Here is a 57,199-nt window from a genome sequence, read left to right as displayed (position 1 = left end):
TCACACTCTCACGTGACTGTCGGGAGCGTTCCGCCGTCGGCACGGAGCGCCGCTCCGTTCGTGGCCGACGCACGCGCGCCGGCGAGATACACCACCATGCCGGCGATCTCGGCCGGCTCGATGAAGCGCTGCAGCAGCGAGGTGGCATTGCCGGCGACGATGTGAGCCCGGAGATCGGCCGCCGGCATCCCCTGCGCCCGCGCGATCTCCTCGATCGCCCGCGCGACGCCGTCGGAATACGTCGGCCCGCCCAGGACGCTGTTCACCGTGACCCCGGTGCCCCGTGTCAGCTTGGACAGGCCGTTGCCGAGCGCCAGCATGCCGGCCTTGGTCATCCCGTAGTGCGTCATGTCCGCGGGGACGTTCACGCCGGACTCGCTCGCGACGAAGATGATCCTGCCGTGCCCCCGCGCGAGCATGCCGGGCAGCGCGGCGCGCGACAGCCGGACGCCGCTCATGACGTTCACCTCGAAGTACCGCTGCCACTCCTCGTCGCTGATCTCGGCGAACGGCGCGACGTCGAAGACCCCCACGTTGTTCACGAGGATGTCCAGCTCCCCCACCTCGCCGACGAGGCGGGCGACGTCGGCGGGATCCGCGAAATCGGCGGCGTACCCGGTGACGTCGGCGTCCGGTGCGTCCGCGGCCAATTCCTCGACGGCGCGACGGACGCCCGCGTCGGTTCGCCCGTTGATGACGACCGATGCGCCCTCGCGCAGCAGCTCCGCCGCGATCGCCCGGCCGATGCCGCGCGTCGACCCGCTGATGAATGCCCGCTTGCCGCGCAGCTCCAGATCCATGACCGCTCTCTCTCTGTCCCGTTCCCGAGGTGTGACCACGGGAACGCTACGGGGGATGACTTTCCTACGCAAGTCAATCAGCCCGGCAGTACAGTGAAGGGATGACGGATGCCCACCCGCTCCCGGCACTCGACGGAGAAGACCTCGAGACCTGGTCCGCGCTGGCGACCGTGCTGGAATGGCTCCCGGCGGCGCTCGACGCCCAGCTGCAGCGCGACTCGCAGCTGACGCATTTCGAGTACGGCATCCTCTACGCCCTCTCGCACGCGCCGGACCGGACGCTGCGCCTGAGCGTGCTGGCCGGATACGCCAACAGCACGCTCTCGCGCCTGTCCCGGGCGGCGACGCGGCTCGAGGATCGGGGCCTCATGCGGCGCGAGCCGGATGCGCGCGACGGCCGGTACACCCTCGCGATCCTCACCGGGCCCGGTCGGGACGCGGTCGAACGGGCCGCTCCCGGGCATGCGCAGCTCGTCCACGACCTCGTCCTCGACCGACTCACCGGATCGCAGCGGCGCCAGCTGCGCGAGATCAGCCGGCGGATCACGGCAGCCGTCCGTCCCGAGGGCGCGTGGACGCCGCCCGCGCCGCCGGCGGCGGCGACGGACAGCCTCGACCGATGACGCTTCGCCGCTTCCTGCTCGGCGCCGCCGCGGTGCTCGTGGCCGCGGGGATCTGGATGCTGCTGGCATCCGACCTCGCGCCGCCGTCGGCGACGACGCCTGCGGCCGCAGAACTTCCGGCCGACGCGACGCCTTTCACCGTCACTCATGTCTTCGACGGCGACACCCTCGAAGCACGCCGGGGCGACGCCGAACCGGTCCGCATCCGCCTGATCGGCATCGACACCCCTGAGGGGACGCCCGCGCCGGAGTGCGGGGCGGATGCCGCCCGCGACCGGCTGCGCGAGCTGCTGCCCGAGGGGTCGACCGTGTGGGCCGCAACCGATCGTGAGGAGACGGACCGATACGGACGGCTCCTGCGCTACGCCTGGAACGCCGACGAGGTTTTCGTGAACGGAACGCTCGTGCGGGAGGGCCACGCATCCGCGCTGCGCGTCGAACCGAACACGACGCACGCGGCCGCGTTCGCGGAATCCGAGTCGCTCGCACGTCGCGACGGGGCCGGGCAGTGGGGCGCGTGCGGGTGACGGCTACGCTGAATCGCATGGCGGCACGCGGCGGACCTCAGCGCAAGGGCGCCCGCGCGAAGCCCGCGACGAAGCGGAGCGCGGGCGGCGCGTCGAAGCCCCCGCCTCGCTCCCGGCCGCAGCAGGCCGGCCAGCCCGTCGAGCCGATGCCGGCGGGACCGTTCCGGCTCGGCACCGTCCCCGGCACCACCCCGGGCAAGTGGATCGACACCTGGAAGCAGCGAATGCCGCGGGTGCCGCTCGAGCTGGTGCCGCTGGAGGTCGCCGGGCAGCGCGACGCCCTCCGCCAGGACGACGTGGACGCCGCGATCGTCCGCCTGCCCCTCGATCGCGACGGACTCCACGTCATCCCGCTCTACGACGAGGTCCCCGTCGTCGTGTGCGCCGCCGACTCGCATCTGACCGCGGCGGACGAACTCGCGATCGCGGATCTGGCCGGCGAGGCGCTCCTCGTCCCGCGCGACGACGTCCTGCACCTGACGGTGGCGGGGACCGAGCCCTCCCGGTTCGACCCCGTGGACACGACCGGCGAGGCGATCGCCACGGTCGCGTCCGGGGTCGGAATCGTCATCGTGCCCATGTCGCTCGCGCGGCTGCACCACCGTCGTGACGTCGAGTACCGCCCGCTCGTCGACGCGCCGGTGTCGCCGGTGGCGCTCGCGTGGCCGGTGGACGCCGCCACCGACCTCATCGACGTCTTCGTGGGCATCGTCCGCGGCCGCACGGCGAACTCCTCCCGCGGCTGACACGGACGGGTCACCCCGCGTGGCACCGAACTAGACTCGGGGCATGGCTCCGCTCGTGTACCTCTGCGTGCGCCCCCAGGTCGATGCCGCCGACGGCGAGTACAGCTCGTTCCTCGCCGCGACGCAGCTCGATCGCGCCGGACTCGAGCGCTGGGATCTCGCTCGTGAGCCGCTGCCGGCCGATGCGTTCGACCGCTGGCGGGGGTTCGTCGTCGGCGGGAGCCCGTTCAACACCACCGAGCCGGACTCGGCGAAGACCGACCCGCAGCGGCAGATCGAAGCGGCCCTCGGCCGCGTCGCGCGCGCCGCGGCCGACGGGGAGACCGCCGCGATGTTCACCTGCTTCGGAATCGGGGTCGCGACCCGCGCGCTCGGCGGTGACGTGACGCGCGGCTACCCCGAGGACACCGGGCCGACGGGCATCCGTCTCACCGACGAGGGTCGGCGGGATCCGCTGTTCGGCGCGCTCGCGGGGACGTTCACCGCGCTCACGGCGCACAAGGAGGGGACCGCACGCCTCCCCGAGGGAGCGGTCCTGCTCGCGACGAACGAGGACTGCCCGGTGCAGGCATACCGGATCGGCGACCGGATGTATGCGACGCAGTTCCATCCCGAGCCGACCGGCGTCGCCTTCACCCAGCGCATGGCGATCTACCGGAACGACGGCTACTTCGAGGCGAACGACTACGATCGCGTCGCCGCCCGCGTGCTCGCCGCGGACCTCGAGGAGCCGGTCAAGCTGCTCCACCGCTTCGCCCAGACCTTCTGAGCCGCTCTCGCTCCACGGCGACGACGGAGCCACCCCCGGCGCCCAGACGGATCGGGTCAGCGGCGGGCGAGGTCCAGCTCACCGCGCCGGCCCGCGACCCAGAGGACGATCGGGACCAGCAGCACGATGGCGGCGGCGATCCACGCCGTGATCGCGATGGGCATCGATTCCGGCTGCCCCGTCGCCCGACCGACGCCGATCCACGTCAGCCCCCAGGCCATCGCCAGCGCCGGGGCCAGTCGACCCCGCGTTCCGATGGCGAGCGCCGACCCGATGATCGCGACGACCGTCAGCACGCCGATGCCCCAGGCATCCGATGCCTCGCCCCACGAGGCCGGCGCGACGTCGGCGGTCAGCCAGGCCGTCACGTTGGCGACGGTCGCGAGCGACACCCAGCCGAGGTGGAGCCCGACGGTCACATCGGTGAGAAGGCTCTCGATGAGGGTCCGCGGACGGTCGACCACGAGGATCCGGATCGCGACCGCCAGGGTGATCAGCAGCAGGACGATGGCGGCGACGGTGGCGAAGAGCGTCAGGAACTGCGCGGCCAGCAGCCAGCCGCCGTTGAGGACGGCGCTGAGGGCGATCACCCAGCCGACCCTCCGCTGACGCTCGCTGCCCCGCTGCGACGGCAGCGCCTGCCACACCGTGTACGCGATCATGAACAGGTAGATGACGCTCCAGATGGAGAACGCCGAGCTGGCCGGCGCGAGGACCGTGGCGTCCGCGGCCAGATTGCCGTCCTGCACGTCCTGCACCGGCGTGCCGCCGAGCAGGCCGCCGCCGACAGCCGCCGCGATCAGCATGAAGGTGGTCGCCGCGATGACGCCCGTCTGGCGGACGATGTCGGAGCGCGTTCCGGGGTGCGTCGTGGTGGCCGTCATGCCATCGACGGTATGCACGGCGTCCGGAGCCGGCAACGGGGTTGACCGTACCGGCGCACGCCTAGCGCGACGGTCCGACCACCACCGCCGACTCCGGAGCGAGAACGAGGCGGGATCCCGCGGACTCCGGATCGCGGGTCGCGAGCCACACGTCACCGCCCGGCACCTCCCACGGCTCCGGGGAGAGGTTCACCAGCACCCGGGCGCCCGCCCGGTGCAGCTCGTACCGCCGGCCGGTCCCGTCGGCGATGACGCGGGCGTCGTGTCCTCCCGTGCGCGGGTCGGTCAGCTCGGGGCGCTCCCGCCGCAGCCGGGCCAGCCGCCGGTACAGGTCGAGCAGACGTGCGTGGTGACCGTCGGCACGCTCGTCCCAGTCGAGCTTCGAGCGGGAGAACGTCTCGGGATCGTTCGGGTGCGGCACGATGCTCTCGTCCCAGCCCATCTTGACGAACTCCGCCACGCGCCCCTTCGCGGTCGCCTCGGCGAGCTCGGGCTCGGGGTGGGAGGTGAAGAACTGCCACGGCGTGGACGCTCCCCATTCCTCCCCCATGAACAGCATCGGAGTTCCGGGCGCGGTCAGCGTCAGGACGGCGGCGATCGCGAGCCGGTCCGGCGACAGCATCGCGCTGAGCCGATCCCCGGCCGCGCGGTTGCCGACCTGGTCGTGCGTCTGCGCGTAGGTGACGAGGTGCCACGAGTCCGCGTGCTCGGGGAAGGGACGACCATGGTCGCGCTCGCGGAACGACGAGTAGGTGCCGTCGTGGTAGAAGCCGCGCGACCACACCTTGGGGAGCGCCTGCGGGTCCGCGAAGTCCTCGTAGTACCCGACCGTCTCGCCGGTCAGCGCGACGTGGACGGCGTGATGCCAGTCGTCGGACCACTGGGCCGCGAGGCCGTAGCCGCCGGACTCGCGCGGCAGGAACATCACCGGATCGTTGAGATCGCTCTCGGCGATGAGCGACAGCGGCCTTCCCACATGGGCGCTCAGCGCGTCGGCGCCCTCGGCGATCTCCTGCAGGATGTGCACGGGGCTCGACCCCGACTCGTGGAGGGCGTGGACCGCGTCCAGTCGCAGCCCGTCGACGTGGAAGTCGCCGAGCCACATCAGCGCGTTGTCGAGCACCACATCGCGCACCGCGCGCTCGTCGAGGTTCAGGCTGTCGCCCCACGTGTTGCGCGATCCGGTGCGGAGGTACGGACCGAACTCGGGCAGGTAATTGCCGCTCGGACCGAGGTGGTTGTAGACGACGTCCTGGATGACGGCGAGACCCGCCGCGTGCGCGGCGTCGACGAAGCGCTGGTAGGCGGCGGGACCGCCGTAGGTCTCCTGGACGGCGGACCAGAGGACGCCGTCGTAGCCCCAGTTGTGCGTCCCGTTGAACGAGTTCACCGGCAGCAGCTCGACGTGCGTCACGCCGATGTCGACGAGGTGGTCGAGGCGGCCGATCGCCGCGTCGAGGGTGCCCTCGGGGGTGAAGGTGCCGATGTGCATCTCGTAGATGAGCCCGCCGGCGAGCTGCCGGCCGGTCCAGCCGGCATCCGTCCAGGCGAAGGAGGACGCGTCGAACCAGGCGGACGCGTCGTGGACCCCGCGGGGCTGGCGCCGCGACCGGGGGTCGGGGCGCAGGTCGTCGCCGTCGCCGAGCACGAAGCCGTACTCGTCACCGTCGGCGAGGTCCACGTCGGCGGACCACCAGCCGCCGTCGCCGGCCGTCATCGCCAGGTCGTCGCGACCCGGTCGCCGCAGCCGCACGCGGTCGGCGTTCGGGGCCCACACCTCGATGCTCATTCGGGATCTCCCGTCTCGGTCACCAGCAGCGCGACCGGGTAGTCGGCCAGCACCTCCGCCAGCAGCGCGTATCCGACGCTCACGCGTCCGGTCAGCTCGTCGCGCCACGCCCCCGGGGGCAGCGGGACGACCGTGTCGCCCCAGCCGCCCGCCGCGGCCAGTCCCGCCGGCAGCCGCGTCGCGACGGCGATCGCGCCGCCGCGATCGAACGCGACGGCGTGCTGCGCGGCCGATCCCGCTGCGGGCAGTGGCGCGTACTTCGTGAACAGGTCGGGCCGGTCGCGCCGCAGCCGCAGCGCCCGGGACACCACGAGCAGCTTCGCGGCGCCGGAGTCGTCGACCGCGGGCAGGTCCCCGCCGTCGAGCCGTGCCAGCAGCGCGCGACGCTCCGCAAAATCGACCTCGCGGCGATTGTCCGGATCGACGAGCGAGTGGTCCCAGAGCTCGGTGCCCTGGTAGACGTCCGGCACTCCGGGTCCGGCGAGCTGCAGGAGCTTGAGGGCGAGCGAGTTCGAGCGGCCGAGCGGCGTGATCTCGGCCACGAACGACTCGACGAGGGGGCGGGCGTCGCCGAACGCGGCATCCACCAGCGCGTGCATGCGCTTCTCGAACTCGACGTCCGGGTCGGACCACGTCGTGCTGTCCCCCGCTTCGCGGGACGCCTTCTCGGCGTAGGCGTGCAGCCGCTCGCGGCTGGCCGGCCACGCACCGACGATGGCCTGCCAGAGCAGGTTGTCGAAGGGACCGTCGCCCGTGGAGGCGACCGCCCGCAGGTCGTCCAGCGTCGCCGCCCATCGTTCCGGCAGCTCCGCGAGCACCGCGAGGCGCGCGCGCACGTCCTCGCTGCGCTTGGTGTCGTGCGTCGACAGCGAGGTCATGGCGTGCGGCCAGGACGCCTGCCGGCGAACGGATGCCGCGTGGAACCCGGGCACATCGAGCGAGAACTCGGTGGGATCGCCGCCCACCTCGGTCAGCGACCCGAGCCGGGTCCACCGGTAGAACGTGGTGTCCTCGACGCCCTTCGCCATCACCGGGCCGGTGGTCTGCATGAACCGACGGGTGAACTCGCTCTCGGGATGCGCGATCAGCGACCGGGCGATGGCGTCCGCGGCCTCGCCGAGCTCCGGACGACGCGCGCGCGTGGCGGCGACGGCGGCCGCGACGTGCTCGGCTCCGTCGGGCAGGTACGCCCGGTAGACGGGGAAGGCGGCCAGCATCTCGGCGAGGGCGTCGAGCCAGATGGCCTCGTCGGCGACGACGCCGCGATCCTCGGCGGGGACGACGGCGGCCAGCCGCAGCACTTCCGCATGCAGCCCGTCGGTCGCCCAGGCCAGCTTCGCCTCGTGCATGATCTCGTCGTAGTCGGGTTCGTCGCCGTCGCGCAGGCGGACGTCGAGCTCGGCCAGCGTGGCCTCGCCGGCAGGATCGACGAGGACGCGGTCGAGGGCCGCCATGGCGTCGTAGCCGGTCGTCCCGTCGGTGGCCCACCACGCCGGGAGATCCTCCCCGTGCTCGAGGATCTTCTCCACCAGGACGTACGCGCCGTCGGTGGCCTCCGCGAGACGCTCGAGGTAGCCGCCCGGATCGGCGAGGCCGTCGGGGTGGTCGACGCGCAGGCCGTCCGCGAGCCCCTCCCTCACCCAGCGCAGAATCTCGGCGTGCGTCGCATCGAAGACGTCCGGGTCCTCGACCCGGACCCCCGCGAGCGTCGTCACGGCGAAGAAGCGCCGGTAGTTGAGCCGCGCATCGCCGGAGCGCCAGAACAGCAGCTCGTAGTGCTGACGGTCGAGCACGGCGCGGACATCGGCCGGGTCGAGCCCGTCGAGCGACCCGTCGGCCAGCGGCCACTCGTTCTCGTAGTACCGGACGACGCCGGCATCCGCGTCGATCGTGATCTCGCCGGCGGCGATGACGTCGTCGAGCTCACCGCCGAGCACGGGAAGACGCAGCCGCCCGCCGAGCGCCCAGTTGATGTCGAACGACGCCGCATGAGGCGACGCCGCTCCGCGCCGGAGCACGTCGTGCCACCAGGGATTCTGCCGCGGGTCCGCGACACCCTGATGGTTCGGGACGATGTCGATCAGGATGCCGAGCCCGGCATCCCGCGCCGCCGCCGCGAACCTGTCGAGACCCGCCGCGCCGCCCCGTTCGGGGTCGACCTCGGTCGGGTCGACGACGTCGTACCCGTGATCCGAGCCGCTCGTCGCCCGGAGCAGCGGCGACAGGTACGCCCAGTCCGCGCCGAGCTCGCGCAGGTAGTCGACCAGACCCGCGGCGGCGTCGAGGTCGAACCCGGCACGGATCTGCAGGCGGTACGTGGACACCGGCCGGCGGACGGACGGCGATGGTGGCATGCGGGTCACGGCATCCCTCTTCTCGGACAATACGGACCGGGGCGTCGGGCGGGCGGTCAGTGCGGCAGCTCGGGCGTCGGGGCGTGCGACGGCACGACATCGATCGCGCCGGTCAGCGCCGCGGCGAGCGAGGCCGCGACGGAGTTGTCCGTCTCGGGCTGCTCCTCGTCCCCGTCGCGGAGGACCATGAGCGACTTCGGTCCGACGGGGATCGGCGCGCCCGGCTCGCGGAGCGGGCCGTCGGTGCTGACGCCGGACGTGTCGATGACGACCTCCCACGACGACGTGAACTGGGCCTTCGGGATCGTGAAGTCCACCGCCTCGTCACCGGCGTTGAAGAAGACGAAGAAGTGGCGGTCGTGGATCTCCTGGCCGCGACGGTCGCGCTCGCGGATGCCGTCTCCGTTGAGGAACACCCCGACGGCACGGCCGAAGCCCGAGTCCCAGTCCTCCGGCTGCATCTCCGACCCGTCGGGTCGCAGCCACGCGATGTCGGGCAGGGGCGCGCCCTCCTCGCGGCGCACCGGACGGCCGTTGAAGAATCGGCTGCGCCGGAAGGTCGGGTGGTCGCGTCGGAGCTTCGTGATGACCGACGTGTACTCGATGAGCGGCTGATCGATCGACTCCCAGTCGATCCAGGTGAGCTCGTTGTCCTGCGCGTAGCCGTTGTTGTTGCCGTTCTGCGTCCGGCCGAGCTCATCGCCGTGCGCGATCATCGGCACACCCTGGCTGAGCAGCAGCGTCGCCAGGAAGTTCCGCTGCTGGCGCGCCCTGACGGTCAGGATCTCGGGGTCGTCGGTGGGACCTTCGACGCCGTGGTTGAACGAGCGGTTGTGCGATTCGCCGTCGTTGTTGTCCTCGCCGTTGCCCTCGTTGTGCTTCTCGTTGTACGACACGAGGTCGCGCAGCGTGAAGCCGTCGTGGGCGGTGACGAAGTTGATGGACGCCACCGGCCGGCGGCCGGAGTGCTCGTAGAGGTCCGCCGACCCGGTCACGCGGGAGGCGAACTCGCCGAGGGTCGCGGGCTCCCCGCGCCAGAAGTCGCGGACGGTGTCGCGGTACTTGCCGTTCCACTCCGTCCACTGGGGCGGGAAGTTGCCCACCTGGTAGCCGCCGGGGCCGATGTCCCAGGGCTCGGCGATCAGCTTGACCTGCGAGACCACGGGGTCCTGCTGGACGAGCTCGAAGAACGTCGCGAGGCGGTCCACGTCGTAGAACTCGCGGGCGAGCGTCGATGCAAGGTCGAAGCGGAAGCCGTCGACGTGCATCTCGAGCACCCAGTAGCGCAGCGAATCCATGATCAGCTGCAGGGTGTGGGGATGCCCCACGTTGAGGCTGTTCCCGGTGCCGGTGTAGTCGGTGTAGTACCGCTTGTCGTCGTCCTGGAGGCGGTAGTACGCGACGTTGTCGATGCCTCGCATGGAGAGCGTCGGGCCCATGTGGTTGCCCTCGGCGGTGTGGTTGTACACCACGTCGAGGATGACCTCGATGCCCGCCTCGTGCAGCGCCCGCACCATCCCCTTGAACTCCTGCACCTGCTGCCCCACGCCGCCGGCTGCGGAGTAGGTGTTCTGCGGCGCGAAGAAGGCGATCGTGTTGTAGCCCCAGTAGTTGGAGAGCCCCTTCTCCTGCAGCGTGGAGTCGTTGACGAACTGGTGCACGGGCATCAGCTCGAGCGCGGTGACGCCGAGCTTGTTGAGGTGCTCGATGATCACCGGGTGGGCGATCGCGCTGTAGGTGCCGCGGATCTCCTCGGGGATGTCGGGATGCTGCATCGTGAGGCCCTTCACGTGGGCCTCGTAGATCACGCTCTCGGCGTACGGCGTCTTCGGCTGGCGGTCGCCCGCCCAGTCGAAGTACGGGTTGACGACGACGCCCTTCATCATCGCGGCGGCGGAGTCGTCGTCGTTGCGCGAGTCGGGATCGCCGAAGGTGTAGCTGAACACCGACTGCCCCCAGTCGACCTGGCCGTCCACGGCCTTCGCGTAGGGGTCCAGCAGGAGCTTGTTCGGGTTGAAGCGCAGCCCCTGCGTCGGATCGTTCGGTCCGTACACGCGGTAGCCGTAGCGCTGCCCCGGCTGCACCGTGGGCAGATACGCGTGCCACACGTATGCGTCGACGTCACGCAGCTCCACGCGCGTCTCGGTGCCGTCCGCGTCGAACAGACAGAGTTCGACGCGTTCTGCGCCCTCGCTGAACAGCGCGAAGTTCGTCCCGCTGCCGTCGAAGGTCGCCCCCAGTGGATATGCGGATCCTGGCCATACCTGCATGTGACCTCCAAAGTCGATTCACCATAACCCGCGGCAGATTCCGGCTCTGGGCCCTTGCCAGGCGGTCGCTCGCAGGGTATCCGCCGCCGGCGTCAGCGCAGCGAGAGCATGTCGTCGAGGTAGTCGGCCAGCGGCCGGACGGCGCCGGCGGCGCTCCACCTCACCTGCGGGACGCCCGACACGGAGGACAGGATGCCGGAGCCCTCGCCCCGGTCGACCGCAGCGGGGTCCAGCTCCGTCCAGCCGAGGTGGACCACCTCGCCCTCGGCGAAACCGCCGCGGTGCGCCGCCGCCGCCCGGTCCGAGCGCGCCCGCTGGGACTCCGCCGTGTAGCCGCGGATCGCGTCGTGCCGGGCCCGGAGGACCTCTCCCGTGGCGAAGACGCGGTCCTCGCCGATGAGCAGGACGCCGACGTGCCACGCCGCGGTCACCGGCAGGATGCGGGGCGCGCGCCCGATGCCCAGGATGCGACGCGATGACGCCCAGTCCCCCAGCCGCTCCTGCGGCGAGCCGGCCAGGCGCGCCCGGGCCGCGTCGAGGATCTCGGAGGTCGTGGCATCCGTCATCGTCCCATTGTCGGATGCCGCTGTCGGATCCGGGCGACCTGCGGCGATCAGACGAGGATCGCGGGTCCGCCCGGGCCGGGGCCCCCGCCGCGGATCTCGCGGTGCAGGCCCTCCATGCGCGTGTCGAGCTCGGCGGCCGTATCGGCGGCGTCCTTCAGGTCGGCGAGCAGGTCGACGGGGACGTCGCCCTCGTACTTGTAGTAGATCTTGTGCTCGAGGCTGGCCCAGAAGTCCATGGCGATGGTCCGCAGCTGGACTTCGACGGGCACGTCCACGCGCCCGGTCGAGAGGAAGACGGGCACCTCGACGATCGCATGGAGGCTCTTGTAGCCGTTGGGCTTCGGAGAGGCGATGTAGTCCTCGACCTCCCGCACCCGGACGTCGTCCTGCGCCGACAGCAGATCGAGCAGCCGGTACGCGTCACTGACGAAGCTGCAGGTGACGCGGATGCCGGCGATGTCGGTGATGCGCTCGCGGATGGAGTCGAAGTCGGGGTCGACGCCCTTGCGCTGCACCTTCTCGACGAGGCTGTCGGGCGATTTCACCCGGCTCGTCACGTGCTCGATGGGGTTGTAATCGTGCGTCTCGTGGAACTCCTCGCGGAGGATCGAGATCTTCGTCTCGATCTCCTGCAGGCCGAACCGGTACTCCATGAGGAACCGCTGGAACTCGTCGCGCATCGCCCGGAGGGACGCGGCCGACACCGTGATCTGCTGCTCGTCGAGCGGGGTGGGCATGCTCTCGAGGCTAGGGCGACCGGTGATGAGCGCCCTGTGAGATCGTGCGCCCCTCGAGCGGTGCCGCGCGTCAGAGGACGGATGCCGCCTGGCGCGCCGCACCGAGCGCGACGTACTCCGCGGGCTCGGGAACCTCGACCGGCACCCCCAGCACCTGCGGCGCGACCTCGCGCACGGCGGCGGACTGCGCACCTCCGCCGATGAGCAGCGCGCGCGTGATCGGCACGCCGAGCGCGCGGACGGCGTCGAGGCCGGCGGCGAGACCTGACAGCATCCCCTCGACGGCGGCGCGGGCGAGGTTCTCCCGCGTCGTGGACGCGAGGGTCATGCCGCTGAGGGTCGCGGTCGCGTCGGGCAGGTTCGGGGTCCGCTCGCCTTCGAAGTAGGGCTGCAGGTGCAGGCCGGTCGCCCCTGCCGGGGCGGCCAGGGCGAGCCGCGACAGCTCGGCGTGGTCCACTCCCAGCAGGCCCGCGATCGCGTCGAGCACGCGAGCCGCGTTGAGGGTCGCGACGAGCGGCAGGAAGTGGCCGTCGGCGGACGCGAAGCCGGCGACCGTTCCGGTCGCGTCGATCGTGCGCGTCTCGCTGACGGCGAAGACCGTGCCCGAGGTGCCGATCGAGACGACGACGTCGCCGACCCCGGCGCCCACACCGAGGGCGGCTCCGGCGTTGTCGCCGGCGCCCGGGGCGACACGACGGCCACCGGCGTCGGTCACGTGGTCGGCGGGACCGAGCACGCGCGGCAGCACGGCGTCGTGGCCGAGGGCGGCGACGAGCAGGTCGCGGTCGTAGTCGCCGGTCGCCGGGTTCCAGTAGCCGGTCCCCGATGCGTCGGACCGGTCGGTCGTCAGCTCGTCCAGGTCCGGGCGGTCGGGGCCGAATCCGCGCAGCCGCCACGTGAGCCAGTCGTGCGGCAGTGCCACGGCGGCAACCCGCGCGGCGTTGCCGGGCTCCGCGTCGCGAAGCCAGCGGAGCTTCGTGATCGTGAAGGACGCCACCGGGACGAGCCCGCTGCGCTGGGCGAGCACCTCCGCGCCGAACTCGGCGATGAGGTCGGATGCCGCCCCCGACGAGCGGGTGTCGTTCCACAGCAGCGCGTCGCGGATGACGCCGCCGGCCCCGTCGAGGACGACCATGCCGTGCTGCTGACCGCCGACGGACCAGGCCGCCACGTCGTCCATGCCGCCGGCATCCGCGATCGCCGCCTGCAGCGCGGTCCACCACGCCTCGGGGTCGACGGACGTGCCGGCGGGATGCACGGCGCGTCCGGTCCGGACCACGGCACCGGTCGCGGCATCCGCGATCACGACCTTGCACGACTGCGTCGACGAGTCGACACCCATCACGAGGACCATCGGGTCACCTTCCTGTTCCGCCACGAGACCGCATCCCGGTGAGGAGCCCGGCTCGGCAGCCGGGGACCTCGGGGGATGCGGTCTCGCGTCGGGGTCGCGGTCTCGGGGTCAGCGCGCGCCGAGCAGGTGCTCGGTCGCCAGCTGCTGCAACCGGACGAAGCCGCCGCCCTTGCCGCCGAAGTAGGCGGCGGCGTCGAAGTCCTCGTAGGCCGACCGGTCGGCCAGGAAGTCGTCGTAGCTCTCACCGTCGTTCAGGGTGGGCGTCGACAGCTCGTCCACCTTCGCGGCGGCGAGCGCCTCCTGTACCTCGGGGTCGGCGCGGAAGGCCGCGGCGCGCTCCTTCAGCAGCAGATAGGTGCGCATGTTCGCGGCGGCCGACTCCCACACGCCCGTCTCGTCCTCGGTGCGGCTCGGCTTGTAGTCGAAGTGGCGGGGACCCTCGTACGCGGGGACGCCGCCGGGTCCGCCGTTCTCGAGCAGGTCGACGAGCGCGAACGCGTTGTGGAGGTCACCGTGACCGAACACGAGGTCCTGGTCGTACTTGATGCCGCGCTGACCGTTGAGATCGATGTGGAACAGCTTGCCGTGGTACAGCGCCTGCGCGATGCCGGCGGCGAAGTTGAGGCCCGCCATCTGCTCGTGGCCGACCTCCGGGTTGAGGCCCACCAGCTCGGGACGTTCGAGCGAATCGATGAACGCGAGCGCGTGACCGAGCGTCGGCAGCAGGATGTCGCCGCGCGGCTCGTTCGGCTTGGGCTCGATCGCGAACTTGATGTCGTAGCCCTTGTCGGTGACGTAGTCGCCGAGCAGGTTGACGGCTTCGCGGTAGCGCTCGAGCGCCGCGCGGATGTCCTTCGCCGAGTCGTACTCGGCGCCCTCGCGGCCACCCCACATGACGAACGTCTTCGCACCGAGCTCCGCCCCGAGGTCGAGCTGACGGAACACCTTGCGGAGCGCGTAGCGACGCACGTCGCGGTCGTTGGCCGTGAAGCCGCCGTCCTTGAAGACGGGGGCGCTGAACAGGTTGGTGGTGACCATCGGCACGATGACGCCGGTGGCGTCGAGCGCGCCCTTGAGACGGTCGATCTGCGTCTGGCGCTCGGCGTCGGTCGAGCCGAAGGCGAAGAGATCGTCGTCGTGGAACGTCAGGCCGTAGGCGCCGAGCTCGGCGAGCTTCTCGACCGCGTGGACGACGTCGAGGGCGGGGCGGGTCGGGCCGCCGAACGGGTCGGCGCCGTTGTAACCGACGGTCCACAGACCGAAGCTGAACTTGTCGGCGGGGGTGGGGGTGGGCATGACGCTCCTTCGCGAGCCGGTAAATGTTGCTGGTAACAACGTATCTCACGACGCGCCGACTGCCAACCCCGAAAAGTATCGAGAATTGCTCGAAAGGGTGCCATGATCGGAGCGCTCAACTCCCGTTGCCGTGAGGACACCGATGCCCGACACACCCACCCGCGTCACCCTCGCGGCGATCGCCGCCGAGGCGGGCGTCTCGGTCGCCACGATGTCGAAGGTCCTCAACGGCCGCACCGACGTCGCGGCCGCCACCCGCGCACGACTCGAGGAGCACCTCGCCCGGCACGGTTACCGCCGTCGCAGCGCGACCGCGCACAGCGACACGATCGAACTCGTCTTCCACGAGCTGGAGGCGAGCTGGTCGATGGAGGTCATCGAGGGCGTCGAACAGGTGGCGCACGACGCGGGCATGTCCGTCGTCCTGACCGTCAGCGGAGACCGCCACTCCCCGTCCGCCGATTGGATGGACGGCGTGCTGCGGCGCCGCCCCGCCGGCGTCGTCCTCGTGTTCTCCGACCTGCCGGTCGCGCACCGCGAGAAGCTCCGATCGCGCGGGCTGCCGTTCGCGATCGTCGACCCGGCGGGCGACCCCGCCCCCGACGTCCCCTCCGTCGGCTCCGCCAACTGGTCCGGCGGACTCGCCGCGACGCGCCACCTCATCGAGCTCGGCCATCGCCGCATCGCCGCCATCACCGGACCCGAGGACATGATGTGCTCGCTCGCGCGGCTGGACGGCTACCGCGCCGCGATGGGAGCGGCGCAGCTGCCCGTCGAGCCGGACTGGGTGCGATTCGGGGACTTCCACCCGTCCGGCGGCGAAGCGCATGCCCGCGACCTGCTGGCCGGCGCCGATCGCCCGACGGCGATCTTCGCCGGCAGCGATCTGCAGGCGCTCGGCGTGATCGCGGCAGCGACCTCGGCCGGCCTCAGCGTTCCCGGCGACCTCTCCGTCGTCGGCTACGACGACATCGCGCTGTCCCGGTGGCTGAGCCCCCAGCTCACCACCGTGCACCAGCCGCTCCGCCGGATGGGCGCCGAGGCGGCGCGCATCGTCCTGCGCCTGGCCGACGGCGGTACCGTCGACGCGCTCCGCGTCGACCTCGCCACACAACTCGTCGTCCGTGGGAGCACCGCCGCGCCACGACACGCGTGAGACCGCTCCCGCGCCGGGCCACCTCCGGCATCCGCTCGAAACTTCCGTTACGGGTTTCGTAACGTTTCCATCTCATACCGCCTTCACACGCTCCGAGGCTGCATAAGTTTGCGACGCCGACAAATACTTCGCGCAAAGGAGCGCTTTGTGAACAGCCGTCCTCGCCGTCTCGCCGTCTCCGCCGTCCTCGCTGCGGCCGCCCTGATCGCTGCGCCGCTGATACCCGCCGCAGCCGCCGCGGAGGATCCGCCACCGCCGCTCGTCTCCGCGTCCTTCGACGACGGCACGCTCGGCGCCGCCCTCGTCCAGAGCGGCGGCGGCGCGGACACGCTCACGTTCGCCGACGGCGCCCTCGTCGTGGGCGCCCGGAGCGCCGACTACGTCGGCATCCAGACGGCACCCGGCGTCCTCGAGCCCGAGACGCAGTACACCGTCAGCGCGAAGGTGCGCCTGGCCCCGGGCACTCCCGCGACGCAGGCCCGATGGGTCGGCGTCCCCGGGTACACCTGGATCGGCAACGCGTCGGTGACGGCCGATGCCTGGACGACCATCGCCGGCACGTGGACGAGCCCGGCCGCCGCGGCCGAGGCGACGAAGCTCTACCTCGGCACGAACGACATCCCCGGCCTGACCGCATACACCTACCTCGTGGACGACGTGACCATCACCGCCCCCGCCGCCGGCGAGCCCGAACCCGACCCCGACGTCATCCCCGGCGGCGCGGCGAACCCGACGACCACGCCCGTCGCGACGGCGACCGGCAGTGGGAACGTCGCCGCCCTCACCTTCGACGACGGTCCGAACGGCGCCACCACGGCCGCCCTCCTCGACTATCTGCGGGACGAGGACATCACGGCCGTGTTCTGCGTCATCGGCCAGAACATCCAGGCGAACGGCGGTGCAGCGCTGGTGAAGCGCATGGTCGCGGAGGGACACACCCTCTGCAACCACACGACCGGGTACGCCGACATGGGGTCGTGGTCCGCGGAGCGGATCCGCACCGACCTCGTCGAGAACCTCCGCATCATCCGCGAGGCGCTGGGCGACCCGAACGCGAAGGTGCCTTTCTTCCGGGCCCCCAACGGCAGCTGGGGAGCCACACCCGGCGTCGCGGTGTCGCTCGGCATGCAGCCGCTCGCGGTCGTGAACACGATCTCGGACTGGGAGGAGACCGACCCCGCCGTCCTCACGGCGAACCTGCGCAACGCGATGAAGCCCGGCGAGGTCGTCCTCGTGCACGACGGCGGCGGCGACCGTGAGCCCTCCCTCCAGGCCGTCCGCACGGTGGTCGACGAGCGCCTGGCCGCGGGCTGGGACTTCACGCTCCCCACCGGTGCACCCGGAGCCGGTGCGCCGGACCCGGGTCCCGGCGATCCGGGCACTCCGGCGCCCGGCACGGTCCTCGTGAACGGCACGTTCGACGACGGCACCATCGGAGCCTGGACCGCTCGCGCGGGATCGGGAACCTCCGCGCCCGTCGTCGCCGCCGTCGAGGGCGGCGCGTACGGCACGCCGTACGCGGCGGAGGTCTCCAACCGCACGCATGAGGGCGACGGCATCCTGCTCGATGTCGCAGACACCCTCCTCCCGGGGCAGACCTACCGGCTCTCGGCCGCGGTGCGCTTCGCGCCCGGCGCCGACCGCGGTCAGGGCCTCACGGTGTCGATGCGCACCGTCGACGGCGGCTCGACCTCCTTCACGAACCTGCTCCAGGCCGAGAACGCCTCGGCGGGCGAGTGGACGACGATCGACGGCGACGTCACCATCCCCGGTTACGACACCGCCGCGGAGCTGTACATCGAGGCACGCTACAACTCGGGCAACACGTCGACGTTCCTCGTCGACCAGATCACCGTCTCGGTCCCCGAGGAGAGCGACGTCGACCTCAGCCTCGTCCCCCTCAAGGACACCGTCGACTTCCCCGCCGGAGTCGCGATCGACGAGCGCGAGACGTCGGGTGCCGCGGCCGACCTGCTCGAGCACCACTTCGACCAGATCACGCCCGAGAACCACATGAAGGTGGAGGCCTGGTACGACGACGAGGGACGGTTCGCGCGTCACTCGCAGGCGACCGCGCTGCTCGACTACGCGCAGGCGAACGACCTGCGCGTGTACGGGCACGTGCTGCTGTGGCACTCGCAGACGCCGGCGTGGTTCTTCCAGGACGACAGCGGGCGCGAGCTCACGGCATCCGCCGCCGACAAGCAGGTGCTGCGGGATCGGCTCGAGACGCACATCGACGACGTGGCGAGCTCCATCGCCGACGACTACGGACCGTTCGGCTCGCCGACCAACCCGCTCGTCGCGTGGGACGTCGTCAACGAGGTCATCTCCGACCAGGCGACCTCGGACGGGCTGCGCACGAGCCGCTGGTACGACGTGCTCGGCGAGGAGTACATCGATCTCGCGTTCCGGCTCGCCGACGAGGCGTTCAACGACCGGTACGCCGCCGCCGGCACCGACCGTCCGGTCAAGCTGTTCATCAACGACTACAACACGGAGCAGGACCGCAAGGGCGCCCAGTACCGGGCGCTCGTGGACCGGCTGCTGGATGACGATGTGCCGATCGACGGTGTGGGCCACCAGTTCCACGTCTCGGTCAACACGCCGATCTCGGCCCTCGAGGGCGCACTGGACCGGTTCGCCGGTCTCGGTCTCGCCCAGGAGGTCACCGAGCTCGATGTGACCGTCAACCCCGCGACCGAGCCCAACCTGATCCGACAGGGGTACTTCTACCGGGACGCGTTCCGGCTGTTCCGCAGCTACCACGCGACGGCTCCCGCCGCCGAGAAGCTCTTCGCCGTCACGATCTGGGGTCTGACCGACACCCGCTCGTGGCGATCGGAGCAGGCACCGCTGCTGTTCACGGGCGACCTGACGGCGAAGCCGGCGTACTACGGCGCCATCGACGACGCCGACGGCATCCCCGCCCTCGTCACGACGGCAGACGTGTTCCGCGGCGACGTCCCGATCGACGACGACTTCACGGAGTCGATCGCGTGGCGGAACCTGCCCGAGGAGACGCTGACCGGAGGGACCGGCGGGTTCCAGACGCGCTGGGACGACGATCACCTCACGGTGCTCGTCCGCAGCGAGGTCGAGCCGGAGCGCATCGAGTTCACCTACGGCGACGACGAGCTCGTCTACGGCGGGAACGGGACGCTCGCGGGTCGGACGGCGGAGGTCGACGGGGAGTTCCGCTCGATCATCCACCTGCCTCACGCGGCGCCGGAGATCGGCGCGACGGCGGCGTTCGATCTGCGGATCGTGTCCGACGGCGACGTGGTCGGCGCGTGGAACACCGACGGCGCCACCGGCCGCCTCACCTACCTCGAGCCGCTGTCGTTCCTCGAGATCCCGGAGGGCGCCGCGATCGACATCGATGGCGAGGTGGATGCGGCATGGGCCGGCGCCGCACGCGCCCGCACCGAGACGCGGGTCGAGGGAAGCGCCGACGGAGCGAAGGCGGACGTTCGCACCGTGTGGCGCGGCAACACCCTCTACGCCCTGTTCGAGGTGACCGACTCGGTGATCGACGGCTCCAACAGCGATCCGTGGAACCGCGACGGGGTGGAGATCTTCCTCGACCTCGGCAACGCGAAGAACGGCTCGTACGGACCGAACGACACGCAGATCCGCATCACCGCCGAGAACGACGTGTCCTTCGGCACCGGGGACGCCGCGCTGCAGCAGGCCCGCGTGCTGAGCAGCGCGACGACCCTCACCGCCGACGGCTACGTCGTCGAGGCGGCGATCGCCCTGATCGGGCAGTCGGGCGGCCAGAACGATGTGCCGCTGGGTGGCGAGGACACGTTCCACGGCATCGACTTCCAGGTCAATGACGGCCGGGCGGGGTCGCGGTTCGCCGTGCACACCTGGGCCGAGCCGACCGGGACCGGCTACCAGAACACCGGACGGTGGGGTGTCGCCCAGCTGGTGACGGATGCCGGCGAGCCCGGCGAGCCCGGTGAGCCCGGTGAGCCGGGTGAGCCCGGTGAGCCCGGTGAGCCGGGTGAGCCCGGTGAGCCCGGCGAGCCCGGTGGGCCGGGTGAGCCCGGTGGGCCTGGTGAGCCCGGTGCCGGTGACGCGTGGGCGCAGGTCGACGTCGGATCGGGCCGCGTCGCGCGCGGCGACGAGCTGGATGTCCGTGTGAGCGGACTCGAGCCGGGCCAGCGCATCGGAGCGACCCTGTTCAGCGACCCGATCGTCGCCCGGGGGATCCCCGCCGCGGATGCCGACGGCGAGATCGCCTTCGCCATCGCGATCCCGGCGGGCTTCGAGCTCGGCGCGCACACGCTCGTCGTGACGACGGCGGGCGAGGACGACATCCGGGTCCCCGTCGCGGTGGTGGCTGGAGCGGCGCTCGGAGCGACCGGTGGCGAGCTCCCCTGGGGCATCGCGTTCGCCGGGGCGCTCCTGGTGAGCCTGGGCGGCCTCCTGGCGGTGACGCGGAAGCGGCGCCTCGCCTGAGCGAACAGCGGACGGGCCCCGGGTTTCGACCCGGGGCCCGTTCCGTGTGCGGCCCCGGGTCTGGACCCGGGCCGGTTCCGTGCGACGCTCAGCGCGCCGAGCGCGCCGCCTCGTGCCGAAAGCGCCGCCCGCGCACCCGCACCGACCGGCGCACTCGACACCAACCGGCGCGCTCGCAGCGATGGCATCCGCCAGCGAGCGCACCCCGCCCGCACCGCCCGCAGCCCCTCACCCGGCGACGCACTGCCCCCGCCTCGGCCCGAGTGCGCCGCCTCGTGCCGACAGCGCCGCCTACGCACCCGCACCAACCGGCGCACTCGACACCAACCGGCGCGCTCGCAGCGACGGCATCCGCCAGCGCGCGCACCCCGCGCCCCCACCGCCCGCACCCCCTTCACCCGGCGACGCGCTGCCCCGCCTCGTGCCGAAAGCGCCGCCTTGTGCCGAAAGCGCCGCGTACGCACCCGCACCGACCGGCGCACTCGACACCAACCGGCGCGCTCGCAGCGATGCGGATGCCGCGTCGCCAGCCGCTCAGTCGACACCAACCGGCGCGCTCGCGGCGATACGGATGCCGGTCGGCCAGCCAGCCCCCACCGGCAGCCGCGCTGCGGCACACGGAGAGGGCCCGCCGCCCGGAATCGACCGGACGCGGGCCCTCTCAGGCGAGACGCTCAGCCGGCGCTGACCACCGACCGGTCGCCGACCGTCGCGATCGCCGACAGTGCGCGCGTGTGATCGACGACGCGCACCGGTCCGGAGACCTGGATCGAGACCGTCGATGCCAGGTCGCCGCTGGAGCGCCCGGCGCCGAGGACCAGCTCGCCCGCCTCGACGACGCGGTCGCCTCGGCGTCCGGTGTACGCGGACACGTCGGCCGGCACGGTGAAGCGCACCTCGGCGCTGTCGCCCGCCGCCAGCTCGAGGCGCGCATAGCCGACCAGCCGCTGGACGGGCCGCGGCGTCTGGGCGACCGGGTCGTGCAGGTACAGCTGCACGATCTCGACACCGTCACGGTCGCCGGTGTTCGTCACCGACAGCGACACGTCGACCGACCCGTCGGTCGTCATCTCCGCGGCATCCGTCGCCAGCTCGCCCCACTCGAAGGCGGTGTAGGACAGGCCGTGGCCGAACGGGAACGCGGACGACGGGTCGATGTTCGACACCCCCGTCTTGCGCGCCAGCGGGACGGCGAGGTACGTCGTCGGCTGCGAGCCGGCCGTCGCCGGGATGCTGACGGGCAGGCGACCGCTCGGGTTGACGCGCCCGCTCAGCACGCCGGCGATGGCCGTCGCGCCCTCCTCGCCGGCGAAGAACGCCTCGACGATGCCCGCGGCTTCGGTGACGGCGCGGCCGAGGGCGTAGGGCCGGCCGGCGAGCAGCGTGAGCACGGTAGGAACGCCCGTGTCGAGCAGTGCGTCGACGAGGTCCTGCTGGGCCCCCGGCAGCGCGAGCGACTCGGCGTCGCAGCCCTCGCCGCTCGTGCCGCGGCCGAACAGGCCGGCTCGGTCGCCGAGCGCGACGATCACGACGTCCGCATCCTGTGCCGCGCGGACCGCATCGGCGATGCCGTCGCGCTCCCCGCCGTCGACGGTGGTGCCGAGGACGTGCGTCACAACGGCATCCGGGAACTCGGCGCGCACGGCGTCGAGGAACGTCGGGATGCGGATGCCGATGTCGACACCCGGGTGCTGGCTGACGACGTGGGTGGGGAACGAGTAGCAGCCGAGCATCGCGTACGGGTCGTCGGCGTTGGGGCCGACGACCGCGATGCGCGCCGGAGCCCGCAGCGGCAGGGTGCCGTCGTTCCGCACGAGCACGATGGCCTCCTCGGCCAGCCGCGCGGCGAGGGCACGGTTCTCGTCGGGGTCGAGGTCGATCGTTCCGCGCAGGGACTCCGCATCCGAGAGATCGGCGCCGAGCAGAGCGGGCGGCACCGCGGACCAGTCCGGGTCGAGCAGACCGAGCTGCTCCTTCTGGGTGAGCACGCGACGCAGGGCGGTGTCGATGAGGGACACCGGGACGACGCCCTCCTCGACGGCACGCCGGAGCGGTTCGCCGAACGTCTTGACGGTCGGCAGTTCGACATCGATCCCGGCCTCGAGGGCCTGCGCTGCGGCATCCGCCCAATCCTCGGCGACGCCGTGCAGCAGCTTCAGGAAGGCGATCGAGAAGTAGTCCGCGACCACGGTGCCCTCGAAGCCCCAGGTGTCGCGCAGCAGCTCGGTCAGCAGGGACCGGTCGGCGGCGGACGGCACCCCGTCGATGTCGGAGTAGCTGTTCATGACGCTGCGCACGCCGCTCTCGCGGACGGCCATCTCGAACGGGGGCAGGATCACGTCGGCGAGCTCGCGGGGGCCGATCGACACCGGTGCGAGGTTCCGCCCGGCCTTCGAGGCGGAGTACCCGGCGAAGTGCTTCAGCGTCGCGACGACACCGGCCGACTCCACGCCGCGGACGTACGCCGTCGCGACGGTCCCGACGAGCAGCGGGTCTTCGCCGATGGTCTCCTCGACCCTTCCCCACCGGGCGTCGCGGACGACGTCCAGGACGGGCGCGAGCCCCTGATGGATGCCGACGCGCTTGAGGTCCTCGCCGATGCGGCGGCCCATCTGCTCGACGAGTGCCGGGTCGAACGTCGCGCCCCACGACAGCGGCACGGGGTAGGCGGTGGCGCCCCAGGCGGCGAAGCCCGCGAGGCACTCCTCATGTGCCAGGGCCGGGATGCCGTGGCGCGACGCCTCGCGGATGCGCTGCTGCGTGCGGGCGAGCGAGGCTGCGCCGACGGCCGCGTCGACCGGCTTGGTGCCGAACGGGCGGGTCAGCTGGCCGAGCCCGGAGGGGAGAAGTTCGTCCAGGTCGACGACGTTCTCCATGTCGTGCTGGTGCGGGGCGACGTCGCCGCCCGAGTCGTCTGCGCCCACCCACACCCCGTACAGCTGAGCGATCTTCTCCTCGAGGGTCATGTCCTCGAGGAGTTCGTCCACGCGCGTCATCCTTTTACCGCTCCTGTCAGGCCGCCGACGATGCGCTTCTCCGCGAGGAGGAAGAACACCAGGGCGGGGATCATGGCGAGCGAGGTGTATGCGAGCACCGCGCCCGTGTTCTGTGAGTACTGCGTCGAGAACTGGGTGACACCCAGCGGAAGCGGCCACAGTTCCTGCGGCAGCGTACCCGTCGAGATCACGAGCAACGGCAGCAGATAGCCGTTCCAGCTCGCGACGAAGGCGAGGATCCCGACGGTGATGAGCCCCGGCTTCGCGAGCGGCAGCAGGATGCGCCAGAAGAAGGCGATCCGGCTGGCCCCGTCGATCATCGCGGCTTCCTCCAGCTCGTCCGGGATGGCCCGGAGGAAGGGCACGAGGATGATGATCGTCGTCGGCAGCGCGAACGCGATGCCCGGGATGATGACGCCGAGGTAGGTCCCGTGCAGGCCGATCGTGCGCAGCAGGAGCGTGAGCGGCAGCGCCGCCACCGTGAGCGGGAACATCAGGCCCGCGGCGAACAGGGAGTAGAGACCCTGCCGACCGCGGAAGTTGTACCGGGCGATGACGAACGCCGCCATGATGCCGGCGATGACCACGCCCGCCGTGGTCGACAGGGCGAGCACGCTCGACGCGAAGACGTTGCCCCAGAAGCGGGGCGCACCGAGGACGGTGGCCCAGTTGTCGAAGATCCACGGGCTCGGGAACGACGCCGGGTTGGCGTTGATGTCGCCGGTCGAGCGGAATCCGCCGATGAACACGTAGAGCACGGGGCCCACCGCGACGGCGGCGACGACGAGGGCGACGAGGTAGACGAAGGGCTGACCCCAGTCGAACTTCGGGCGTCCGGCGGGGGCGGCCTCGATCGGGCCGCCGGTGACGATGGTGGTGGTCGCCATCTCAGCGCACCCCTCTCGTGACGGCGCCGGCGAGATCGCGGCGCAGGGCGAAGCGCTGGTAGACGAGGGCGATGACCAGCGAGATGACGAAGAGGATGACGGCGATGGCGCTGCCATAGCCGGGCTGCCCGGCGAACTGTCCCTGCTGGACCATGTACGTCGCCATCGTCTCGGTCGAGATCCGCCGGACGGCCGGAGCCACGGTCACCCACACCATGTCGAAGACCTGGAGCGACCCGATGATCGACAGGAAGGCCCAGATGCGCAGCGTCGGTCCGAGCAGCGGGAGCGTGATGTTCCGCTGGATCTGCCACCACGAGGCGCCGTCGATCTGGGCCGCCTCGGCGAGTTCGTCGGGGATGCCCTGCAGACCGGCGAGGAACAGGAGGATCGCGAACCCGATGTACTTCCAGGTGAGGATCAGGAAGATCGTGAACAGCGCGATCTCGGGATCGGCCAGCCAGTTCTTCGCGAGGTCGCCCAGGCCCACCGCCTCGAGCGAGGAGTTGGCGGCGCCCGTCGGCGACAGGATGAGCTTCCAGGACAGGCCCGCGATGACCTCGGCCAGCACGTACGGGACGAAGATCAGCAGGCGGAAGACACTCCGGCCGCGCATGCGGCGGTTGAGCATGAGGGCCACCGCGATCGCGATCGGTCCCTGCACGACGAGGGAGGCGATCAGGATGACGAACGTGTTGCGGATGGCCGTCTGGAACTCGGGGTTCGACAGGGCGCGGGTGTAGTTGTCGATCCCGATGAACCGCTCCGGGTCGGCCAGGTGGCTCCACTGGAAGGCGGGCGGGAGGTTGTACAGGCTGTACACCGCCGCGAGCACGACGGGGAGGATGACGAAGCCCAGGAAGAGGAGGAGGGCGGGCGAGACGAACAGCGCGATCTCGAGCCGCATGCGGGTGCGACGGCCCTTGGCGCGCCGGGCGGGGGCAGGGCCCGGGCCCGCGGTGACCGCGGGCCCGGGCGAAGGTGCAGTGAGTGTCATGTCAGGTCAGAGCGTCGCCGCGGCGTCTTCCATCCGCTTGACGATGTCCTCGGGGGTGCCGTTGCCTGCGAACAGGTTGACGATGCCCTCGTTCATGGCGCTGCCGACGGTGGTGCCGAAGGAGGTGTCGAGCCACTGGACGACGAAGGATGCCTGCGACAGGCCCTCCGCGACCGTCTGGAGGTTCGGGTCCCCGATCGATGCGCGGGCCGCCTCGACGGTCGGGATGCCGGCGCCGCTGGCGGCGAACCGCTCCTGGACGTCCTCGCTCATGATGTACTCCAGCAGGTCCGCGCACTGCGGCGGGGCGTCCGCCGCGCAGCCGAAGCCATCGCCGCCGCCGAGAGCTGCGGTCGGGTCACCCGCGCCGCCCTCGATCGCCGGGACCGGGAACCAGCTGAGGAACTCGGGGACCGTCTCGTCGGCGGTCAGGCCGCCGATCACACCGGGGTTCCAGTGGCCCATGAGCTCCATCGCCGCGTCGCCGTTGGCGATCAGGCCCGCCGAGCTGCCGGCGCCCTGCTGGGCGACGGTGCCGAGGAAGCCGTCCTGGAAGGGCTCGACGCCGAGGAAGTCCTGCAGCTGCTCGCCGGCCTCGACCCAGCACGGGTCGCTGAAGTCGAACTCCGAGACCGCCGTCTCGAAGGTCTCGGGCGAGCACGACTTGAGGGCGAACTGGTACCACCAGTGGGCGGCGGGCCAGTTGTCGCCGGCGCCGACCGCGATCGGCGTGATGTCGGCCGCCTTCAGGTCGGCGACGACGTCGACGAGCTCGTCGAAGGTCGTCGGGACCTCGACTCCGGCCTGCTCGAACAGGTCGGTGTTGTACCAGAAGCCCTCGATGCCGAACGTGAACGGAACGCCGTAGGTTCCGCCGTCGACCTGCCAGCTCGTCGCGGTCGAACCGACCGCCTCGATCGTCTCGGGGATGGCGTCGGAGAGGTCCATCAGGTAGCCGTTGGCCACCTGATCGCGCATCTCGCCACCGCCCCAGACCTGGAAGAGGTCCGGCGGGTCGCCGGCGGCGAGCGCGTTCGGGATCAGCGTGCGCTGCAGCTCTTCGTTCTGGTAGCCGGTCTGCTCGACGGTCACGCCGGGGTTGGCGTCCTCGAACTCCTGGGCCACCTCTTCCCACACCGCGGGGAGCGGCCCGGACGTGGCGTTGTGCCACCACGTCAGCGTGACGTTCTCCCCGTCACCGCCGTCGCCGCCGTTGCCTCCGTTGTCCGCCGTGCACCCGGCCAGGACGCCGACGGCCAGGGCGGCGATGCCGACCGTGGCGATCCTCGCCATACCTCGCTTGTTCATCTATGAACCCTTCGAAAGTTTCGACCTCAGCGTCGAAAGTGATCAGGACGTCCTCAGACTAGGGTCGGCGCGTTTTGAGGTCAAGAGCAACAAATCCCGTTTCGGTAACGGCGGCTCGCTAAGGTGAACAGGTGAGCGAGCAGGGTCGAACGATCGAGTCCGTGCGGCGCGCGAACCTGGGCGGCATCCTCGGGATCGTGCACCGCGAGGGGCCGCAGTCCCGCGCGGCGCTGACCGAGTCGACCGGTCTCAACCGGTCCACCATCGCAGACCTCGTGAGCACGCTCGTCGGGTTCGGCCTCGTCGAGGAGCGTGCACCCGATCCCTCGCACCGCGTCGGACGTCCCTCCCCCATGGTCGCCGTCCACCCCCGGGTGGTCGCGATCGCGGTGAACCCCGAGGTCGACGGCGTCGAGATCGCGGCGGTGGGCCTGGACCACGGCGTCCGCGTCGTCGAGCGGCATCCGCAGGACGATCTGATCACCCCCGAGGGCGTCGCCGGCCTGGTCGCGGAGCAGATCTCGCACTGGCGGGGCGGCGAGCTCGCCGAGGCCCGCATCCTCGGCATCGGCTTCGCCGTCCCGGGACTCGTCCGCAGCGACGACGGTCTGGTCCGCGACGCTCCCCACCTCCACTGGGTCGATTCCCCGTTGCGCGACCTCGTCGCCGAGGCGACCGGCCTGCCCGTGGTCGTCGGCAACGACGCGACGCTCGGCACGGTGGCCGAGCACCTCTTCGGCGCCGCACGCGGCATCGACCACGTCGTCTACCTCAACGGCGGCGCGAGCGGCATCGGCGGCGGGATCATCGTGAACGGGATGCCGGTGGCCGGCGCCGGCGGCTATGCCGGCGAGTTCGGTCAGAACCGTCCCGGCATCGCGACGCTCGCCGACCGTCGTGCCCGCGACGGGGTCTTCGAGGACGAGGTGAGCCGAGCCCGGCTGCTGTCGGTGCTCGGGATGACCCGCGGCGACGACCGCGAGCTGGCGGCCGCGCTGGCCGAGGCGGCGGGGCAGCCGTCCGTCGCCGGCGAGATCGATCGGCAGCGCCGCATCCTCGCGACCGCACTCGCGAATGCCGTCAACGTCCTCAACCCCTCCGCCATCGTCCTCGGCGGCTTCCTCTCGGTGCTCGCCGGCGTCGACCCCGACGGTCTCGTCGCCGAAGTCCAGGCGCAGGCCATGCCGCCCTGCGGCGAGGAGCTCCGGATCCTCCCGGCCGGGCTTGCGGAGCACCGTCTGCTCATCGGCGCGGGTGAGGCCGTGTTCGCCGAGATCCTCGCCCACCCGACCGCGGTCGTCTGACCCGCCGCCATCGTCGGCAGGGGCGGATCAGCGCCCGGCGGAGCCGGTCAGCGCGGGCCGGGGCGCACCGACAGGTCGGAGATCACCGCGTCGCGCGGCAGGTCCAGGGCCGTCAGGATGGCCGTGACGACGGATGCCGGGTCGATCCACGCCGCCGGGTCGTACGCGCGGCCCTCCTGGGCGTGGACCTCCGCCTGCATCGGCGTCGCGGTGCGGCCGGGATAGACGGTCGTGACCCGGACGCCCGCAGCGGCCTCCTCGCCGCGGAGGGCGTCGGCGAGCGCTTTCAGCCCGTGCTTCGAGGCGGCGTAGGCGGCCCATTCGGGATGCGCGGTGAGGCCCGCGCCCGAGTTCACGAACAGCACCTGGCCCCGTGCGGCGCGCAGCCGCGGCAGCAGCAGCCGGGTCAGCTCCGCCGGGGCCACGAGGTTGACGGCGAGCTGGCTCGTCCAGGCGTCGACGGCGAGGTCGGCGACGTGACCGAGCTGCACGACCCCGGCCGCGTGGACGACGGCGTCGACGCCCTCGGGCAGGTGGGCGGCCTCGATCGCCGCGGTCAGCGTCTCGGGACGGGCGAGGTCGGCGACGACGGTCGCCGCACCGGGGTGGCGCGAGGCGATCTCGGCCGCACGGTCCTCGTCGCGCGCGACGAGGACGAGGTGGTCGCCGCGGGCGGCGAGCCGGTCGGCGAGAAGGCGTCCGATGCCCGATCCGGCACCGGTGAGGACGAGAGTCTGCGGCATCCCCTCATCCTCGCATCCGCGTCGCCGTCAGGACTCGAGCAGGGCGCGCTGCGCCATCCCCGCGAGGATGCCGCCGGCACGGTCCCCGGTCGGCGCGGCGGAGTGCGGCGTCGAGTTCAGCAGGCCGAACGCGGCGAGCAGCCTGGTCTGGCGCTCGGCGTCGTCCAGATCGGGACGCAGCAGCGCGAAGCGGCCGTCCCACTCCTGCACGTAGGCGCGCTGCAGGCTGCGCACCCGCTGGTTGACGTCGGCGGGCAGCCGGGTGAGTTCGTGGTCCTGCACGCGGATGACGTCGGCGTCGGTGGTCGCGAAGTCGAGGTGGAAGGCGATGAGCGCCTCGATCGCCGCGCGGGGCTCCGCGACGGTCCCGGCGATGGCGCGTCCGCCGTCGAGGAGGCGCTCGCTGGCGTCGACCAGCACGGCGCACAGCAGCGCCTCCTTGCTGGCGAAGTGCCGGTACAGCGCGGGCCCGCTCATCCCGACGGCGTCGCCCAGGTCGGCGGTCGACACGGCGGCGAAGCCGCGTTCGGCGAACAGCCGTGCCGCGGATGCCATCAGCTCGGCGCGGCGGTTCGCCTTCTGGGTCGCCCGCCACGTGGTCATGGCCGACTCGCTGCGACGGCTGCGAGCGTCCGTCGCGCCTGGCGCAGCACCGGCTCGTCGACCATCCGTCCCCGGAACCGGAAGACGCCCGGCTCCGATCCGGCGGCCGCCAGCACCGCCTCGGCGAGCTCGACGTCGTCGGCGCTCGGCGCGTAGGCCCGGCGGATGACGCCGACCTGGGACGGATGGATGCAGGCCGTCGCGGTGAAGCCGGATGCCGCGGCGTCGGTCGCCTCGTCGGTGAGGCCGTCGACATCGGCGATGTCGAGGTGGACCGCGTCGATGGCGTCCTTGCCCGCTGCCGCAGCCGCGATCAGCACGCGGGCGCGCGCATACCGGGCGACGTCGCGGTAGCCGCCGTCGGCGGTGCGGCTCGATCGGCCGCCGATCCCCGCGACGAGGTCCTCGGCACCCCACATGAGCGCGTCGACCGACGGATGCCGCGCCAGCGCGCCCGCCCGCTCGACCCCGAGCGGCGTCTCGCACAGCGCGACGACACGGTGGCCGGCGAGCGCCGCGAGCGCCTCCGGGTCCTCGGCCTTCGCGATCATGACGGTGCGGAACGGGGTGTCGCGGAGGGCGGCGAGGTCGAGCGCGAGCTCCGGCGACGTGACCGGGTTCACCCGGACGATCGTCCGCGCGGGGTCCAACCGCGCCGTGACGAGGGAGCGACGTGCGCCCGCCTTGTCGGCGGAGGCGACGGCATCCTCCAGGTCGAGGATGACGGTGTCGGCTGCCGCCGCGGCCTTGTCGTACCGGTCGGGACGGTCGGCGGGGCAGAACAGCAGCGCGGGGCCGGCGATCACGGCCCCGCCTCCGCGGCCGGCGGCTCGGGCGACATCCGCATGAGGGTCGATCGGCGTGCGGTGGCGACCACCGTGCCGTGCTGATTGCGCATCGTGTGCGCGAAGTCGACGATGCCCTGCCTCGGACGCGACTGCGACACCCGCTTCGCGGCGATCAGCGTCTCGGCGTAGAGGGTGTCGCCGTGACGCACCGGCGCCGGGAAGGCGACGTCGCGGAAGCCGAGGTTCGCGATGATCGTCCCCTGCGTGAGCTGGCCGACCGACAGCCCGACGAGGGTCGAGAGGGTGAACATGCTGTTCACGAGCCGGTCGCCGAATTCCGTCTCCTCCGCCCACGCCGCGTCCAGGTGCAGCGACTGGGAGTTCATCGTCAGCGTCGTGAACAGGACGTTGTCCGCCTCGGTGACGGTGCGGCCGGGGCTGTGGACGTAGACGGCACCCTCCTCGAGCTCGTCGAAGTAGAGGCCCCGCTGCACGATGCGCCTCCCCGCGCCCGCGGCGGGAGGGGCGTCGGCGGTCGGATCGGTCATGCGGAGCCCTCCTCGGATGCCGGGACGATGACGGCCAGCGTCTGCCCTCGCGTCACGCTATCGCCCTGCCGGACGCGGAGCGAGACGGTGCCGGCGACCTCGGCGCGCACGACGTGCTCCATCTTCATCGCCTCGACGACGACGACGGGATCGCCGACGGCGACGAGGGCGCCGTCGGCGGCGGGGGCGAGGATCACGACGCCGGGCATCGGCGAGACCAGCTCGGGGGCGACCTGCGCGGTCGCGCCGGTGCCGTGGTCGACGCGGGCACGGCGGATCTCGTGCGTCGCACCGGCCCGTGCCAGCAGGACGCGGTCGCCGTCGACGGCCGCCACGACCGGCACGGTCTGGTCGCCGACCCGGATCGCGGTGCGCCCCTCTCCCGCCGGGAGGACCGCCGCGGCGTGCGATCCCGTATCGGTGACCACGCGGAGCTCTCCGCGGCGGCCGGTCAGCTCCACGCGGCGGACGACGCCGCGCGACTCGAGGTCGTAGCGCCGCGGGGCGGCCGGCCCCATCCGCCAGCCGTCCCGCCGGCGCCACGGGTCGTCGCCCCGGTCGAGGTCGGCGTCGAGCAGGAGCGCCGCGAGGACCGCGGCACCGTCGTCGTCGTCCTCGCCGGCCGCCGTGAGGGCGTCGAGCTCACGCGCGATGAGACCCGTGTCGAGGTCGCCCCGCACGACGGCGGGCACCTCGAGCAGCGCCCGCAGGAAGGCGACGTTCGTCTCGAATCCGAGCACCGCGGTGTCCCCGAGCGCGGCGACCAGACGGCGCCGAGCGGCATCACGGTCGGGTCCCGTCGCGATGATCTTCGCCAGCATCGGGTCGTAGTCGACCGACACGTCGAGCCCGTCGGCGAGTGCGGTGTCGACGCGGATGCCGGGACCCTCCGGGTGCTGCACCCGGAGAACCGTGCCGCCGGTGGGCAGGAAGCCGGCGCGAGGGTCCTCGGCGTACACCCGCGCCTCGATGCTGTGACCGACGAGTCGCACGTCCTCCTGCGCGAGCGACAGCGGCTCGCCGGCGGCGATCCGCAGCTGCTCGGCGACGAGGTCGACCCCGGTGACCTCCTCGGTGACGGGATGCTCCACCTGCAGCCGCGTGTTCATCTCCATGAAGAAGAACTCGTCGGGGCGGTCGCCGGCGACGATGAACTCGACCGTGCCGGCGCCCCGGTAGTCGACGCTGCGCGCCGTCTCGCACGCCGCCTCGCCGATGCGGGCGCGCGTCGCGGCGTCCAGCAGCGGCGAGGGCGCCTCTTCGATCACCTTCTGGTGACGGCGCTGCAGCGAGCACTCGCGTTCCCCCAGATGGATGACGTTCCCCGCGGAATCGGCGAGCACCTGCACCTCGATGTGCCGCGGGTTCTGCAGGTAGCGCTCGAGGAACAGCGTGTCGTCGCCGAAGCTCGCCGCCGCCTCGCGGCGGGCGGCAGCCAGGGCGGCGGGGAGGTCCCGGGCGTCCGTCACGACGTGCATCCCCTTGCCGCCGCCGCCGGCGGACGGCTTGATCAGCAGCGGGTAGCCGACCTTGGCCGCCGCGGTGATCAGGTCGTCGTCGGTCATCCCGGCGCGGGCCACGCCGGGGACCGTCGGCACCCCGCGCGCGCTCACGGCGAGCTTCGCGGTGATCTTGTCGCCCATGGCGGCGATGGCGTCGGCGGAGGGTCCGATGAAGACGAGACCGGCGGCCTCGCAGGCGCGGGCGAAGGCGGTGTTCTCGGCGAGGAAGCCGTACCCCGGGTGGATCGCCTCGGCCCCGGTCGCCCGGGCCGCGGCGATGACGGCGTCGATGTCGAGGTAGCTCTGCGCGGCGGGCGCCGGCCCGAGGCGCACGGCGGCGTCGGCGAGCGCGACATGGCGGGCGCCGGCATCCGCGTCGCTGTACACGGCGACCGAGCGGATGCCGAGCGCTCGCAGGGTCCTGATGATGCGGCATGCGATCTCGCCCCGGTTGGCGATGAGGACGGTGGTGAACACGGTCGGGGACGTCATCGGGTCACATCCGGAAGACGCCGTAGCCCGGCGCATCGGGGGTGCCGCGGAGGCAGACGTCGAGCGCCAGGCCGAGGACGTCGCGCGTCTCGGCGGGGTCGAGGATGCCGTCGTCCCAGAGCCGCGCGGTCGAGTAGTACGGACTGCCCTGCTGCTCGTACTGCTCGCGGATCGGCGCCTGGAACGTGGCCTCGTCCGCTGCCGACCACTCGCCGCCGGCCGCCGCGATCTGGTCGCGGCGCACGGTCGAGAGGACGGATGCCGCCTGCGGTCCGCCCATCACCGACACGCGGGCGCCGGGCCACAGCCAGAGGAACCTCGGCGAGTAGGCGCGCCCGCACATCGAGTAGGTGCCGGCGCCGAACGAGCCGCCAACGACGACGGTGAGCTTCGGCACGGAGGCGCACGCGACGGCATTGACCATCTTCGCGCCGTGCTTGGCGATGCCGCCGGACTCGTACTCGCGCCCCACCATGAAGCCGGTGATGTTCTGCAGGAACAGCAGCGGGATGCCGCGCTGGTCGCACAGCTCGATGAAGTGGGCGCCCTTCAGGGCGGATTCGCCGAAGAGGACGCCGTTGTTCGCGATGATGCCGACGCGGTGCCCGTGCAGCCGGGCGAATCCGGTCACGAGGGTGTCGCCGAACTCGCGCTTGAACTCGTGCCAGGTGTCGGCATCGATGAGGCGGTCGACGATCTCGCGCGCGTCGTACGGGGTGGTCAGCTCGACGGGCACGACGTCGATGAGTTCGGCGGTCGGCCGGGCCGTCGGCCGCGTGGGCCGGCGCTCCTCCCCCAGCGGCGGGGCGGGAGGCAGGGTCGCGACGATGTCGCGCACGATCTGCAGGGCGTGCGCGTCGTTCTCGGCGAGGTGGTCGGTGACGCCCGAGACACGGGTGTGCAGCTCGCCGCCGCCGAGTTCCTCCGCCGAGACGACCTCGCCGGTCGCCGCCTTCACGAGCGGCGGGCCGCCGAGGAAGATCGTCCCCTGCCCGCGGACGATCACGGTCTCGTCGCTCATCGCCGGGACGTACGCGCCGCCGGCCGTGCTCGAGCCGAGGACGGCCGCGATCTGCGGGATGCCGTCGCGGGACATGCGCGCCTGGTTGTAGAAGATGCGTCCGAAGTGGTCGCGGTCGGGGAACACCTCGTCCTGCAGCGGCAGGAACGCCCCGCCGGAGTCGACCAGGTAGACGCATGGCAGCCGGTTCTCGGCGGCGATCTCCTGGGCACGGAGGTGCTTCTTGACGGTGATCGGGTAGTAGGTGCCGCCCTTGACCGTCGCGTCGTTCGCGACGACCATGACGTGTCTCCCCTCGATGAGGCCGATGCCGGCGACGACACCGCCGGCGGGGCAGGCGCCGTCGTACATGTCGTGTCCGGCGAGCGCACCGACCTCGAGGAAGGGGCTGCCGGTGTCGAGCAGCGCGTCGATGCGGTCTCTCGGGAGGAGCTTCCCGCGGGCGACGTGGCGTTCGCGGGCGGCATCGGGACCGCCCCGCGCGGCGTCTGCGCGGGCCTCATGCAGCCGGGCGACGAGGTCGGCGTAGCGCGGTGGGGGTGCGAGTGCGGTCATCGGCGACGGCACCTCCGGTCGGGCTCGAGATTCCGGTTACCGGACAGTAACTGGGAGCACGATAACACCGCCCCCGCCATGAGGGAAGAGCGCCGTGCGCGGTCGGCGACGGATGCCGCGGGGTAAGGCGACACTGGCTGGAACAGCGCCGCAGGGCGGCCTAGGGTCGTCCCGTGTCCCGCACCGACAAGGTCTACTCCGCTCTGCTGCGACGCAACGCGGACGCCGAGTCGGAGCTGCCCGACGATGTCCGGGCGGACGTTCCGCGCAACGGGCTGCGGCTGGTCGGGGCGCAGGCGCTGCAGTCCACCGGCGACCAGACCGTGAACGCCTCGACCGTCCTCCCGTGGCTGCTGACCGCCCTCGGAGCGCCCGCGGCGCTCATCGGCCTGCTGGTGCCGATCCGCGAGTCGCTGTCGATGCTGCCGCAGGCGTTCCTCACACCGCTGATCGTCCGGGTCCGCCGCCGCGCCCGCGTGTTCGCCGCCGGCGCCGGGGTCCAGGCGCTCGCCGTCGCCGCCATGGCGCTGACGGCCGCCCTGGGCGAGGGCCTCCCCGCGGGACTCGTGATCCTCGTCGCGCTCGCCGTCTTCGCACTGGGCCGCTGCCTCTGCTCGATCGCCTCGAAGGACGTGCAGGGCCGGACCGTCCCGAAGGGCGAGCGCGGCCAGATCAACGGCCTGGCCACGACGGCTGCGGGCGTCGTGGCGATCACCCTCGGCCTCGCCATCCGGGTGTGGGGCGGCGACGACCTGTCGGCGACGAAGCTCGCCTGGCTGCTCGCCGCCGGCGCCGTGCTCTGGGTCGCATCGGCCTTCGTGTCGCTCGGCGTGCGCGAACCCTCGTCCGAGGCGCGGAGCGAGGGCTCCGACCGACCGGGCTGGTGGGCGCAGACGCGCGACCTGCTGCAGCACGACCGGGATCTCCGGCGTTTCGTCACGGTGCGCAGCCTGCTCCTCGTCTCCGCTCTCGCGCCGCCCTTCGTCGTGAGCCTCGCCGTCGCGGCGGGATCGAACGGCCTCGCCGGGCTGGGCGGCTTCGTCCTCGCTTCAGGGCTCGCCGCCCTCGTCGGCGGGCGGGTGTTCGGACGCTGGGCGGACCGGTCCAGCCGGAACGTCATGTCCTACGGAGCGGCAGCGGCGTCGGCGGTCATCGTCGCGCTCGTGGCCATCGTCGCGCTGCCCGGATTCTCGGGCGACGGCTGGGCCGGGAACCTCGTCTTCATCGCCGGGTACTTCCTGCTCACCCTCATCCACACCGGGGTGCGCGTCGGCCGGAAGACCTACGTGGTGGACATGGCGGAGGGTGACACCCGCACCACCTACGTGGCGGTCTCGAACACCGCGATGGGGATCATCCTGCTGATCGTCGGCGGCATCAGCGCTCTGATCGCACTGGCCGGCGCGTCATGGGCGCTGCTGTTCCTCGCCGCGATGGGCGTGGTCGGCGTCATGGCCTCGCGGGGGCTGCCCGAGGTGTCCCGGCGCTGACCCACGCGCCGGCGAGGCCGACGGGATCAGTCCTCGTCGTCCGCCTGGGTGCGGTGGACGGTGCCGCGGGGGTGATGGGCGGGCCCGTAGACCGAGTAGAGCCGCATCGGCTCGTCGCCGATGTTGGTGATGTTGTGCCAGGTGCCGGACGGGACGATGACCGCCCAGTCCGGGCCGACCTCCTCGTCGAAGGGCAGGTCGTCCTCGGCGGGACCCATCTGCACGCGACCGCGGCCCTGCTCCAGGCGCAGGAACTGGTCGGTCCCGGCGTGCACCTCGAGCCCCACGTCGCCGCCGACCGGGATCGACATCACCGTCAGCTGGAGGTGCTCCCCGGTCCACAGGGCGGTTCGGAAGGTGTCGTTGCCGAGCGTCGCCTTCTCGATGTCGACGGTGTACGGGCGGGCGCCGGTGTCGGGAGAGTCAGTCACGCTTCGACTGTAGGCCGGGTTGCGGACGGCTTCCAGAGAGGGAAGCCTGCACTCACCTGACGGCGGGGCACAATGGCATCATGCCTTTCCTCTCCGACCCGGTCCTCCAGGCGATGGCGACGCGGCGCTCCCTCGCGAAGGTCGCGCCGGGGGCGCCGACCGATGAGGAGCTGCGCGAGCTGCTGGCGGCGGTCACCCCGGTCGCCGATCACAAGGCGCTGCGCCCGTGGCGGCTGCTGACGCTCCGCGGCGACGACCGGGCGCGGCTGGGCGCCGCGCTCGACGCTGCGGCGGGAGTCGAACGGGGCCCCGGCGAGATCAACACGAAGCCGTTCCGGGCGGACCTGCTCATCGCGATCATCGCGAGCCCCCGAGAGCACCCGAGCGCCCCGGTCTGGGAGCAGCACGCGACGGCCGCGGGCGCCGGCCACCTGCTCGAGCTGGCGCTCTGGCGCGCCGGCTGGGGCGTCATGTGGCGGACCGGCCTGATGGTGAACTCGCCCGAGGTGCGGTCGCTGCACGGCCTCGCCGACTCCGAGCTCCTCATGGGGTGGCTGTATGTCGGCAGCATCGACGCGCAGCTGCGGCAGCGACTCGACGAGTCGCCTCGGCCCGCACTCGACCCGGGACCGTTCCTCGGCCGACTCCCCGCGGAGCCGGCCGGCGGAGAGGATCAGGCTCGGCGGTAGGTCGACACCATCGGGCAGTCGAACGGGTCGCGTGCGGCCAGTCCCACCCGGTTCAGGTAGTCGATCACGATCGCGTAGGAGCGCAGCAGCGACGTCTCGGTGTACGGCACCTGAAGCGTGCGGCACTGCTCCATGACGATCTCGCGCGCCTTCGCGAGGTACGGGCGCGGCATGTTCGGGAACAGGTGGTGCTCGACCTGGTAGTTGAGTCCGCCCATCAGCCAGGTGGCCCACCATCCGCCGCGCACGTTGCGCGAGGTGCGGACCTGCTTGCTGAAGAAGTCGAGCTTCGCGTCGGGCGCGATGACCGGCATCCCCTTGTGGTTCGGCGCGAACGAGGCGCCCATGTAGACGCCGAACACGGCGAGCTGCACGCCGACGAAGGCGAACGCCATGCCGACGGGGAGGAAGACGAAGACGGGAGCCACGAACACCGCGAAGCGGAGCACGATGAGGCCCAGCTCGGTGAAGCGGTGATCGACCTTGCCGCGGCCGAGGAGGTGCCGGAACGCGTGCGCGTGCAGGTTGAGTCCCTCAAACGTCAGCAGCGGGAAGAACAGCCAGCCCTGCTTGCGCGTGATGAGGCGGACGATGCCGCGCGATTTCGCGGCGTCCTCGTCGAGGAACGAGATGGTGTCGACCTCGATGTCGGGGTCCTTGCCGACACGGTTGGGATTCGCGTGGTGGCGCGTGTGCTTGCCGGTCCACCACGAGTAGCTGAGGCCGACGACGCCGTTGGCGAGGACGCGGGCGAGGCGGTCGTTCGCGGGTCCGGACGTGAGGATCTGACGGTGCGCCGCCTCATGGGCGAGGAACGCGACCTGCGTCATGAGGATGCCCATCGCACCGGCGATGAGCAGCTGGAACCAGCTGTCGCCCAGGAGGATGAAGCCGGTCACCGCGCCGCCCATGGCGACCGCGATGAGCGTTCCGACGAAGGCATAGAACCAGGGGGTCCGGCGCAGCAGCCCCGTCTCGCGGACGACGCTCGCGACATCCGTGAACGCGCGGGCCACGGGCGGGAAGTCCTTGGCGCCGGAGTAGGTCTGACGGACCGGACCGAGCCGGGATTCGACGGCGGATGTGGCGATGAGGGCACCTGCTTCGGGATCGAGACCGCTGTGGCCGGTAAAGCCAACGGCGGATGCCGATCGCTATAGGGGTCACACTACGGGTGCATCTATCACGGGAGCGGCATGTACAGGTAACGCGGATGAGGTTGCCAGCCGATCCCCGCGGCGCCTCACTCCTCGCCCGAGCGCGCCGCGGCGTTCTCCGGGAACACCGCGACCGGCACGATCACGACGTCGTGGAGCTTCCAATCCAGGGCGCGGCACTCTTCCTGCGCGCTCGTGAGCTGCTCGAGCTTCGGCATCCGCCCCCGCTTGGGCAGGACGAACGCCTCCAGGTGGAGGAACTGACCCTGGTCGCGGGTGCGGGTGCGGACCTCGGCGACCCACGGCAGCGAGCGCAGGTAGTCGTGCACCTTGTCGCTGTCGGGGTGATGGTGCTGGTCGTCGAACGTCGTCGCGCGCGTGTCCATCAGGTCGGTGACGGCGCCGCGCGTGTTCTTCACGCCGTCCCAGAGGATGCTGCCCGAGATGAAGATCGCGGCCGCGGCATCCGCCCACCAGATCCCCAGCCCGATGCCGCCGACACCCACGATGGAGCCGACGGCCGTCATCCAGTCGGCCTTGTTCATGTCGGCATCCGCGTAGAGCACCTTGTTGTGGAGGTCGCGGGCCAACCGCATCTTCACGCGACCGAAGTAGATGGGGAGCGGGATGGTCAGCGCCATCACGGCCATCATGAGCCAGCCGACCCAGATCGTCCGGCCGAACAGCTCCACCGATCCGATCGGCGGTCGCTCGCCCCGCACGAGCGTGAGCGTCGAGTCGACCAGGAGGAACGCACCCATGACGAAGAGGGCAACGCCCGCGACGAGGTGGGCCACCCCGACGGAGCGGAAGTAGCCGTACGGGTAGGTCGGGGTGGCGGGACGGCGCATCATGCGGATGGCCAGCAGGAACGCGAACGGCGGCGCGAGCGACAGCATGTCCTCGATCCACGCCGCCCGCATCGCCTGCGAGTTGCCGGTGACGATGCCGACGAGGGGGATGGCGACCGCGAGGGACGCGATGGTCGCCCACTCGAAGCGGATCGCCCGCCGCAGCGACGCGTGCTCGGCCGGGGGGAGGGTGTCGGCCAGGAGGTCGGGACGTCGCGTCACGATCGCGCCCCGTTCGCGCGCAGGTACTCCTCGAGCGTCACGAGCAGCCGGTTCTCTCCCGCGCGCGCGAGCATGACGTGCTTCTCGGTGCCGGCCGGGGCGCGGGTCTCGGTGTAGACGTCGGTCAGGGCCGCCTTGTCCATGAACGGGGTGTCATCGGTGAAGCCGCCCACGGCGACGTCGAGGGCGCCCTCGTGCAGCGCGTCGGCGAGCACGGACTCGGATCCCTCGGTCCACTCGATCTCCGCGTCCTGCTCACGGGCGAAGCCCTCGATCAGCTCGACCTCGGTGCCTGTCGGCTCGGCCCCGGACAGATCCGTCCACGGCGGATTGGCGGTGATGCCGACGCGCAGCACTCCCCCCGAGATGCGGTCGGTGGTGCCGTCGACGTCGGCGGGGACCGTCGCGCATCCACCGAGGGCGAGGATCGTGAGAACGGATGCCGCGGCCGGCGCCGCCCGCAGGACTCGGAACATGGTGCTGCCTCCTGAGCGCCACCGTACTCAGTCCGCGGCGGCGGTGCCGACCCTTGACAGGGACGCACGGACGAACTCAGACGATGGGCTGCGAGGTGATGGCAGAGCTGAGGGTGATGCCGTTGACGTCGAGGTACAGCTGGCGCTCGGTGACCGACACGGTGAGGCTGTTGCGCCGCTCCAGCGCGGCGGCCGCGTGCTCGAGGAAGTCGCGCTCGAAGCTGTGGAGCGGGATCTCGGTGCCGCGGTGGATCGTCTTGCCGGACCACGTGGGCAGCAGCCGAGCCGGCTCGCGGTGGGTGTACACCGCCACGCGGCCGGCGAGCTTGCTGCCGGTGTGGAGGCGGGCCGCATCCGGAGCCCCGACCTCGATCCAGGCGGTCATGCGGCCGGTGAGGTCCTTCACCGCCACCGCCGGCTCGTCTGTCGCGGAGATCCCCTCGCTGAACGTGATCCCGTCCTCGTACTCCAGCGCGTAGGCGAGGACCCGGAGGAGGAGGTTCGCACTCGTCTCGGACGGGTGCCGGGCGACGCGCAGCGCGAGCTCCTCGTAGACGCCGCGATCGACGTCGGCGAGCTGCACCGTGAAGGTGTGCATCGTCGATCCGATCGCCATCCCTCGAGCTTAGGCCGCGCGGATGTGCCACGATGCACGCATGGACGACCTGCGGACCGCCGAGCTTCGCACCCTTCGCGAGCGGGCGTACGGGCGGGATGCCGACATCGACACGGACCCCGAGGCGCGCCGCCGGCTGGCAGAGCTCGAGGCCGCCCACGCGGCTGAGTCCGCCGCTCGGCCCGCGGTCCCCGAGCGGCCCGCTTCCCGTGCGGCATCCGCTCCGCCCGCGCTGCCGGTCTCCCCCGCCCGACGCGGGGCGACGTCAGGGCGACCCAGCGAGCCCGTCGGGACCGGGGCCGACGCCGTGGCGGACGCGGCGGCGATGACGCCGGCTCCCACCGACCGGGGCACCGCCCGGAGTCGCGCGGTGACGATGGCGCTCACCTGGGCGGGATCACTGGCCGCCGTCGCGGCGGTCGCGGTGTCGGTCACGGCGGCCTCCTCCGTGGGAGCCGCCTGGCCGGCGTCGCCCGGCTCCGATCCGGACATCTTCCGGGCGGCGACCTTGCGCGCAACGCCCGAGGTGCCCGCGCCGGACGCGTTCGCCTTCGGCGGCGAGGGCGCCTCGTTCGAGCATTTCCACGACCTCGCCGTCTTCGAGGCCGTCTTCGAACCGGGCGGCGGGATCACGCGCTGTCTGATCCTGGCCGACAGTGCGGTCGTGGAACGGGACCCCGATGATCACGAGGGCATCTTCTCGGGGTACGTCATGCAGGGCTGCGGCGCCGGGGCGTTCCCCGCCGTCCTCTCGGTCGTCGTGGACGCGCAGATGCCGGATGGGGTGCGCGAGGCCTACCCCGACGGGTCGTCGCTCCAGTTCGTGCTCGAGGGCGACTCCGTCGAGGTGTTCGTCGCCGAGCCGCCCTCCGACGGCGACGGCGACACCCTCAGCTGACGCCGGACCGGACCGGCGTCGACCGGAGGATGGACGCGAACGGTCAGGCGGGCTGGTAGGTGAGGCAGTCCGCCGCCTCGGCGCCGGGACCGACCCGGACGGCGGCAGCCGTGCACTCGAGCGACTCGTTGTGCACGCACTCGGCACGCTGACAGGCGCCGACATGGCTGACGACCTTGTCGAGGCCGCCCTTCGCGCCGAGGGGGATGAAGGTGGCGCACTCCGCATCGCCGACCGTGCCGCCGATGGTGACGGCCGCCGCGTGACAGTGCGAGTGATCGTTGTACGAGCATCCGTGGACCGAACACTCGGACACCTGGGGAAGATCGTCGAGGGTCATGCTCATGAGAGGCCTCCAAGGTCGCGTTGAGCCGAGGCTACGCCGCGCGCGGCCCGGCCACCAGCCCCGAACGACGATTTCTCCCAGGTCAGCGGCTCAATTTAAGTGAGGCTTGCCTGACCTCCCCCCTCGCCGCGCGGCCGGGCGTCATGACCTCAGCCCCACCCGCCCAGGTAGGCCTCGACATCCGGCTCGCCGCCGACGGCCTCGACGCCGGCGACGGTCTCCCGTCGGACCGGGAACAGGTCGTCACGGCCCCACCGCTGAGCACGCGCGCGGGCGCGGCGGGCGACGACCCGCAGCAGCGGCACCCCGCCCGGGTCGACGACCACCAGCTCGCCGAGGCCCCGCTCCCCCATCGCCGCGATCTCGGCGGCGAGCCCGGCGCCGCTCACCCGGAGCGGACGGAGCACCTCCAGGTGCAGCCGGACGCGGTCGTACCGGCCTTCCGCCGATTCGACGTCCGCGACCGACGCGGCTTCCGCGCCCGGCACGGCAGCCACCACCGAGTCCACGCTGACGAACGACTGGGCGTGCGATGCGCCCGCGGGCGGGGTCACCGCGACATCGACGAAAGCGGAACGGATGCCGCGCGGCCGCGACCCCGGCACCGGGATCAGATCGGCCAGCCGGAGCGCCTCGGCGTTCTTCGCCGTCGCGACGGCATCCGTGCGCCCGGCGGCATCCGGCCCGTCGTGCCAGCCCACCGCGGCCGGCACATGGGCGAAGACGGCGCCCCGGAGCCAGGCGCGGTAGGCCCACTCCCAGTCCTCGCCCCCGTACGAGGTGAACGATTCGTCGAATCCGCCGGCGGCGTCGAACATGACGCGCGAGCAGGCGAGGACCGCGCCGATGAGGTGGCGGTAGCTGCGGTCGTCCGCATCGAGCAGGTTCCGCGAGTCGCGGTACGCATCGGCGAGCCACGCGGGCTCGGGCAGCTCCCGGGCGGATGCCGCGTCGCGGATGTCCGCGCTCGGGGCCACGCCCGTCAGATCGGCGTGACGGCGGCGCCCGACCGTGACGACATCGGGCGCGAGGGCCGGCATCCGCACGAGCTCGCGGATGAAGGCGGGCTCGGGCACCGTGTCGGCGTCGAGGAACACGAGCACCTCGCCGGTGGCGCGGGCGGCGCCGGCGTTGCGGGCGGCGGCGAGGCGGAACCCTTCGTCCGCCTGCCGCACGAGCCGGACCCCGTGCGGGACGTCCGGCGGCGTCGTCGACCCGTCGTCGACGACGATGACGTCGAGATCGTGCGGCGCGTGGTCCTGCGCGGCGAGCGCCGCCAGGGTCCGCGCCAGCTGGTCGGGCTGCTCGTAGTGCGCCACGACCACCGAGACCGTCGGCGGGCGGTCCGGCACGACGCCGAAGAGCAGGTCCCAGCGGTTCCCGGGGAGCGGGATCCCGTGCGGTGCGGTCACAGCGACGCCCACCACACGAGGTAGTCGGCGGCGGCGTCGTCGAGCGTCGGCGCGAGCCGACGGCCGACGTCGAGGCGGGTGCGAGCGGGATCGAGCCAAGCGGCCACCAGTCGCTCGGCGAGCTCGCCCTCCCGGTAGCGCGCGAGGGTCCCGGGCCGGAGCTCGTCCATCTCGGCGGCGTACCGGGAGTCCACCACGAGCGGACGCCGGCCCTGCTCGACCCAGTCCAGCATCGAGCGCGACGCCGACACGTGCTCATGCGCCGCGAGCGGGATGCCGTCCGCGGCGAGCTCGCGGGCGAACGCGTCGTCGTCGAGGAAGCCCGTCACCTCGAGATCGACGCCGAGCCGCGCCGCCTGCTCGCGCAGCCGGGAGACGTCGTCCTCGTGTCCCCGCGACGGACCGCCGATCGCCCGCACCGCCACGCGTCCGAGCGATTCGCCGCGGCTTCGCAGTGCACGGGCCGCGTCCGCTGCGGCGCGGAGCGCGGCGGCGTGGCCCTTGCCGGGGTACACGTATCCGGCGAGCATCACCCGGAGATCGCGGGGCGAGGACGCCTCGTCGCTCGTCGGGGCGGCGGGGGCGGTGCCCCGCCGCGTGCCGAGCGGGATCGCGTATGTGGGCCGGGCGCGGGGCAGGAACTCGTCGACCAGCAGCTGCTCGTGGACGCTGTTGACCACCACATCGCCGGCGGCATCGGCGATCCGCGCGTACGCGGCGCACCGGCGCTGCAGCATCGTGCCGTCGGAGGTCTGCGGCACGTCGTGCAGCGTGACGCTCAGCCGGACGGTGCTCGCCCAGCGCTCGATGACATCGGCCGCCGCCTCGGGCGAGGACCCGAACAGGCGGTCGGTCACATGGAGGTGCACGCGCTCCGCCGTGGCGAGGACGACCTCGGCATCCGCCACGTCGGCCGCCGCCTCCGTCCGCACGCGGGCGTCCTGGCGGAGGGCGGCGGATGCCACGTCTGCGGCGTACTGGACGACGCCGTGGCGAGGAGATCCGACGAGGAGGAGGAGCGGAGGCGCAGACGTCACCCGCGTCATCGTTACTGCCGGCGCGGGCCACGGTCAACCCCCGGGCGCCGCACCGGATCCCGGCCTACCGTTCCCAGGGGCGGCGTGTGCCGCCGGAGCGAAAGGAGACCCGTGGGAGCACGCACGACCTCGCGTCCCGCGGGCACCGTCACCCGGCCTGCGCACATCAGGGTCCTCGCGGTCCCGGCGGCCCACCCCTACATCGAGCGGATCTCCGCGGCCGCGGGCGTCACCGTCCTTCCGGACGTCCCGGTGGCGGGGGCCGATGCCGGAGTGTGGTGGCCGCCCGCCGCGCTGGACCCGGCCTGGATCGCCTCTCACCGGGACGACGCCGACCTGTTGCACGTGCACTTCGGCACCGAGTCCTTCCCGGCGGGGCACCTGACGGCGTGCATCGAGGCCGCTCACACCGCCGGCTGGCCGGTCGTCTACACCCTCCACGACCTCGAGCACCCGCAGCTCGGCGACAACACCGCGTACGAGCGCCAGCTGGACGAGCTGGTGTCCGGGGCGGACGCGGTCGTCACCCTGACGCCGGGCGCCGCCGCCGAGATCTCGAAACGGTGGGGACGCGATGCCCTCGTCGTCCCGCACCCGTCGATCCTGGCGGACGCGGCATCCCTCGCGCCGCCGTCCGCCGACGGCACCCGGCGGATCGGCGTGCACCTCAAGGACCTGCGGCCGAACGTGGACGGCCCGGGCACCGTGCGCGCGCTCATCGGTGCCGTGCACGCGCTGCGCGAGACCGGGGTCGACGTGCACGGCGAGGTCCGGCTGCATCGCCGGGTCCGCGACGAGCGGGCGCGCGACGAGGTGCGGCGCCTGGCCCAGGGCACCGCGCACCTCACCCTGCGGGAGGACGACCGTCTCAGCGACGACGAGCTGACCGCCGCGCTGAGCGCGCTGGACGCCTGCGTCCTGCCGTACCGGCACGGCACCCATTCCGGCTGGCTCGAGCTGTGCTGGGATCTGGGTGTCCCCGTCGCCGCCCCGGCCCTCGGGTTCTACCGGCAGCAGCACGCCGACGGCTCGGTCGCCTCGTTCGCCCCCGCCGACGCGGCCTCGCTCGCCGCCGCTGTCCGCGAGCTGTGGCAGGCGGACGCGACGCGACCCGGATCGACCGAACGGGCCGCCCTCGTCACCCGCCGCCGCGGCGAGCGGGTGCGAACGGATGCCGCGGCCGCAGCACAGCACGCCGACCTGTACGCCGAGCTGGTCGCCGGGGGAGATCGATGACGGCCGCTCGACGGCTGCGGATCGTCGTCATCGCTCCCCTGCGCTTCCCGATCCGCCGACCGCACGCCGGCGGACTCGAGTCGGCCGTCTGGGGCGAGGTGGCCGCGCTGCGCCGGCGGGGGCACGACGTCACGTTCATCGCGCCGACCGGCTCGGACTTCCTGGACGAGGACGGTCCGTTCCGGCTCCCGCCGCTCGACTGGCCGGCGGGCGCCGTTCCCACCGACCGCACCTGGCCCGACAGCTATCACACCCGCAACGCGCCCGCCCTGGGCCGCGCGCTCGACGAGATCGCCGCGGATCCCAGCCGCTACGACGTGATCTCCAACCACTGCCTGCACCCGCTGCCGCTGCAACGCGCCGCCTCGCTCGGCGTGCCGATGGTGACGACGCTGCACACGCCGGTCGACCACGACTTCGTCACCGCTCATCGGGCCGCCGCAGGCGCAGGGTCGGCGTTCCTCTCCGTCAGCGATCACACCCGCCGGGAGTGGGCCGCCGCGGGGGTGCGCTCCCGCCTGCTGCCCAACGGCGTCGACCCGGCCACGTGGCAGGCGGGCCCCGGCGGCGGCGGGATCGTCTGGTTCGGGCGCATCGTCCCCGAGAAGGCGCCGCACATCGCCGTCGCAGTGGCACGGCGGCTCGGGATGCCCCTCACTCTCGCCGGCAGGATCGGCGACGCCGCCTACGCCGAGCAGGCTGTGCTCCCCGAGATCGGCGGGGACATCCGCTACGCGGGGGAGCTCTCCCCCGATGAGCTCGCCTCGCTCGTCGGACGCAGCTCGCTGGCGCTCGCCACGCCGGCCTGGGCGGAGCCGTTCGGCCTCGTCGCGCCCGAGGCGCTGCTGTGCGGCACCCCCGTCGTCGGATTCGCGGTGGGCGGTGTCCCCGAGGTCGCGGCGGGGACCGTCGGGATGGAGCTGGTGACGGCCGGGGATGTCGACGCGATGGCGACGAGCGCCCGCGGACTGCTGCGGCGAGGCGAAGAGCCGGGGTACCGCGCGGCGGTGCGCGAGAGCGCCGTGCGCCGCTTCTCGCTCGACGCTCGGATCGCCTCCCTCGAGGCCGTCCTCGGCGAGCTCGCGGCCGGTGCGGTGGACGAGACCGCGCTGACGGCATGAGCACACGCATCGGCTGGTACGTGCACCATCACGGCCGCGGTCATCTCACCCGCCTGCGGGCGATCGCACCCCGGATCGATGCCGAGATCGACTGCTTCAGCAGCCTCCCCGCCCCGCCGGATCTGCCGTCCTCCTGCCGGTGGACCGTGCTGCCCCGGGACGACGACGCCTCCCCCGGCGGGCCGCAACCGGCCGAGGCCGACCCGACCGTCCGCGGACTGCTGCACTGGGCCCCGCGGGGACACGCAGGCCATCGGGATCGACTCGCGGCGATCGCCGCCGCGAGTCGATCCCGCCCCGTCGACGCGTTCGTCGTCGACGTGTCGGTGGAGGTGACACTGCTGGTCCGGCTGCTGGGCGTTCCTCCGGTGGTCTTCACGCAGCCCGGCGTGCGCGACGACGAGCCCCATCGGCTCGGCTTCGCCGCCGCCCAGACCGTCGTGGCGCCGTGGCCGGGCGACATCCTCGCCCCGCCGCACCTGTCCGCGCTGGGCGATCGCGTCGTCTACACCGGCGGGATCAGCCGCTTCGAGGATCGGATGACCGACGGCGCGCCGGACCGGACCGATGACGTCGTCCTGCTGGCGGGAGCCGGGGGCACAGCCGTCACCCCCGGCGAGATCGCGGCGGCCGCGGCGTCGACCCGTCGGCCGTGGCGGGCGCTCGGTGCCGCGGCGGGATCGTGGCAGGAAGACCCGTGGGACGCCATCACGACCGCGGGCGTGGTGATCGCGTGGGCCGGCCAGAACTCGATCGCCGACCTCGCGGCGGCCGGAGCGCCGGCGATCGTCGTCCCGCAGGAACGGCCGTTCGACGAGCAGCAGGAGACGGGCCGTGCGCTCCGCCGCGCCGAGCTCGCCGTGGTGGTCCCGGAATGGCCGGACGCCGCATCCTGGCCGGCGCTCCTCGATCGGGCCGCGACCTCGCGTCCGTCGTGGGAGCACTGGCAGGTGGCCGGCGCGACGCGCCGAGCAGCGGAGGCGATCCTCCAGACCGCCCGGGGCGAACGGTGAGCCCGGACGCGCCGCCGGCGGTCATCAGCCTGTGCTCCACCGCCCGGCTGACCCACCTGCGGAATCAGCTCGGGGCACTGGCAGGCGGATCCGGCGTCATCCGCGTGGTCGTGTGGCTCGGCGACGACGAGCCGCCCGCCCTCGACGCGGAGGTGGTGGTGCGCGTCGCCCCGGGCCCGGACGGTCTGCGGCTGGCGGCCGCGCGCAACGCCGGCGCCCGCGCCGCCCGTGCCGCCGGCGCGCGCCTGCTGATCTTCCTGGACGCCGACTGCGTCCCGGGGCCGCGGCTGCTGGACCGCTACCGGGAGGCGTCGACACGGCATCCGTCGGCCGTCCTGTGCGGCCCGGTGACGTACCTGCCCCCCGGGATCGACGCCGTCGCACCGGCGTCGCTGGTTCCGCTGACGTCGCCGCACCCGGCCAGGCCCGCGCCCGCCGACGGCGAGGAGCGCGTCGGCACGATGACGGAGTACGCGCTGTTCTGGTCGCTGTCCTTCGCCGTGACGGGAGCGGTGTGGGACCGTGCCGGCGGGTTCGACGAGGCGTACGAGGGGTACGGCGGAGAGGACACCGACTTCGCCTTCCGCCTGCGGGCCGCCGGCGTCCCGCTCGTGTGGGTCGGCGGCGCGCACGCCTACCACCAGTACCACGAGACCTCCTCGCCGCCGTGGCAGCACCTGGACGACATCCTCCGCAACGGCGAGCTCTTCGCCCGCCGCTGGGGCGAGTGGCCGATGCTCGGCTGGCTGCGGGCCTTCGAAGAGGCCGGCGCCGTCGTCGCACGCGACGGCGGCTGGCGACGCGCGGCAAGCCCCGCCGCAGCCGACTGAGGGGAGCGCGACAGCCGGTCAGACCGGTCCGAGGAGGTCGTCCGCCGCGGCCAGGAGGTCGGCGGCCACCGGCTCGGGTGCGAACGCGTCGATGCGCTCCGCGGCGCACGCTGCCCGCCCGTCCGCGCCGACCGGGTCCGCGAGCACCCGCTCGAGGGCGACGGCGAGCTGCGCCGGTGCGGCCGGCGGCACGAGCAGACTGTCGACGCCGTCGGTGCAGAAGTCGTCGAATCCGCTGCCACGGGTGGCGACCAGCGGCGTGCCGAGCGCCTTCACCTCGAGGGCGACCTGACCGAAGCCCTCCCAGCGGGACGGGCACATCGCGACGGCGGCCGCTCGGATCGCCGCGTAGAGCTCGGGACCCGCGACGTGCCCGAGCCACGTCACCCGCTCGCGCGCCTCCTCGGGCAGCCTCGCCATGAGGCCGCTGCGGGTCGGCTCGAACCGCGCATCGCCGCCGGCGCCCGCCAGCACCAGCCGCGCGTCCGGGCGCTGCCGGAACAGGCGGGCATACGCATCCACGGCGTCGACGACGCCCTTCCGCCGCTCCGACCGCCCGAGGAACAGGACGACCGGCCCCTGCCCCGGCGGCCAGCCGGCCGGGAGGGCGGCATTCCGGGCGGCGGCGCGGACTCCCCTGACGTCGATGCAGTTCCGGACGACGCGGGTGGGCGGCAGATCGCCGTAGAGCGCCTCGACCCGGTCCCGCATGGCGGTGGAGATCGCGACGAGGCCCGCCGACCGGCGGATCTGGCATTCCTCGAGCCGGCTCTGCAGCCGCACCGCGGGGCGACTGTCCGCCGGCAGGTCCTCGAGCGACAGACCCGACACGTCGTTCGCCAGCCGCATCCCGGTCGCGAGGTTCGTCAGCAGCGGAGCGTCCGGCGGCAGCGCCGAGCCGAGCGCCGCCCACTCGGGCAGGAAGACCCGGTCGTATCCGCCCCGGCGGACGGCGTCCCCCACCGTGCGCGCCCGGTCCCCGAGGGCCGCCGTCCGGGAGCGACCCTCGGGGACCGGCACGACGTCGAGCCTCCGGACGCCGGGCGCGCGTGCGTCCGCGCGAGGGGCGGCATCCGGGAGCACCATCAGATCGATCCCGACGCCGTGCTCGGCGAGCGCCGGCAGGAGGGCGGCGTAGTGCCGGCCGATGCCGCCGGTGTACGCCGTGAGTCCGGCGTACTCGGTCGTCGCGACGAACCAGCGTTCCCGCGTCACCGGTACCGCCGCGGAACCGTCCAGGCGCGGCCGAACTCGGCGTTGAACGACTCCGGATCGAAGGGGCTGTCGCCGCCGGCGGGAAAACTGGTCAGCTCGCCGAACACCACCCGGCCCTCGACGTCGTAGAGATCGACCCGGACGAAATCCGTCTCCGCGCCGAGACGCTCGGCCACCGAGATCATCTCCTCCAGGTGTGGCGGCGGCGGCGGAACGGGGTCGGCCCAGGGTGGCCCTCCGCTGAGCGCCAGGTGCGTCCAATCGCGGTCGAAGAAGTCCTGTGTGCGCCGGCCGAACCGCCCGGAATCGACCTGGACGAACCGGCAGCGCCCGGAGAAGACGAAGAACTTGTAGTCATCGGGCACGGTGCCGGCGGGCCCGTGGAGGAACTCCTCGACGATCACCTGTCGCGGCACCTCCCCGTAGACCCACTCCCGGTTCGGTCCCTGTCCGTAGAGCTGCGCCACCCAGTCCGCTGCCATACGGGCGAGGTCGGTGCGCGCCGCGTGCTCCGGGCGCACGTGCCGGTACACCCAGCTGCCGTCTGTCGGCAGTCGGGCGTCCGCCGGCGCGGAGTTCGACACGACCACGGCAGTGCCGCTGCCATGGGTGGGCTTGAGGACGTACTCCTCCGGCAGGTCGAGGTGACGCAGCGCCGCGGGGTCCCCCGTGATCGCGTGCACCCGCGGCAGGTAGTGCGCTCCGATGCGGGCGGCGACGTGATCGCGCACGGCGGCCTTGTCGGCGAACGTCACGACGAGAGCTCGGTGGTCGCGCAGCATCTTGTAGCGGACCTTGTCCCGGAAGGTGACCGGATTCCGCGTCCGCCAGAGCCGGAGCAGGCGGACCAGCCGGCTCCGTTCACGCCAGCGCACCGGAGCGGCCGAGGGGAACGAACGCCGTGCGGGGGCGGCGCGGGCGGTGTCAGTAGCCGTCGACATCCCACGCTTCGCCGGTGGGGGCGTCGTCATCACGGTTGTCCACGGGCGGGGACGGCGGGTGCAGCAGCAGGTCCCCCTTCCGCAGCAGTTCCATGAGGAACGGCTCCTCGTCCATCTCCGGCGCCGGCCCGTCGTAGGGCGTGGTGTGCAGCTGACTCGCCGGCCCGATGAGCATCGTCGACGTCCCGACGATGCCGTCCTCCACGATCGGGATCGTCACGAGGTCCGATTCGTCGTGGGCGGCGAGGCTTCTGGCGTAGCGCATCACCGCGTCGGCGACCGCGTCCGTCGTCGTGACGGAGCCATCCGAGTAGTGGAGCTTCAGCATGATCCGATCCTGGAGGGGCGTGATGTCTTCTGGGATGGGGTCGTATTCACCGCGTGCGTTCCTTAGACTGCGTTCCCGGTGTGCTCCCCGGCTCCGCGGTGCGCCGCGAGCGGGTCGCGCGCGCGACGACGAAGAGGACCGCGCCGACGGCGAGCAGGATGGCGCCGAACAGCCAGACCACGCCCCGCTGCTGCGTGAGCAGGAGGATGCAGGAGGCGATCCCCAGGACCGGCACGAACGTCCAGACGCGGAAGTGGTCGTGCTCCACCCGGTCCCGGCGGAGGACCAGCACGGAGACGTTCGCGCTGAGGAAGACGAACAGGAGCAGGAGGACGACCGTCTCGGCCAGCAGTCCGAGGTCGCCGACCAGCGAGAGCGCCATCGCCACGAGCGTCGTCGCGATGATCGCGACCCACGGTGTCTTGCGCTTCGGCAGCACTCGACCGAGGACCGAGGGCAGCAGCCCCTGCTCGGCCATGCCGTACGCGAGCCGGCTGGCCATGATCATCGTCAGCAGCGCCCCGTTGGCCACGGCGATCAGCGCGATCGCGCTGAACAGCCACGGCGGGATGCCCGCGCCGCTCGCGGCCACCACGTCCAGCAGCGGGCCGCTCGAATCGACGAGATCCTCGGCGGGCAGCGCGATGGAGCTCGCGAGCCCGACGAGGACGTACACCGCCCCCGCGGTGATGAGCGAGGCGAAGAGGGCCCGCGGGTAGGACCTCGACGGGTTCCGCACCTCCTCGATGACGTTCGCGGACGTCTCGAATCCGACGAAGGAGTAGTAGGCGATGATGGCGCCACCGAGCACCGCGGTCCCCAGCGCACTGCCCTCGGGCAGCTCGAGCACACGACCCGGTTCACCGCCGCCACCGCCGAGGAGCATCGCGACCACCACCACGACGATCACCAGTCCGCTGAGCTCGATGACGGTCATCACGAGGTTCGCGCCCATCGACTCGCGGATGCCGCGGGCGTTCAGCGCCGCGAGGATCGCGAGGAACACCATCGCCACGAGCGGCACCGGAAGCTGGATGAACGTGCCGAGGTAGTCGCCGGCGAAGGCGATCGCCAGTCCGGCCGCGCTGACGACACCGGCCGCGAGCATGCTGAAGCCGACGAGGAAGGACACGAGCGGGCTGCGGAAGGCCCGCTCGGCGAAGACCGCGGCGCCGCCGGCGCGCGGGTACTTCGTCACCAGCTCGGCATAGGACCCCGCGGTGAGGAGGGCGAGCAGCAGCGCCGCGAGCAGCGGCGCCCACAGCATGCCGCCGACCTGCGCGGCGAGCACGCCCATCAGGGCGTAGATCCCGGCGCCGAGCACGTCCCCGAGGATGAAGGCGAACAGGAGGGGACCGGTGATGCCGCGCCGGAGGCGCGACGGGGCGTCGGGCGTGCGCCCGGGTGCATCCGTCATCATGCGGTCCACGCTAGGCGGGACACGCGGGGTCGAGCGGGGGTATTGACATTCCGCCCGAAGGCCCCTCCATAGGGGGTCACCCCTAACAAATCCCCGTCCCCCTAATCTCGGTTCCCCCTCTCCCCCCGGCACGAGGGGTGGTGTAACCTCCGAACACCTCTCGTTAGGGAGGGGGCGTCTTCGACCTCAGCACTCGGAGACGGCGCAGGACCAGCACACCCGACCGCACTCACACTGCACCCCGAAGGACCCCTTCGAGACAGAGGTGCCGGCGACGGCGCCGGGACGAGAGCACGGCACACGCAGGGGGAACTCGGGGGGAGAACCGCCATGGCACTCTCATCCGCACCGAATCGCCTGCCCTCCCGCGCAGGGATTTGGCCGCTGCTCGCGCACGCCCGAGTGGACGAGCTGATCGCCGGTCACCTCCGGGCGCCCCGGTGCGCGATCATCGGCCCCGCGGGGTCCGGCAAGACCGTGCTGCTGCGCCTGCTGGCGGCGCCGCTGCAGGGCGACGGCGACGCCGAGACCGGTGCCGCGGCATCCGTGCGCTTCGTCGACGACGCCCACCTCCTCGACGACGACCGGGTCGACGAGCTGTCGGCCCTCCTGGACGACCCGTCGACCGGGCTGATCCTCGCCACGCGTCCCTGGCCGCGCAGCGAACGGCTGCGCAAGCTCATGCGCCGCCTCGAGCAGGCGGCGCCCCCGATCGTCCTCGGCCACCTCGACACGCGCGACGTCACCGCCGCGCTCGCCGCCGCGGGACGACCGATCGGCGCCGGCTGCGTGTCGTCACTCGTCCACCTCTGCGGATCGGTCACCTGGCTTCTCATCGCGGCACTGGCCGCCCACGGCGACGACCCCTGCGCGGACCCGGCGCACGAGCAGGTCAGCCAGGCGGTGGCCGAGCTCGTCGCCGAGCGCCTGCAGACCGTCGAACCCGACGTGGCCGAGGTGGTGCGTCGCGCGAGCCTGGGCTGGCGCGCATCCGGTCGCACCGCGGCGATCGGCGCCGGCACCGGCGACGACGCGGCGCTCGCGCACGCCGAAGGACTGCTGATGCGCAACGGCGACCCGATCCCGGTCGTGCGCGCCGCCGTGCTCCGCACGACACCCGTCGCGCAGATGATGTCGCTGCTCGACGACGAGAGCGCGCCGCCGCCAGCCGCCGACGTCGTCGCGTCGCTGGGGGACGTGACCGACCCCCGGCTCGCGCGCGTCCTCCTCTCCTATGCGGACGCGGTGGCCGGAGGCGATGTCGCCCGGGCGATGGACCTCTACGACGCCGCGCGCATGGCCGGCGCCGATCCGCTGGAGATCGCCGTCCGGACCAGCCGGATGGCCTGGGACCGCGGAGAGGTCGACGACGCCGCGGCGTTCCTCGATGCCCTCAGCATCCCGACGGACCATCCTGCGCACGACCGCGCGGTGGACCTCGTCGGAGCGGTGTGGAGCGCCCGCGGCTACCTCGAGGTGAGCGCCGCGACGTATGCCGCCCACGTCCTACGGGACCAGGTGGTGCGCGCGCACGCGGCGATCGCGGCGCTGGGCGCCGGAGACGCAGGCCCGCTCCAGCAGACCGTGACGGCGCCGCGCTCCTCGCCCGACGTCCCGACGACCCTCTCCGTCGCGGTCCGGGTGCTCCTGCGCGGTCTGGCAGCGACGGTGGCGACACCCCCGGCCGGAGCGCTGGACGACCTGGTGAGAGCCAGCGAGATCTACGGCGAGTCGGGCGAGGACGGCCCGATCCCGGAGCTGCCGGCGGTGCTGGCCGCCCTGACCGCTCTCAATGCGGGCGACCTCGATGCCGCCCTGGCTGTCCTCGGCGACGCGCTCATGGCGGACCACGGCGGCGCGTGGGCGCGTCCGCGCCTGCTGCTGTGGACGGCGTGGGTCTTCGTCCAGATGCGGCGCCCCGAGGAGGCTGCGGCGCGACTGACGGAGGTGGACGGCTCCGCGATGCCGCTGAGCGCACGCGATGTCCTCCTCCGCGACGGCGTCCACCTCGCGTTCGTCCGCCGTTTCGGCGCCGCGGGCGAGCTCCGCCCGCTCTGGCACCGCGTCCGTGACGACGTCCGGCGCGTGGAGCCCGACCTGTTCGCCCTTCACGTGCTCGGTGAGTTCCTCATCGTCTCGGGGCTGCTCGGGGATGCCGAGCGCCTGGATCCAGTGCTCGCCACCAGCCGGGCGCTCCTGCAGCGGCTGGGCGACCCGCCGCTGTGGGCGGCGCCGCTCCACTGGGCCACGCTGCAGCGAGCGGTGATCATCGAGGATGTCACCGCCGCGCAGGACATCGCCGGCATCCTCGCGGACATGGCTCCGCACGGCCGCGTCGCGGCTGCGATGTCCGCCGCCGCGACCGAGGCGATGCGCATCTGGCACGGAACCGTGAACGTCGACCAGGTCGAGGCCGCGAGCGCCGGGCTCGCCGCGGTCGGGTTCGCCTGGGAGGGTGCCCGACTGGCTCAGCGAGCGGCCGTGCAGGCGAGCGGGTGGCGCGCGATCGCCCGGCTGACCGCGCTCGCGCGCGAGCTGCACCCGGGCGTCGCGCCGGAGATGGCCGAGGCTCCGCAGCCGAAGGTGATGCGGCAGAGCGGACTGCTGAGCCCTCGGGAGCTCGAAGTGGCGGCGCTCGTGGTCAGTGGCAAGACCTACGCGGAGATCGGCGAGACCATCTTCATCTCGCCTCGCACAGCCGAGCATCACATCGCCCGCATCCGGCGTCGACTCGGCGCGACGTCACGGACCGACCTGATCGAGAAGCTGCGCGCGATCGTCGACAGCAGCGACGCGGACGACGGCGACGCCACCGAACGACGGATCGGCTGACCACCGGACGAAGGAGGCGGACCCCCGTCCGCTCCAGTGGGGACTGGGATGCTGGAGGGGGCCCGCCGAGCCGTCGCGGCTCGCGACAGCACATGCTTGGGGACAGTGTGCGTCGGGCAACTGGGGAGTCGCCCTGAGCCAGAGGCAGACGGCACTGTCACTGTAGCCGATCTGCATTCGATCCTCACCGAGAACCGAGCATTCTGCTGTGCGGCGTGGCGGATTCAGCCGGCGCAGTCCAGCGGCGCGCGCGTCACCTCGAGCGGCGCCAGCAGCGGCGTGTGGAGAACGGCCGGCTCCGCCGCCGCGCGGGCCGGGGAGATGAAGCGGAAGGTCAGGGTCCGAGCGGTGCTCGGCCGCACGTCAGTGCGTCGAGTCACGGCGGGCCGGTCCCCGTCCGACACGCTCACGGCCGACACGGGCTCGCCGTCGACGCGGACCCCGCCGGCGAACCATCCGGGCGGGGCGACGACGCTCACGGTCGGTGCGATGAATCCCGATGTCGCACCCCAGAGGCCCCCGCCCGTCACGCTGATCGGCAGCACGTCCGCGGCGTCCACCGGCAGCCTGCTCGCCAGCTGCACCTCCACCTCGACCTCGGGAAGGCGATCCACTCGGCACGTCCCGGTCCGCACGGCGAGTGCGACGTCGAGGTACGGGGTCAGCTTGCCGCCGGTCGCGTCGTTGAAGTAGACGGCGAAGGCGTCGGCTCCGGCCTGCTCCAGGCGGGCGCGAGGGCCCGCCAGAGCGGTTCCGCCGAGGATCGCCTGCTCGTGCGGATGCCGGCTCCACACCGACAGTCGCCCTTCCCCGATCGGCTCGCGCAGCGCGACCGCGATCGCGAGCGGCTCCGCCCGCGTCGCGAGCGCCGAGACCACCGCCCCGGCGACGTCGGCGAAGCGGTCGGTCTGGCCGTCCGGCGACAGCGTGAGGTACGGCTCGACGAGCAGATGGTCGACCACGTCGCCCGGTCCGAACGGCCCGGCGGCCGTGTCGACCGACCCGAGCGGACCGAGCACCGCCGCCAGCACGATCGGGTCGAGCGACACGACGACGTCGGGGGCGGCGAACCCGTCGGATTCCCACCAGGCCGAAGCCAGGCGCGCCGTCAGCGCGAAGTCGGCGGTCATCGACGCGTTCTGGACGAACCTCCCGATGCCGTCGCCCAGTGCGCGCTGCTCGCCGACGGGCAGCGGCAGGATCGGAGCCGCGGCCGGAGCGAAGCGAGACGAGTCGCGCTGCGCGCTGAGGGTCACCTCGCCGTCCACCGCGCGCAGCTCGACGAAGGACCCCGTTATCCCGCCACCCGTCCGGAGCTCGGCCGGGTTCTGGACGAGCAGCAGGATCGTGCGCTCGCCGTCGGCGCCGAGGATCGCGGGGAGCAGGGATGCCGCCGACGAGGCCGTCTGGGTGATCGGTGCGAGGCGGGAGACGGCGTCGGACAGGGTGTCGAGACCCGCCGCGACCTCTGCCACCAGGTGCTCCCGCGGCACGCGCGCGACCTCGTCGGCGACAGCGGTCCGAGCCCGTTCCGCCGCGTCGAGCCGGGTCGCCGATTCCCGCAGAGCTTCCAGCGCGGCGCGCGGGTCCGCTCCCTCGAGACTTCGCGCGGCGTCCAGCAGCGGCGTGGCGACGTCGTTGCCGAGCCGGCCGAGCCCTTCCGCGGCCACACGCGCCGCCGACAGGTTCGGCCCGATCATCGGGACCGCCTCCGCGATCCGCCACAGCGGGTCGGCGGGTGCCGCGTCCGTCGCCGCCGTCGTCGCCTCCCGGACGGCGGCCTCGGTCGCCGCCAGGTCGCCCCGCCCCAGCGCTCCCATCGCCACCGTCGCCGCCGCGTCCGCCTCCCGCAGGCCGTCGCGGAGGTGCATCGCGGCGAGGGCGACGTGGGTCGCCGCCGCCGCGCCGCCGATCAGCAGCGCGGCGGTCGCGAGGAGCAGGATGCGGCGGGTGCGGGCGTTCACCCGACCCGGCGACGCCGCCGGCGGGAGCCCCAGGCGAGCACGCCGCCCAGGACGACCGCCGCGACCCCGCCGATCAGGACCGGCTGCGGCAGCGATGACCCGGTCACGGCGAGCGGGTCACCGGCGACCGCCGCGCACGGCGACTCCGGATACCGCAACGGCACCTCGAGGCTCAGCTCGCCCACCCGGAGCTCGGCCCGGATGTCGCCGGTGGTCCAGTTCAGGCGGTCATCGCGCGGATCCTCGCCGGGCCAGCGGACCGAACCCTCGAGCCGGTCCGCGGAGACCTCCGGAAGCGGAACCGTCGCGCGCGACCGGCCGTCCGTCAGCTCGAGACGGGCAGGACCGAGGGGCCCCTCGGCCCCCACCGCCTGCACGGCGTAGTCGATCACCGCCACGCCGTCGGCGCAGCGGCCGCTCACCTCCGAGCCCAGCAGGCCCGGCTCGCGCGGTGTGACCGGCGCATAGGTGCCGGTCGCCGCGGCCGCGGCCGCGGGTGCCATCAGCGCCAGCACCCCCACCGCGACGACGGCGCGCAAAGAATAACCCCCCATGTCAGCCTCCCCAAAGGCCGCCGAGTCGGGCTGTC

Annotated in this window: 48 protein-coding genes; 15 read left to right on the top strand and 33 right to left on the bottom strand. The window is 72.6% G+C overall.

Annotation, left to right across the window (positions count from 1 at the left end):
- Nucleotides 1–8: 8 nt before the first annotated feature.
- Nucleotides 9–800: an SDR family NAD(P)-dependent oxidoreductase gene (locus AB3M83_RS03165; RefSeq protein WP_412945040.1), complete on the bottom strand. Its 792-nt coding sequence runs from the start codon at nt 798–800 to the stop codon at nt 9–11.
- Nucleotides 801–901: 101 nt separating this feature from the next.
- Here AB3M83_RS03165 and AB3M83_RS03160 point away from each other — a divergent pair, with 101 nt between their 5' ends.
- From AB3M83_RS03160 to AB3M83_RS03145, 4 genes are read left to right on the top strand one after another with little or no spacing between them, the layout of a single operon-like run.
- Nucleotides 902–1,423, top strand: coding sequence for a MarR family winged helix-turn-helix transcriptional regulator (locus AB3M83_RS03160; RefSeq protein WP_412945038.1), 522 nt, complete (start codon nt 902–904; stop codon nt 1,421–1,423).
- A complete protein-coding gene (locus tag AB3M83_RS03155; protein ID WP_412945036.1) occupies nt 1,420–1,950 on the top strand; it encodes a thermonuclease family protein in 531 nt (176 codons plus the stop codon). The genes AB3M83_RS03160 and AB3M83_RS03155 overlap by 4 nt, the downstream gene beginning before the upstream one ends.
- 17 nt (nt 1,951–1,967) lie before the next feature.
- Entirely contained in the window at nt 1,968–2,696 is a 729-nt protein-coding gene (locus AB3M83_RS03150) for a LysR family substrate-binding domain-containing protein (RefSeq protein ID WP_412945034.1), read from the top strand.
- Between the two features lie 43 nt (nt 2,697–2,739).
- A complete protein-coding gene (locus AB3M83_RS03145) occupies nt 2,740–3,465 on the top strand; it encodes a glutamine amidotransferase-related protein (RefSeq protein WP_412945032.1) in 726 nt (241 codons plus the stop codon).
- A 56-nt stretch (nt 3,466–3,521) separates the two neighbouring features.
- Here the strand turns inward: AB3M83_RS03145 and AB3M83_RS03140 are convergent, their stop codons facing one another.
- The 8 genes from AB3M83_RS03140 to xylA all read right to left on the bottom strand — a co-directional run bounded on the left by AB3M83_RS03140 (nt 3,522) and on the right by xylA (nt 14,715).
- Nucleotides 3,522–4,349: a tryptophan-rich sensory protein gene (locus tag AB3M83_RS03140; protein WP_412945031.1), complete on the bottom strand. Its 828-nt coding sequence runs from the start codon at nt 4,347–4,349 to the stop codon at nt 3,522–3,524.
- 61 nt (nt 4,350–4,410) lie between these two features.
- The gene (treZ, locus tag AB3M83_RS03135) at nt 4,411–6,138 is read right to left on the bottom strand and encodes a malto-oligosyltrehalose trehalohydrolase (RefSeq protein ID WP_412945029.1); all 1,728 of its coding nucleotides are present in this window, start codon (nt 6,136–6,138) and stop codon (nt 4,411–4,413) included.
- Entirely contained in the window at nt 6,135–8,492 is a 2,358-nt protein-coding gene (gene treY / locus AB3M83_RS03130) for a malto-oligosyltrehalose synthase (RefSeq protein ID WP_412945966.1), read from the bottom strand. The genes treZ and treY overlap by 4 nt, the downstream gene beginning before the upstream one ends.
- Before the next feature lie 56 nt (nt 8,493–8,548).
- Complete coding sequence (gene glgX / locus AB3M83_RS03125) at nt 8,549–10,762, bottom strand: glycogen debranching protein GlgX (RefSeq protein WP_412945027.1); 2,214 nt, start codon at nt 10,760–10,762, stop codon at nt 8,549–8,551.
- A 92-nt stretch (nt 10,763–10,854) separates the two neighbouring features.
- A complete protein-coding gene (locus tag AB3M83_RS03120; RefSeq protein WP_412945025.1) occupies nt 10,855–11,328 on the bottom strand; it encodes a glutaminase in 474 nt (157 codons plus the stop codon).
- Nucleotides 11,329–11,375: 47 nt separating this feature from the next.
- Nucleotides 11,376–12,065, bottom strand: a complete 690-nt coding sequence (locus AB3M83_RS03115; RefSeq protein WP_412945023.1) for a GTP pyrophosphokinase — start codon at nt 12,063–12,065, stop codon at nt 11,376–11,378.
- A 70-nt stretch (nt 12,066–12,135) separates the two neighbouring features.
- The gene (locus AB3M83_RS03110) at nt 12,136–13,419 is read right to left on the bottom strand and encodes a xylulokinase (RefSeq protein ID WP_412945021.1); all 1,284 of its coding nucleotides are present in this window, start codon (nt 13,417–13,419) and stop codon (nt 12,136–12,138) included.
- 108 nt (nt 13,420–13,527) lie between these two features.
- Nucleotides 13,528–14,715: a xylose isomerase gene (gene xylA, locus AB3M83_RS03105; protein ID WP_412945019.1), complete on the bottom strand. Its 1,188-nt coding sequence runs from the start codon at nt 14,713–14,715 to the stop codon at nt 13,528–13,530.
- 142 nt (nt 14,716–14,857) lie between these two features.
- Between xylA and AB3M83_RS03100 the strand changes: the two genes are divergently transcribed.
- The gene (locus AB3M83_RS03100) at nt 14,858–15,871 is read left to right on the top strand and encodes a LacI family DNA-binding transcriptional regulator (RefSeq protein WP_412945017.1); all 1,014 of its coding nucleotides are present in this window, start codon (nt 14,858–14,860) and stop codon (nt 15,869–15,871) included.
- Nucleotides 15,872–16,018: 147 nt separating this feature from the next.
- A complete protein-coding gene (locus AB3M83_RS03095) occupies nt 16,019–20,341 on the top strand; it encodes an endo-1,4-beta-xylanase (RefSeq protein ID WP_412945015.1) in 4,323 nt (1,440 codons plus the stop codon).
- Between the two features lie 674 nt (nt 20,342–21,015).
- Here the strand turns inward: AB3M83_RS03095 and AB3M83_RS03090 are convergent.
- The 4 genes from AB3M83_RS03090 to AB3M83_RS03075 are packed head-to-tail and all read right to left on the bottom strand — an operon-like array spanning nt 21,016 to nt 26,529.
- Nucleotides 21,016–23,337 carry a beta-xylosidase/alpha-l-arabinosidase gene (locus AB3M83_RS03090; RefSeq protein ID WP_412945013.1) on the bottom strand — a complete coding sequence of 774 codons (2,322 nt, stop codon included), beginning with the start codon at nt 23,335–23,337 and terminating at the stop codon, nt 21,016–21,018.
- The gene (locus AB3M83_RS03085) at nt 23,334–24,224 is read right to left on the bottom strand and encodes a carbohydrate ABC transporter permease (RefSeq protein WP_412945011.1); all 891 of its coding nucleotides are present in this window, start codon (nt 24,222–24,224) and stop codon (nt 23,334–23,336) included. The genes AB3M83_RS03090 and AB3M83_RS03085 overlap by 4 nt, the downstream gene beginning before the upstream one ends.
- 1 nt (nt 24,225) lies before the next feature.
- Nucleotides 24,226–25,221, bottom strand: coding sequence for a carbohydrate ABC transporter permease (locus tag AB3M83_RS03080; protein ID WP_412945008.1), 996 nt, complete (start codon nt 25,219–25,221; stop codon nt 24,226–24,228).
- 6 nt (nt 25,222–25,227) lie between these two features.
- Nucleotides 25,228–26,529 carry an ABC transporter substrate-binding protein gene (locus AB3M83_RS03075; protein ID WP_412945006.1) on the bottom strand — a complete coding sequence of 434 codons (1,302 nt, stop codon included), beginning with the start codon at nt 26,527–26,529 and terminating at the stop codon, nt 25,228–25,230.
- 131 nt (nt 26,530–26,660) lie between these two features.
- Between AB3M83_RS03075 and AB3M83_RS03070 the strand changes: the two genes are divergently transcribed.
- Nucleotides 26,661–27,833 carry an ROK family transcriptional regulator gene (locus AB3M83_RS03070; protein WP_412945004.1) on the top strand — a complete coding sequence of 391 codons (1,173 nt, stop codon included), beginning with the start codon at nt 26,661–26,663 and terminating at the stop codon, nt 27,831–27,833.
- A gap of 47 nt (nt 27,834–27,880) precedes the next feature.
- On the opposite strand, the gene AB3M83_RS03065 is transcribed toward AB3M83_RS03070, so the two are convergent.
- The 6 genes from AB3M83_RS03065 to AB3M83_RS03040 are packed head-to-tail and all read right to left on the bottom strand — an operon-like array spanning nt 27,881 to nt 34,085.
- Complete coding sequence (locus AB3M83_RS03065; protein WP_412945002.1) at nt 27,881–28,576, bottom strand: SDR family oxidoreductase; 696 nt, start codon at nt 28,574–28,576, stop codon at nt 27,881–27,883.
- Between the two features lie 27 nt (nt 28,577–28,603).
- The gene (locus tag AB3M83_RS03060; protein WP_412945000.1) at nt 28,604–29,179 is read right to left on the bottom strand and encodes a TetR/AcrR family transcriptional regulator; all 576 of its coding nucleotides are present in this window, start codon (nt 29,177–29,179) and stop codon (nt 28,604–28,606) included.
- Nucleotides 29,176–29,985: an HpcH/HpaI aldolase/citrate lyase family protein gene (locus tag AB3M83_RS03055; protein WP_412944999.1), complete on the bottom strand. Its 810-nt coding sequence runs from the start codon at nt 29,983–29,985 to the stop codon at nt 29,176–29,178. Before AB3M83_RS03055 ends, AB3M83_RS03060 begins: the two co-directional genes overlap by 4 nt.
- Nucleotides 29,982–30,515 (bottom strand): MaoC family dehydratase, encoded by a 534-nt coding sequence (locus tag AB3M83_RS03050; RefSeq protein ID WP_412944997.1) that lies wholly within the window; start codon nt 30,513–30,515, stop codon nt 29,982–29,984. Before AB3M83_RS03050 ends, AB3M83_RS03055 begins: the two co-directional genes overlap by 4 nt.
- A complete protein-coding gene (locus tag AB3M83_RS03045) occupies nt 30,512–32,509 on the bottom strand; it encodes an ATP-binding protein (RefSeq protein ID WP_412944995.1) in 1,998 nt (665 codons plus the stop codon). The genes AB3M83_RS03050 and AB3M83_RS03045 overlap by 4 nt, the downstream gene beginning before the upstream one ends.
- Before the next feature lie 4 nt (nt 32,510–32,513).
- On the bottom strand, nt 32,514–34,085 hold the full coding sequence (locus tag AB3M83_RS03040; RefSeq protein WP_412944993.1) for a carboxyl transferase domain-containing protein: 1,572 nt from the start codon (nt 34,083–34,085) through the stop codon (nt 32,514–32,516).
- A gap of 173 nt (nt 34,086–34,258) precedes the next feature.
- On the opposite strand from AB3M83_RS03040, the gene AB3M83_RS03035 reads away from it, so the two are divergent.
- Nucleotides 34,259–35,575 (top strand): MFS transporter, encoded by a 1,317-nt coding sequence (locus AB3M83_RS03035; RefSeq protein WP_412944992.1) that lies wholly within the window; start codon nt 34,259–34,261, stop codon nt 35,573–35,575.
- Between the two features lie 26 nt (nt 35,576–35,601).
- Here AB3M83_RS03035 and AB3M83_RS03030 read toward each other — a convergent pair whose 3' ends face one another.
- On the bottom strand, nt 35,602–36,006 hold the full coding sequence (locus tag AB3M83_RS03030; protein ID WP_412944990.1) for a cupin domain-containing protein: 405 nt from the start codon (nt 36,004–36,006) through the stop codon (nt 35,602–35,604).
- An 80-nt stretch (nt 36,007–36,086) separates the two neighbouring features.
- Here AB3M83_RS03030 and AB3M83_RS03025 point away from each other — a divergent pair, with 80 nt between their 5' ends.
- Nucleotides 36,087–36,695, top strand: coding sequence for a nitroreductase family protein (locus AB3M83_RS03025; protein WP_412944988.1), 609 nt, complete (start codon nt 36,087–36,089; stop codon nt 36,693–36,695).
- Here the strand turns inward: AB3M83_RS03025 and AB3M83_RS03020 are convergent.
- The 4 genes from AB3M83_RS03020 to AB3M83_RS03005 all read right to left on the bottom strand — a co-directional run bounded on the left by AB3M83_RS03020 (nt 36,680) and on the right by AB3M83_RS03005 (nt 40,017).
- Nucleotides 36,680–37,786, bottom strand: coding sequence for a fatty acid desaturase family protein (locus tag AB3M83_RS03020; RefSeq protein WP_412945964.1), 1,107 nt, complete (start codon nt 37,784–37,786; stop codon nt 36,680–36,682). The genes AB3M83_RS03025 and AB3M83_RS03020 overlap by 16 nt on opposite strands.
- Before the next feature lie 152 nt (nt 37,787–37,938).
- Entirely contained in the window at nt 37,939–38,925 is a 987-nt protein-coding gene (locus tag AB3M83_RS03015; protein ID WP_412944986.1) for a cation diffusion facilitator family transporter, read from the bottom strand.
- Nucleotides 38,922–39,401: a transporter substrate-binding domain-containing protein gene (locus AB3M83_RS03010; protein ID WP_412944984.1), complete on the bottom strand. Its 480-nt coding sequence runs from the start codon at nt 39,399–39,401 to the stop codon at nt 38,922–38,924. The genes AB3M83_RS03015 and AB3M83_RS03010 overlap by 4 nt, the downstream gene beginning before the upstream one ends.
- Nucleotides 39,402–39,477: 76 nt before the next feature.
- The gene (locus AB3M83_RS03005) at nt 39,478–40,017 is read right to left on the bottom strand and encodes a YaeQ family protein (protein WP_412944982.1); all 540 of its coding nucleotides are present in this window, start codon (nt 40,015–40,017) and stop codon (nt 39,478–39,480) included.
- A gap of 40 nt (nt 40,018–40,057) precedes the next feature.
- Here AB3M83_RS03005 and AB3M83_RS03000 point away from each other — a divergent pair, with 40 nt between their 5' ends.
- Nucleotides 40,058–40,915, top strand: coding sequence for a hypothetical protein (locus AB3M83_RS03000; protein WP_412944980.1), 858 nt, complete (start codon nt 40,058–40,060; stop codon nt 40,913–40,915).
- Nucleotides 40,916–40,958: 43 nt separating this feature from the next.
- On the opposite strand, the gene AB3M83_RS02995 is transcribed toward AB3M83_RS03000, so the two are convergent.
- The 3 genes from AB3M83_RS02995 to AB3M83_RS02985 form a co-directional block, all read right to left on the bottom strand.
- Nucleotides 40,959–41,261 (bottom strand): DUF1540 domain-containing protein, encoded by a 303-nt coding sequence (locus tag AB3M83_RS02995; protein ID WP_412944977.1) that lies wholly within the window; start codon nt 41,259–41,261, stop codon nt 40,959–40,961.
- Nucleotides 41,262–41,410: 149 nt separating this feature from the next.
- Complete coding sequence (locus AB3M83_RS02990) at nt 41,411–42,673, bottom strand: glycosyltransferase (RefSeq protein ID WP_412944975.1); 1,263 nt, start codon at nt 42,671–42,673, stop codon at nt 41,411–41,413.
- Complete coding sequence (locus AB3M83_RS02985; RefSeq protein ID WP_412944973.1) at nt 42,670–43,710, bottom strand: hypothetical protein; 1,041 nt, start codon at nt 43,708–43,710, stop codon at nt 42,670–42,672. The genes AB3M83_RS02990 and AB3M83_RS02985 overlap by 4 nt, the downstream gene beginning before the upstream one ends.
- A 111-nt stretch (nt 43,711–43,821) precedes the next feature.
- Here AB3M83_RS02985 and AB3M83_RS02980 point away from each other — a divergent pair, with 111 nt between their 5' ends.
- From AB3M83_RS02980 to AB3M83_RS02965, 4 genes are read left to right on the top strand one after another with little or no spacing between them, the layout of a single operon-like run.
- Nucleotides 43,822–44,946, top strand: a complete 1,125-nt coding sequence (locus tag AB3M83_RS02980; protein ID WP_412944971.1) for a glycosyltransferase — start codon at nt 43,822–43,824, stop codon at nt 44,944–44,946.
- On the top strand, nt 44,943–46,067 hold the full coding sequence (locus tag AB3M83_RS02975; protein ID WP_412944969.1) for a glycosyltransferase: 1,125 nt from the start codon (nt 44,943–44,945) through the stop codon (nt 46,065–46,067). Before AB3M83_RS02980 ends, AB3M83_RS02975 begins: the two co-directional genes overlap by 4 nt.
- The gene (locus AB3M83_RS02970) at nt 46,064–47,080 is read left to right on the top strand and encodes a glycosyltransferase (RefSeq protein ID WP_412944967.1); all 1,017 of its coding nucleotides are present in this window, start codon (nt 46,064–46,066) and stop codon (nt 47,078–47,080) included. Before AB3M83_RS02975 ends, AB3M83_RS02970 begins: the two co-directional genes overlap by 4 nt.
- Nucleotides 47,077–47,910 (top strand): glycosyltransferase family 2 protein, encoded by an 834-nt coding sequence (locus AB3M83_RS02965; RefSeq protein ID WP_412944965.1) that lies wholly within the window; start codon nt 47,077–47,079, stop codon nt 47,908–47,910. Before AB3M83_RS02970 ends, AB3M83_RS02965 begins: the two co-directional genes overlap by 4 nt.
- A gap of 18 nt (nt 47,911–47,928) precedes the next feature.
- On the opposite strand, the gene AB3M83_RS02960 is transcribed toward AB3M83_RS02965, so the two are convergent.
- The 4 genes from AB3M83_RS02960 to AB3M83_RS02945 are packed head-to-tail and all read right to left on the bottom strand — an operon-like array spanning nt 47,929 to nt 51,811.
- Entirely contained in the window at nt 47,929–49,125 is a 1,197-nt protein-coding gene (locus AB3M83_RS02960) for a glycosyltransferase family 4 protein (protein WP_412944963.1), read from the bottom strand.
- Complete coding sequence (locus AB3M83_RS02955) at nt 49,122–50,066, bottom strand: ATP-grasp fold amidoligase family protein (RefSeq protein WP_412944961.1); 945 nt, start codon at nt 50,064–50,066, stop codon at nt 49,122–49,124. Before AB3M83_RS02955 ends, AB3M83_RS02960 begins: the two co-directional genes overlap by 4 nt.
- The gene (locus AB3M83_RS02950; protein ID WP_412944959.1) at nt 50,050–50,394 is read right to left on the bottom strand and encodes a hypothetical protein; all 345 of its coding nucleotides are present in this window, start codon (nt 50,392–50,394) and stop codon (nt 50,050–50,052) included. The genes AB3M83_RS02955 and AB3M83_RS02950 overlap by 17 nt, the downstream gene beginning before the upstream one ends.
- A gap of 46 nt (nt 50,395–50,440) precedes the next feature.
- On the bottom strand, nt 50,441–51,811 hold the full coding sequence (locus AB3M83_RS02945) for an APC family permease (RefSeq protein WP_412945962.1): 1,371 nt from the start codon (nt 51,809–51,811) through the stop codon (nt 50,441–50,443).
- A gap of 333 nt (nt 51,812–52,144) precedes the next feature.
- On the opposite strand from AB3M83_RS02945, the gene AB3M83_RS02940 reads away from it, so the two are divergent.
- Nucleotides 52,145–54,646 (top strand): LuxR C-terminal-related transcriptional regulator, encoded by a 2,502-nt coding sequence (locus AB3M83_RS02940; protein WP_412944957.1) that lies wholly within the window; start codon nt 52,145–52,147, stop codon nt 54,644–54,646.
- A 224-nt stretch (nt 54,647–54,870) separates the two neighbouring features.
- Here AB3M83_RS02940 and AB3M83_RS02935 read toward each other — a convergent pair whose 3' ends face one another.
- Together AB3M83_RS02935 and AB3M83_RS02930 are read right to left on the bottom strand one after the other, a co-directional pair.
- Nucleotides 54,871–56,610 carry a DUF4012 domain-containing protein gene (locus AB3M83_RS02935; protein WP_412944955.1) on the bottom strand — a complete coding sequence of 580 codons (1,740 nt, stop codon included), beginning with the start codon at nt 56,608–56,610 and terminating at the stop codon, nt 54,871–54,873.
- Complete coding sequence (locus AB3M83_RS02930) at nt 56,607–57,164, bottom strand: hypothetical protein (protein WP_412944953.1); 558 nt, start codon at nt 57,162–57,164, stop codon at nt 56,607–56,609. Before AB3M83_RS02930 ends, AB3M83_RS02935 begins: the two co-directional genes overlap by 4 nt.
- Between the last annotated feature and the right edge of the window lie 35 nt (nt 57,165–57,199).

It is taken from the genome of Microbacterium pasadenense, assembly GCF_047246565.1.
Lineage (GTDB): Bacteria > Actinomycetota > Actinomycetes > Actinomycetales > Microbacteriaceae > Microbacterium.
The sequence above is the reverse complement of the archived record's forward strand: the minus strand, read 5'-3'. Positions and strand labels throughout refer to the sequence as shown.

Coding starts and splice junctions, on each gene's coding strand:
- AB3M83_RS03165 (WP_412945040.1), bottom strand. CDS start 800: ATGGATCTGGAGCTGCGCGGCAAGCGGGCATTCATCAGCGGGTCGACG.
- AB3M83_RS03160 (WP_412945038.1), top strand. CDS start 902: ATGACGGATGCCCACCCGCTCCCGGCACTCGACGGAGAAGACCTCGAG.
- AB3M83_RS03155 (WP_412945036.1), top strand. CDS start 1,420: ATGACGCTTCGCCGCTTCCTGCTCGGCGCCGCCGCGGTGCTCGTGGCC.
- AB3M83_RS03150 (WP_412945034.1), top strand. CDS start 1,968: ATGGCGGCACGCGGCGGACCTCAGCGCAAGGGCGCCCGCGCGAAGCCC.
- AB3M83_RS03145 (WP_412945032.1), top strand. CDS start 2,740: ATGGCTCCGCTCGTGTACCTCTGCGTGCGCCCCCAGGTCGATGCCGCC.
- AB3M83_RS03140 (WP_412945031.1), bottom strand. CDS start 4,349: ATGACGGCCACCACGACGCACCCCGGAACGCGCTCCGACATCGTCCGC.
- treZ (WP_412945029.1), bottom strand. CDS start 6,138: ATGAGCATCGAGGTGTGGGCCCCGAACGCCGACCGCGTGCGGCTGCGG.
- treY (WP_412945966.1), bottom strand. CDS start 8,492: ATGCCACCATCGCCGTCCGTCCGCCGGCCGGTGTCCACGTACCGCCTG.
- glgX (WP_412945027.1), bottom strand. CDS start 10,762: ATGCAGGTATGGCCAGGATCCGCATATCCACTGGGGGCGACCTTCGAC.
- AB3M83_RS03120 (WP_412945025.1), bottom strand. CDS start 11,328: ATGACGGATGCCACGACCTCCGAGATCCTCGACGCGGCCCGGGCGCGC.
- AB3M83_RS03115 (WP_412945023.1), bottom strand. CDS start 12,065: ATGCCCACCCCGCTCGACGAGCAGCAGATCACGGTGTCGGCCGCGTCC.
- AB3M83_RS03110 (WP_412945021.1), bottom strand. CDS start 13,419: ATGGTCCTCGTGATGGGTGTCGACTCGTCGACGCAGTCGTGCAAGGTC.
- xylA (WP_412945019.1), bottom strand. CDS start 14,715: ATGCCCACCCCCACCCCCGCCGACAAGTTCAGCTTCGGTCTGTGGACC.
- AB3M83_RS03100 (WP_412945017.1), top strand. CDS start 14,858: ATGCCCGACACACCCACCCGCGTCACCCTCGCGGCGATCGCCGCCGAG.
- AB3M83_RS03090 (WP_412945013.1), bottom strand. CDS start 23,337: ATGACGCGCGTGGACGAACTCCTCGAGGACATGACCCTCGAGGAGAAG.
- AB3M83_RS03085 (WP_412945011.1), bottom strand. CDS start 24,224: ATGGCGACCACCACCATCGTCACCGGCGGCCCGATCGAGGCCGCCCCC.
- AB3M83_RS03080 (WP_412945008.1), bottom strand. CDS start 25,221: ATGACACTCACTGCACCTTCGCCCGGGCCCGCGGTCACCGCGGGCCCG.
- AB3M83_RS03075 (WP_412945006.1), bottom strand. CDS start 26,529: ATGAACAAGCGAGGTATGGCGAGGATCGCCACGGTCGGCATCGCCGCC.
- AB3M83_RS03065 (WP_412945002.1), bottom strand. CDS start 28,576: ATGCCGCAGACTCTCGTCCTCACCGGTGCCGGATCGGGCATCGGACGC.
- AB3M83_RS03060 (WP_412945000.1), bottom strand. CDS start 29,179: ATGACCACGTGGCGGGCGACCCAGAAGGCGAACCGCCGCGCCGAGCTG.
- AB3M83_RS03050 (WP_412944997.1), bottom strand. CDS start 30,515: ATGACCGATCCGACCGCCGACGCCCCTCCCGCCGCGGGCGCGGGGAGG.
- AB3M83_RS03045 (WP_412944995.1), bottom strand. CDS start 32,509: ATGACGTCCCCGACCGTGTTCACCACCGTCCTCATCGCCAACCGGGGC.
- AB3M83_RS03040 (WP_412944993.1), bottom strand. CDS start 34,085: ATGACCGCACTCGCACCCCCACCGCGCTACGCCGACCTCGTCGCCCGG.
- AB3M83_RS03025 (WP_412944988.1), top strand. CDS start 36,087: ATGCCTTTCCTCTCCGACCCGGTCCTCCAGGCGATGGCGACGCGGCGC.
- AB3M83_RS03010 (WP_412944984.1), bottom strand. CDS start 39,401: ATGTTCCGAGTCCTGCGGGCGGCGCCGGCCGCGGCATCCGTTCTCACG.
- AB3M83_RS03005 (WP_412944982.1), bottom strand. CDS start 40,017: ATGGCGATCGGATCGACGATGCACACCTTCACGGTGCAGCTCGCCGAC.
- AB3M83_RS03000 (WP_412944980.1), top strand. CDS start 40,058: ATGGACGACCTGCGGACCGCCGAGCTTCGCACCCTTCGCGAGCGGGCG.
- AB3M83_RS02995 (WP_412944977.1), bottom strand. CDS start 41,261: ATGAGCATGACCCTCGACGATCTTCCCCAGGTGTCCGAGTGTTCGGTC.
- AB3M83_RS02975 (WP_412944969.1), top strand. CDS start 44,943: ATGACGGCCGCTCGACGGCTGCGGATCGTCGTCATCGCTCCCCTGCGC.
- AB3M83_RS02970 (WP_412944967.1), top strand. CDS start 46,064: ATGAGCACACGCATCGGCTGGTACGTGCACCATCACGGCCGCGGTCAT.
- AB3M83_RS02955 (WP_412944961.1), bottom strand. CDS start 50,066: ATGTCGACGGCTACTGACACCGCCCGCGCCGCCCCCGCACGGCGTTCG.
- AB3M83_RS02950 (WP_412944959.1), bottom strand. CDS start 50,394: ATGCTGAAGCTCCACTACTCGGATGGCTCCGTCACGACGACGGACGCG.
- AB3M83_RS02945 (WP_412945962.1), bottom strand. CDS start 51,811: ATGACGGATGCACCCGGGCGCACGCCCGACGCCCCGTCGCGCCTCCGG.
- AB3M83_RS02940 (WP_412944957.1), top strand. CDS start 52,145: ATGGCACTCTCATCCGCACCGAATCGCCTGCCCTCCCGCGCAGGGATT.
- AB3M83_RS02930 (WP_412944953.1), bottom strand. CDS start 57,164: ATGGGGGGTTATTCTTTGCGCGCCGTCGTCGCGGTGGGGGTGCTGGCG.